This is a genomic window from Salmonella sp. SAL04214 (genome assembly GCF_046550615.1).
Classification (GTDB): domain Bacteria; phylum Pseudomonadota; class Gammaproteobacteria; order Enterobacterales; family Enterobacteriaceae; genus Salmonella; species Salmonella enterica.
Window position 1 is genome coordinate 56,540 of sequence record NZ_JBGDXT010000005.1, and the last position, 55,644, is coordinate 112,183.

A 55,644-nucleotide genomic window follows, 5' to 3' on the forward strand; every position below is an offset into this window, starting at 1 on the left:
GTACCGATAAAAGCGTCATTTTGTTGATGACCATTGGCGAAGACCGGGCGGCAGAGGTGTTTAAGCACCTCTCCACCCGCGAAGTGCAGGCGCTAAGTACAGCGATGGCTAACGTGCGTCAGATCTCCAACAAACAACTGACGGACGTACTATCAGAGTTTGAGCAAGAAGCGGAGCAGTTCGCCGCGCTGAATATTAACGCCAACGAATACCTGCGCTCCGTACTGGTTAAAGCGCTGGGCGAAGAACGCGCCTCCAGCCTGCTGGAAGATATTCTGGAAACGCGCGATACCACCAGCGGTATCGAAACGCTCAACTTTATGGAACCGCAGAGTGCCGCCGACCTGATTCGCGACGAGCACCCGCAGATTATCGCCACCATTCTGGTCCACCTCAAACGCAGTCAGGCCGCCGATATTCTGGCGCTGTTTGACGAGCGTCTGCGTCATGATGTGATGCTGCGTATCGCGACATTTGGCGGCGTACAGCCGGCGGCGCTGGCGGAGTTGACCGAAGTGCTGAATGGCCTGCTCGACGGTCAGAACCTGAAACGCAGCAAAATGGGCGGCGTAAGAACCGCGGCGGAAATTATCAACCTGATGAAAACGCAGCAGGAAGAAGCGGTTATTACCGCTGTGCGCGAATTCGACGGCGAACTGGCGCAGAAAATCATCGACGAGATGTTCCTGTTCGAAAATCTGGTGGATGTGGACGATCGCAGTATCCAGCGTCTGTTGCAGGAAGTGGATTCCGAATCGCTGCTGATCGCTCTGAAAGGCGCCGAACCACCATTACGCGAGAAGTTCCTGCGCAATATGTCCCAGCGCGCCGCCGATATCCTGCGCGACGACCTTGCCAACCGTGGCCCGGTTCGTCTGTCTCAGGTGGAAAACGAGCAGAAAGCGATTCTGCTTATTGTGCGTCGTCTGGCGGAAACCGGCGAAATGGTGATTGGCAGCGGCGAGGATACCTATGTCTAATGAACTGCCGTGGCAAGTCTGGACCCCCGACGATCTCGCCCCGCCGCCGGAGACGTTTGTGCCGGTTGAGGCTGATAACGTGACCTTGACAGACGATACGCCGGAGCCCGAACTCACTGCCGAACAGCAGCTGGAGCAGGAGCTGGCGCAGCTAAAAATACAGGCCCATGAACAAGGTTATAACGCCGGGCTGGCGGAGGGACGGCAAAAAGGACACGCGCAGGGATATCAGGAAGGGTTAGCGCAGGGACTGGAGCAAGGACAAGCCCAGGCGCAGACGCAGCAGGCGCCGATTCATGCCCGTATGCAGCAGTTAGTGAGCGAGTTTCAGAACACGCTTGACGCGCTCGATAGCGTTATCGCCTCACGGCTGATGCAAATGGCCCTGGAGGCTGCGCGTCAGGTCATCGGCCAAACGCCGGCGGTAGACAACTCAGCGCTGATTAAACAGATCCAACAACTGTTGCAGCAAGAGCCGCTCTTTAGCGGCAAGCCGCAGTTGCGCGTGCATCCGGACGACTTACAGCGGGTGGAAGAGATGCTGGGCGCCACGCTCAGTCTTCACGGATGGCGGTTACGCGGCGATCCAACGTTGCATCACGGCGGGTGTAAAGTCTCTGCCGATGAGGGCGATCTGGACGCCAGCGTCGCTACTCGCTGGCAAGAGTTGTGTCGCCTGGCGGCGCCGGGAGTGCTCTGATGACCACGCGTCTGACCCGCTGGCTTACCGCGCTCGACAACTTTGAAGCAAAAATGGCGTTATTGCCGGCGGTGCGTCGTTATGGACGTTTAACTCGCGCCACTGGCCTGGTACTGGAGGCCACCGGTCTCCAGCTTCCGCTGGGCGCCACCTGCATTATTGAGCGCCAGGACGGCCCTGAAACCAAAGAGGTGGAATCGGAAGTCGTCGGTTTTAACGGCCAGCGTCTGTTTTTAATGCCGCTGGAAGAGGTCGAAGGCATTCTGCCCGGTGCCCGCGTTTACGCCCGTAACGGGCATGGCGACGGTCTGCAAAGCGGCAAACAGTTACCGCTCGGCCCGGCCCTGCTTGGTCGGGTGCTGGATGGCGGCGGTAAACCGCTCGACGGACTGCCTGCGCCGGATACGCTGGAAACCGGCGCGTTAATCACGCCGCCGTTTAACCCGCTACAGCGAACGCCAATCGAACATGTGCTGGATACCGGCGTACGCGCTATCAACGCGTTGTTAACCGTAGGGCGCGGTCAGCGTATGGGACTCTTTGCCGGTTCCGGCGTCGGTAAGTCGGTTCTGCTTGGCATGATGGCGCGCTACACGCGGGCGGACGTGATTGTCGTGGGACTTATCGGCGAACGTGGCCGCGAAGTTAAAGATTTTATCGAAAATATTCTCGGCCCCGACGGCCGCGCGCGTTCGGTGGTGATCGCCGCCCCGGCGGATGTTTCGCCACTGCTGCGAATGCAGGGCGCCGCCTATGCCACCCGCATCGCCGAAGACTTTCGCGATCGCGGACAGCATGTGTTGCTGATTATGGATTCGCTGACGCGCTATGCGATGGCACAGCGTGAAATTGCGCTGGCAATCGGCGAACCGCCAGCCACCAAAGGTTATCCGCCCTCGGTGTTCGCAAAGCTGCCGGCGCTGGTCGAACGTGCCGGTAATGGCATCCACGGCGGCGGCTCTATCACCGCGTTTTATACCGTGTTGACCGAGGGGGACGACCAACAAGATCCCATTGCCGACTCGGCACGCGCAATCCTCGACGGGCACATTGTCTTGTCCCGCCGCCTGGCGGAAGCCGGGCACTACCCGGCCATTGATATCGAGGCGTCAATCAGCCGGGCAATGACCGCGCTCATTACCGAGCAGCACTATGCGCGGGTACGACTATTTAAACAGTTGCTTTCCAGTTTCCAGCGTAACCGCGATCTGGTCAGCGTCGGCGCCTATGCCAAAGGCAGCGATCCGATGCTCGATAAAGCCATTACCTTATGGCCGCAACTGGAAGCGTTTTTACAGCAAGGCATTTTTGAACGGGCCGACTGGGAGGACTCTCTTCAGGCGCTCGATTTAATTTTCCCGACGGTGTGATAAAGCAGGAGGGCGACGATCATGGCACAACATGGCGCTCTGGAAACACTCAAAGATCTGGCCGAAAAAGAGGTAGATGATGCGGCGCGTTTACTGGGCGAAATGCGTCGCGGCTGCCAACAGGCGGAAGAACAGCTCAAAATGCTGATCGATTATCAGAATGAGTATCGCAGTAATTTGAACACCGATATGGGCAACGGCATCGCCAGTAATCGCTGGATCAACTATCAGCAGTTTATTCAGACACTGGAAAAGGCGATAGAGCAGCATCGCCTCCAGCTTACGCAGTGGACGCAAAAAGTCGACCTGGCGCTGAAGAGCTGGCGTGAGAAAAAGCAGCGACTTCAGGCCTGGCAAACCTTACAGGACCGACAAACCGCGGCAGCGCTGTTAGCTGAAAACCGCATGGATCAGAAAAAGATGGATGAATTTGCTCAGCGTGCAGCAATGAGGAAACCCGAATGATCACCCTGCCCCAACTGATCACCACCGATACCGACATGACCGCGGGTCTGACGTCAGGAAAAACCACCGGTTCAGCCGAGGACTTTCTGGCGCTCCTGGCGGGCGCGTTAGGCGCAGACGGCGCACAGTGCAAAGACGCCCGCATCACGCTGGCCGATTTACAGGCGGCAGGCGGCAAGTTATCGAAAGAGCTACTGACCCAACATGGCGAGCCGGGCCAGGCGGTGAAGCTTGCCGACCTGCTGGCGCAAAAAGCGAATGCGACGGATGAAACGCTTACCGATCTGACACAAGCGCAGCATCTACTGTCTACGCTAACGCCATCGTTGAAAACCAGCGCTCTGGCCGCATTGAGTAAAACGGCGCAGCATGATGAGAAAACGCCCGCGCTGAGCGATGAGGATCTTGCCAGTCTGAGCGCCTTATTCGCCATGCTGCCCGGACAACCTGTCGCGACGCCTGTCGCCGGAGAGACGCCGGCTGAAAATCACATCGCCTTGCCGTCACTGTTGCGCGGCGACATGCCATCGGCGCCGCAGGAAGAGACACATACGCTCTCTTTTAGCGAGCATGAAAAAGGGAAAACCGAGGCGTCGCTTGCGCGCGCCAGCGACGATCGCGCCACGGGTCCAGCACTGACGCCGCTGGTGGTCGCTGCCGCCGCGACCAGCGCGAAAGTGGAGGTGGATAGCCCGCCCGCGCCAGTAACGCATGGCGCGGCAATGCCAACGCTCAGCAGCGCCACGGCGCAACCGCAACCGCTACCTGTCGCCTCAGCCCCGGTACTCAGCGCGCCGTTAGGCAGCAATGAATGGCAGCAAACGTTCAGTCAGCAGGTCATGTTATTTACGCGTCAGGGACAGCAAAGCGCGCAGCTTCGATTGCATCCGGAAGAGTTAGGTCAGGTGCATATTTCGCTCAAGCTGGATGACAATCAGGCGCAGCTCCAGATGGTATCGCCGCACAGCCATGTCCGCGCCGCGCTGGAAGCCGCCCTGCCCATGTTGCGCACTCAGTTGGCGGAAAGCGGCATTCAGTTGGGACAAAGCAGTATCAGTAGCGAAAGCTTTGCCGGACAGCAGCAGTCTTCATCGCAACAACAGTCTGCCCGCGCCCAACACCCGGACGCGTTTGGCGCTGAAGATGACATAGCGTTAGCGGCGCCGGCCTCGCTTCAGGCCGCCGCGCGCGGCAATGGCGCAGTGGATATCTTCGCCTAACGCCAGAGGTAGCATGATTATCCGCGTCTTTTCCACGCTTTGTCGTGGACAGGACACGGGATAATCAGCCAATAAGCAGTACCGAAACAGGAAGCCCGTATCAGATGACTGACTCCGCGATTAACAAAAAGAGCAAACGCTCGATTTGGATACCTTTGCTGGTGTTGATTACCCTCGCCGCCTGCGCGACCGCCGGTTATAGCTACTGGCGTATGCAGCAGCAACCGACCACGAACGCTAAAGCGGAACCGGCTCCGCCGCCCGCGCCGGTATTTTTTGCGCTGGATACGTTTACCGTCAATTTGGGCGATGCGGATCGCGTGTTGTATATCGGCGTGACCCTGCGTCTGAAAGACGAAGCGACGCGCGCGCGATTAAATGAATATCTGCCGGAAGTGCGCAGCCGTCTGCTGTTGTTGTTTTCCCGTCAGAATGCCGCCGAGCTCTCAACAGAAGCTGGCAAACAAAAACTGATTGCCGCCATTAAAGAGACGCTGGCCGCGCCGCTCGTTGCCGGACAACCAAAACAGGTCGTCACTGACGTGCTTTATACAGCTTTTATTCTGCGGTAACGATATGGGCGATAGTATTCTTTCTCAGGCTGAAATCGATGCGCTGTTGAACGGCGACAGCGACACCAAAGACGAACCCACTCCCGGTATCGCAAGCGATAGCGATATTCGCCCTTACGATCCCAATACCCAGCGTCGCGTCGTGCGTGAACGCTTGCAGGCGCTGGAGATTATTAACGAGCGTTTCGCACGCCAGTTCCGGATGGGATTATTTAACCTGCTGCGCCGCAGCCCGGATATTACCGTGGGCGCCATACGTATTCAGCCGTATCACGAATTTGCGCGTAACCTGCCGGTACCGACCAACCTGAACCTGATCCACCTGAAGCCGCTACGCGGCACCGGGCTGGTGGTGTTCTCGCCGAGTCTGGTGTTTATTGCCGTCGATAACCTGTTCGGCGGCGACGGCCGTTTTCCGACCAAAGTCGAGGGCCGCGAGTTTACCCATACGGAACAGCGTGTCATCAACCGTATGCTGAAACTGGCGCTGGAAGGCTATAGCGACGCATGGAAAGCCATTAATCCGCTGGAAGTGGAGTATGTGCGTTCCGAAATGCAGGTGAAATTTACCAATATCACTACCTCGCCGAACGATATCGTCGTCAATACGCCGTTTCATGTGGAGATCGGCAATCTGACCGGTGAATTTAACATCTGTCTGCCATTTAGCATGATCGAGCCGCTGCGTGAGCTGTTGGTGAATCCGCCGCTGGAAAACTCGCGCCATGAAGATCAGAACTGGCGTGATAACCTGGTACGCCAGGTTCAGCACTCTGAACTGGAGCTGGTGGCCAATTTTGCCGATATTCCGTTACGTCTTTCCCAGATTTTGAAGCTGAAACCCGGCGATGTACTGCCGATTGAAAAACCCGACCGCATTATTGCTCATGTGGACGGCGTTCCGGTACTCACCAGCCAATATGGCACCGTAAACGGACAGTATGCGCTACGCGTAGAACATTTGATCAACCCAATTTTGAATTCGCTGAATGAGGAACAGCCCAAATGAGTGACATGAATAATCCGTCCGATGAGAATACTGGCGCATTGGATGATCTGTGGGCTGACGCGTTAAACGAGCAAAAAGCGACCACCAATAAAAGCGCCGCCGACGCGGTTTTCCAACAGCTTGGCGGCGGCGATGTCAGCGGTGCTATGCAGGATATCGATCTGATTATGGATATCCCGGTCAAACTGACCGTAGAGCTGGGCCGCACGCGAATGACCATTAAAGAACTGTTGCGTCTGACGCAGGGGTCGGTCGTCGCGCTGGACGGGCTGGCGGGCGAGCCGCTGGATATCCTGATTAATGGCTACCTGATTGCCCAGGGTGAAGTGGTCGTCGTGGCGGATAAATACGGCGTACGTATCACCGATATTATTACGCCATCCGAGCGTATGCGTCGTTTGAGTCGTTAATGATGAAGACAGAAGCCACGGTTTCTCAGCCCACCGCGCCAGCCGGATCGCCGCTCATGCAGGTGAGCGGCGCATTAATTGGCATTATTGCGCTCATTCTGGCGGCGGCCTGGGTGATTAAGCGTATGGGATTCGTACCAAAAGGAAATAGCGTCCGGGGACTCAAGGTGTCAGCCAGCGCCTCGCTTGGCCCGCGCGAACGCGTGGTGATTGTCGAGGTCGAAAATGCGCGTCTGGTACTGGGCGTGACCGCCTCGCAGATCAACCTGCTGCACACCCTCCCGCCCGCGGAGAATGACACGGAAGCACCCGTTGCCCCACCGGCGGATTTCCAGAACATGATGAAGAACTTACTCAAGCGTTCCGGGAGATCCTGATGCGCCGTTTGTTATTCCTTTCTCTGGCGGGTCTGTGGCTTTTTAGTCCCGCCGCTGCTGCGCAACTGCCGGGGCTTATCAGCCAACCATTAGCGGGCGGAGGCCAAAGCTGGTCATTATCCGTCCAGACGCTGGTTTTCATCACCTCGCTGACGTTTCTGCCGGCGATTTTACTGATGATGACGAGCTTCACGCGTATCATCATTGTTTTTGGCCTGTTGCGTAACGCGCTGGGCACGCCCTCGGCACCGCCAAACCAGGTGTTACTCGGACTGGCGTTGTTTTTGACCTTTTTTATTATGTCGCCCGTCATTGACAAGATTTACGTGGACGCTTACCAGCCGTTTAGCGAGCAGAAAATTTCTATGCAGGAAGCGCTGGATAAAGGCGCGCAACCGTTACGCGCGTTCATGCTGCGCCAAACCCGCGAAGCCGATCTGGCGCTGTTTGCCCGTCTGGCCAATAGCGGTCCGTTACAGGGACCGGAAGCAGTACCGATGCGTATCCTCCTGCCCGCTTATGTCACCAGCGAATTAAAGACGGCATTTCAGATCGGTTTTACGATTTTCATCCCTTTTTTGATTATCGACCTGGTGATCGCCAGCGTATTGATGGCGTTAGGGATGATGATGGTGCCGCCAGCGACAATCGCCCTACCGTTTAAGCTGATGCTGTTTGTGCTGGTCGATGGTTGGCAATTGCTTGTGGGGTCGCTGGCCCAAAGCTTTTACAGTTAGAGGCGCAAAATGACTCCTGAATCCGTCATGATGATGGGCACCGAGGCGATGAAAGTCGCTCTCGCCCTGGCTGCGCCGCTGTTACTCGTCGCGCTGATTACCGGCCTCATTATCAGCATCTTGCAGGCCGCGACTCAGATTAATGAAATGACGCTGTCGTTTATCCCTAAAATCGTCGCGGTATTCATCGCAATTATCGTTGCCGGCCCGTGGATGCTCAACCTGCTGCTGGATTACGTGCGTACTCTGTTCAGCAATTTACCTTATATCATCGGATAAACAGAACGATGATACAGGTTACAAGCGAGCAATGGCTATACTGGCTGCATCTCTATTTCTGGCCTTTGCTGCGCGTACTGGCGCTGATTTCAACGGCGCCCATTCTCAGCGAGCGCGCTATTCCCAAGCGGGTAAAGCTGGGGTTGGGAATAATGATTACCCTCGTTATCGCGCCGTCGCTACCGGCAAACGATACGCCGCTTTTTTCTATTGCCGCCTTATGGCTGGCGATGCAACAAATTCTGATCGGTATTGCGCTGGGATTTACCATGCAATTCGCCTTTGCGGCGGTGCGTACCGCAGGTGAGTTTATCGGTCTGCAAATGGGGCTTTCCTTTGCCACCTTCGTCGACCCGGGCAGCCACCTGAATATGCCGGTTCTGGCGCGTATTATGGATATGCTCGCCATGCTACTATTTCTCACCTTTAATGGCCATTTATGGCTTATTTCGCTGTTGGTCGATACCTTCCATACTCTGCCCATCGGTAGTAACCCGGTGAACAGTAATGCATTTATGGCGCTCGCCAGGGCCGGTGGGCTCATTTTCTTAAACGGACTGATGCTGGCATTGCCGGTCATTACCCTCCTGCTTACGCTCAACCTGGCGCTGGGGCTATTAAACCGCATGGCGCCGCAGCTCTCGATATTTGTTATCGGTTTCCCGCTTACCCTCACCGTCGGCATTATGCTGATGGCCGCGCTAATGCCATTAATTGCGCCGTTTTGCGAACATTTATTCAGCGAAATTTTCAATTTGCTTGCTGATATTGTTAGCGAGATGCCAATAAATAATAACCCATAATTTTTATCCTGTTTTACTAAGGTTTATCCGAAAATAAATTTTAAAAAACATTCACCAGGATATATCCGCTGCCCCTTATTTGTTTTTACTTCACTCACATAACGCAACATTCACTTTACTTTAAGATGATTCCTGGCAAATTATATGTAACTTTACGGGATAGTAAGTTCGCCTGAAAAACCGCGTAAGCGTTGTCTAAGGTGACTATTCGTGTTCCGTCTGATTATGGTGAGTTATTCAGGTAAGGGGAATTATCGTTACGCATTGAGTGAGGGTATGCCATGTCAACGATTATTATGGATTTATGCAGTTACACCCGGCTAGGGTTAAGCGGGTATCTGGTCAGCAGAGGGGTGAAAAAAAGGGAAATCAACGACATCGAAACCGTTGACGAACTCGCTATCGCTTGTGGCGCGCATCAGCCTTCGGTGGTGTTTATTAATGAGGACTGTTTCATTCATACGCCTTCAGACAGTCAACAAATAAAGCAAATCATTAATCAACATCCTGACACGTTATTTATTGTTTTTATGGCAATTGCTAATGTGCATTTTGATGAATATTTATTAGTAAGAAAAAACTTATTGATTAGCTCGAAATCGATTAAACCTGACTCGCTGGATACCATTCTTGGCGATATTCTGAAAAAAGAGTCGGGTATTTCAGGAACCATAAATTTACCAACATTATCGTTAAGTCGAACTGAATCCAGCATGTTGCGAATGTGGATGGAAGGTCAGGGAACCATTCAGATTTCTGACAGAATGAATATTAAAGCAAAAACAGTATCCTCCCATAAGGGGAATATAAAAAGAAAGATAAAAACGCATAATAAACAAGTGATCTATCACGTAGTGCGGCTGACAGATAACGTCACTAACGGCATTTTTGTTAACATGCGCTGAGACATCCGGACTGGCAATGTACCTCCAGTCCGGCTCAATTAGTCCTGCTCCGCCTTCTCGACAAAAATACCATCCTGGTGACCTGACTCATTGAAGAACCAGATGCCGAGCGGGTAATCCTCCAGCGAAACCAGGTACATTGTGCCTTCACTAAATTCTTCCACTGCCAGTACCACGCCCGGTCGGCGGGGACCGCCGTCCGTTTTAACGGTTACCCGATCATTCACCTTCATCATTTTCCTCCTGTCGCTTTGTGCCAGTGTAGAACAATTTTCTGCGTCTGACAGCGCCTTGCCGGCGTGTTTGCTGGTTTTCTCAACGGTCTATACTTAGGCTGTCAGGAACCCGTGAGGTAGTGAAGATGAAAACGGCAAAAGAGTACAGTGATACGGCCAAGCGCGAAGTGAGCGTCGATGTAGATGCGCTACTGGCGGCCATCAATGAAATCAGCGAAAGCGAGGTTCACCGTAGCCAGGAAGATCCTGAACGGGTGAGCGTAGACGGACGGGAATATCATACATGGCATGAATTAGCTGAAGCATTCGAGCTGGATATTCATGATTTTAGTGTAACAGAAGTAAACCGTTAAAAATGGCCGAAAAAAATCCCGGCCCTACGGGTCGGGATCAAACTTGCTTATGCAAGAAGCACTTGAAAATTCGTTACACCAGGAAATCTGATGTGAGATTTACCTTATCTGCAATTTTTTTGCATGACAAGTAAATATTTTTTACATGAATGATTAAGCACGCTAATAGTTCGGTAGCAAAAGTGTGACAACGCATGTGCTGCCTGGAAGCGACGGGATCGGTTCCAGTTAGCGTTCGACTTCTTTCGGGTGTGCTTTAGGACTTTTCCTGGAAATAAGCCCGCCGTTGCAACGGAAAATGAGGAAAAAATGCTCTCAATCCATGACCCCTTGCTGATTTTTACCGATCTGGACGGCACATTGCTGAACAGCCACACTTTTGAGTGGCAGCCCGCGGCCCCCTGGCTTACTCGCCTGCATGAAAGCGGCGTGCCCGTGATCCTCTGTAGCAGTAAAACCGCGGCTGAAATGCTCCAGCTCCAGACGACGTTAAATCTACAGGGACTGCCGCTGATTGCGGAAAACGGCGCGGTGATCCAACTGGACGTTCATTGGGAAGACCATCCCAACTATCCCCGTCTGATAGCCGGTATTTCTCACAACGAAATCCGCCTCGTCCTGCATAAGTTGCGTGAAAAGGAACAGTTTAAGTTCACCACGTTTGATGACGTTGACGATCAGGTGATAAGCGAATGGACGGGCCTAAACCGGGCACAGTCTGCCCTAACCCGTCTGCATGAAGCGTCGGTGTCGCTGATCTGGCGCGATAGCGATGAACGCATGGCGCAGTTTGTCGCCCGTTTAAATGACCTGGGACTGCAATTTGTCCATGGCGCCCGTTTCTGGCATGTGCTGGACGCCTCCGCCGGTAAAGATCAGGCTGCCAACTGGCTGATAGAAGCATATCGTCGGCAGTGGCGCGCGCGTCCTCTGACGTTGGGACTAGGAGACGGCCCCAATGATGCGCCTTTACTGGATGTGATGGATTATGCGGTTGTCGTCAAAGGGCTAAACCGGGAGGGCGTACATTTGCGTAACGACGATCCTCAGCGCGTCTACCGTAGCCAGAACGAAGGGCCGGATGGCTGGCGCGAAGGAATGGACTATTTCTTTTCCCGCTCCTGAGTCGCGTCGCTGGCGCAAATACGGTTACGTCCGGACTGTTTGGCGTAATAAAGCCGTTTGTCGGCCAGCGACTGCAACTGCTCAAAATCATAGTCGCCGTATTCCTCCGCGCTACTGATCCCCATTGACGCGCTGATACGAAGCGTCGTGCTTTTCGTCACCAGAATCTCTTTGTCATTAATGCGCTGGCGTATGCGTTCGGCAATCTGCAGCGCCTGCGCTTTCGTCGCGCCGGGCAGCACGATACAAAACTCTTCGCCCCCTACCCGTCCGGCGATGTCGTGCGCTCGAATGGTGCTGCCAATGAGCCCAGCGGCATGGGACAACACGCGATCGCCTGCCTGATGACCAAAGCGATCGTTAACGCTTTTAAAATAATCTAAATCCAGCTGTATCACAGAAAATGGCTGGCGGGCTTCCCGGTAACGCTTTGCCAGCCTGGACGCTTTTTCAAACAGCGCGCCACGGTTATATAGCCGGGTCAGCGGATCGTGCCATGCCTGCCATTGCAGCGAATTTTGCAGAACAAACATGTTTTTGACCATATGTCGAATAACGCCCCAGGAGATCAACAGCATCGCCGTAAAAAGCACCCATAACAGCGTCAGCGCGATACTAATACTGCCAAAATTCCCTTGGATGCCTTCACGTAATGTATGCACGCGCAGCAGGACGCCATCAAAATGATCCAGCCGCTCCCAGCTTACATAATGCGTTCCTAAACGCAGCCCGCCCAGGGTATCTTTTTCTATTTCACGCGCCAGTAAGGCGCGCTCACGGTCATTTAACGTATTCGCGGTTTGTTGTTCCGGCGCGGAGTCCGTCAACAAACGGAGATGGTTATCGTATAGCTGATATTCCCCTTCAATATCCTTTTCGGCCGCATCGCGCAGGAACCGCTGTAATGACGCGACGGGAATATCCATTGCCAGTACGCCATACCAGTAATTATCGTGATCCAGCGGTAGACTGGCTGTCACTTTTTTCTGCTCGTCAGCAACATAGGGCTGTGCGGAGGTAAACCACCGCACGCCACGCTGTGGGTTACGCCGTTGGCTTTGCTCGATAAACCAGGGCTGGGTCACGTACTGATAGTAACGGGAGACAATATCGCTACCGTACGCCGTAGGGAGAGTTGAGAGGTAAAACCCTGAGCGAGAAACATACATCGTCTCCAGCGTCAGCATGGCGGATGAGCGCGCCAGACGCGCCAGATACCCTAACTCCAGCGTGGCGGTTAATTCATTTGCCAGGTCACGACTCTCCCGCGAAAGAAGCGTCGTCCGGGCGACAAATTGATCGGAAACGCCATATAACGGCAATGTCCGCCGCTTATCCAACTCCAGTTGCCAGAAATGTCTGACGCGTCGTTGCTCAAACTGCGTCACCGCGCTTTGCAATGCGGAAAAAGCCAGCGGCGCCACCAGCGCTTCATGCATACCGTTGCGTAAAAAGATCAACCTGTCCATGTTGAATTGCAGTTGGCGGTCAAGGACATTCGCGACGCTCCCCAGATGATTGCGCTGACTGGCGACATACGCGTCTTTCAGTATCATCACTTCCCGCCAGGTAAGTAGCGTCGAGAACAGCATCACGATCAGAAAACAGGTGTTGACGACATGACCGGGACCAAAACGCCGCGCCAGCTTTTTAAACCAGCCTTGATTGTCTAACAGTGTTTCGTGCGGCACCCTGGTAACTCCTGGTTATTGATACAACTCCCCCTGATGGCTTACGGTAGCCAGACCTCATCAAGGGATACCACTCAATCCTGGCATAACCAGGTAGCAGCATGTCGCAGCGCGACGACTCTTTTTCTCCACAGCAAAACGCCCGGCATTAACCGGGCGTTTTGTCATCGGGCTTCGTCCCGCACGCGCCTTTCCTTGCCTGGCACGAGCTCATTCTCATGGAATGCCTCGCGCTTTACGCCAAAACCATCATACCAGCGACACTCTACCATTCCGCTGGAATAACCGGTGACGATCATCCGGGGCCCACCCTCTTTCACGGTAACTTCCTCACTGACAGAAAAGACCATACCTGCCTCCTGTATCAGATGAAACGTTTTCACCTTAGACGAGGATGGGCAATTTTGCATAATTCATTGTAGAAAATCAGTGCGAAACACCGCGAATTTTCGCCACACCTTTCACCAGCGCCACCACAATGGCGCCGATAATAAAGCCGAGCACCAGATTCAGCCCCGCAGGGATCGTATGCGCCATGAAAGCCCCCTGCTGCTGCGCAAAATGTTCAATGGCATGGTGTAGCGGCGCAATACCGTGTACGACAATCCCGCCGCCGACCAGAAACATCGCCAGCGTACCGACAATGGATAATGCTTTCATTAACCAGGGCGCGATAATCAGTAATCCTTTACCGACGCCCTGCGCCAGCACGCTACGCTTTTCCGCCAGCCAGTACCCCATATCATCCAGTTTGACAATAATACCCACCAGGCCATACACGCCAATAGTCACAACCAACGCAATCCCCGCCAGTACCAACACCTGATTAAGCAGCGGCGCCTGCGCGACAATCCCCAGGGTAATGGCCACAATTTCAGCGGAAAGAATGAAATCGGTACGGACCGCCCCTTTTACTTTATCTTTTTCAAAGGCCAAAGGATCTTGCGCAGCCAGCGCCTCAAGACGTTTTTGCCGCTCCGCCGGGTCTTCTTTGTGTTTTCGCGCCTCAAAGGTATGCAGGACTTTTTCTACCCCTTCAAAGCAGAGAAACGCGCCGCCTAACATTAATAAAGGCGTGATGGCCCACGGGATAAATGCGCTTATCAGCAGCGCCAACGGCACCAGAATAACCTTGTTGATTAATGATCCTTTCGCCACGCTCCATACCACTGGCAGCTCGCGATTAGCGCGAACGCCGGTCACCTGCTGCGCATTGAGCGACAGGTCGTCCCCCAGTACGCCCGCGGTTTTTTTCGCGGCCAATTTGCCCATTACCGAAATATCGTCCAGCAGCGTGGCGATATCGTCGAGTAATGTCAGTAAGCTACTTCCTGCCAAAATGATTTCCTCGGTCTTTTCTTCTAAGACGTTAAGTATGTAGCAAAACGCGCAATGCCGAAACCGGCAGCGCGGGTCAACGCCTTTTTATTCCAAAAGGACAATTATAATACTCGCCAGCATAATAATTTTGACGTTTACTATATTCACCCTTTTTATTTCACCGTGAGTGATTATGCGTTTCCGGCAGTTATTACCTCTTTTTGGCGCGCTTTTTGCCTTGTACATCATTTGGGGGTCTACCTATTTTGTTATCCGCATAGGCGTTGAAAGCTGGCCGCCGCTGATGATGGCAGGCGTACGTTTTCTCTCGGCGGGGATGTTGCTCATGGCGTTTTTGCTGCTGCGCGGCGAAAAACTTCCGCCGCTGCGCCAGACCATCAACGCCGCGCTGATTGGTCTACTGCTGCTAGCGGTGGGTAACGGTCTGGTGACGGTGGCGGAGCATCAAAACGTGCCATCGGGCATTGCTGCCGTCGTGGTCGCCACTGTCCCGCTATTTACGCTGTGCTTTAGCTACTTTTTTGGTATTAAAACGCGCAAATTAGAATGGGTGGGGATTGCCATTGGACTTGCCGGGATTATTCTGCTGAACAGCGGCGGCAACTTAAGCGGCAATCCGTGGGGCGCGATTTTGATCCTGATAGGTTCGATGAGCTGGGCATTTGGTTCCGTTTACGGCTCGCGCATCGCCCTCCCTGTGGGCATGATGGCGGGCGCGATTGAAATGCTGGCGGCGGGCGTGGTATTGCTTTGCGCGGCGTTTCTTTCCGGCGAAAAGCTCGCCACGCTGCCTGGCTTATCGGGGTTTATGGCCGTCGGCTACCTGGCGTTGTTCGGTTCTATTATCGCCATTAATGCCTATATGTACCTGATTCGCAACGTCAGTCCGGCGCTGGCGACCAGCTACGCCTATGTGAATCCGGTTGTCGCCGTGTTGCTTGGCACCGGCCTGGGTGGCGAGAGGTTATCGCCCGTTGAATGGGCCGCGCTGGGTGTGATTGTGTTTGCCGTAGTGCTGGTGACTCTGGGTAAGTACCTGTTTCCTGTCAAGGCGGTGGTCACGCCGTGTAAAACGGAAGATTCACGCCAGTAGATGAATCCCCTGGGTGTCGATCTGCGCGCTGGCGCCGCCGCCGCAGATCCACTCTTCCAGGCGCTCCGCCAACGCCGCGTCGCTCAATTTCGCTCGTCCGCGCAAGGCGCACTCCCAGACGATCAGCACCCGCCAGCCAAGCGCCTGTAAACGCTGAATATCGCGCTCATCGCGCTCAACGTTCTTACCGATTTTTTCCAGCCAGAAAGCCGTCCGCGTGGCCGGTACTTTGAACAGATAACAGTGGTGATGATGCCAAAAGCAGCCGTGAGTAAAAATCACACAATCATAGTCATTCACCACAAAGTCCGGCTTGCCCGGTAATGTCGCGTCCTGAGTATGAAACGTAATCCCCTGCGCGCTTAGCAGGCCGGCAAGACGTTTTTCAATAGCCGTATCGCGGGTCGCTATCGCGCGCATATTTTTACTGCGCGTGGCTTTATCGTGAACATCCGCCATCTACCGTCTCTCTCTGACGCAGCGTCACCGCCTGGTGAATTTTGGGTTCCAGCAGCTTTGCTACCGCGGCAAATACCGGCACCACCACGGAGTTGCCAAACTGGCGATAGGCCTGCGTATCCGAGACAGGTATCCTGAACTGGTACGTTTGCGGCGCCTCAAATCCCATTAAACGCGCGCACTCTCTCGGCGTGAGTCGGCGGGGACGATGTTGTTGGTTGCCAGCATCGTCGAAATTCACTTCGCCTTTCGCCATATCCCAACCACGATCGATCAGAATTTCGGCGCCATCTTTGTAGTAGCGAGCAGATAACGTGCGCGCCACACTTTCCGGATTGTCAGGATAAACCATGCCATAGCCAAAACCGTTTCCCCGCGCCTGGTGCTTTTTCGCGTAGCGATATAAATATTTCCACAGCACCGGCGTCAGGATATATTTGGCTTCGACGACGGGCTCCAGCAGTTCTGCCAGCGTCGGACGGCGCGGTGGATAACAGCGGGCGATATTGCGTAACGTAAAATCGGTTTTCAGGTTTAAATCGCGACGGAATCCCACCAACACAATACGTTCCCGATGCTGAGGAAGAAAGTGCTGCCCGTCGATAATTTTCGGATCGTCCGAGCCATTGTCAGCGGCATCCGCCACGTCATATCCCAGTTCATCGAGCGTTTGCATAATAATGCGGAAAGTGTTGCCCTGGTCGTGACTTTTAAGGTTTTTCACGTTTTCCAGCACAAACAGCGCGGGGCGGCGAGCGTCGATAATTCTTACGACATCAAAAAATAACGTCCCCTGAGTCTCGCAGGCAAAGCCGTGGGCGCGGCCCAGCGCATTTTTCTTGGAAACGCCCGCCAGAGAAAATGGCTGACAGGGAAAGCCCGCCAGCAGGACATCATGTTGCGGAATATGCTGGCGAATGTGTTCCGCCGCCTCATCATCGCTGACCCCTTCCCGGTGGCTCAACGTGATATCGCGGATATCTTCATTAAAGCGATGTTGCAGCGGATCGCAAAAATAGTTCGCTTTATATGTCCGTACCGCGTGCTTATTCCATTCGCTGGTAAACACGCACTGTCCGCCTATCGCTTCAAATCCGCGGCGAATGCCGCCGATGCCCGCGAAGAGATCGATAAAACGAAAGGCGTAATGTGGATGATGCGCTGGCGGCGTCGGCAACCCTGTTTTAAGACAGGTGAGTTCATTGTCGCTCAAACGATGCCATGCCGCGTTCATCATTACGCGCTTGAAGATGGCCGGGCTCCAGTGCTGTTCGCCCAGGCCGTTAAGGTGCGCCACCAGCGTTTTAACATCGTAGATTTCCAGCAATTGACTCAGCATCGCCTGGATCTCGCTTCCGGCGTCGTCGGCGATGAGGTTCCGGGCGTGTGTTACTGAAATATTTTCCTGCATACATTTAACCGGCCAAAAATAATTGCCGACAGACTAACATAAAATGACGCGGTTTACGTTTCAGCGGCAGGGGTTACTGATGCGTAGCAAACATCTGGATGACCGCATCATCCCGTGTTTCATAGTCGCCTTTCAGCTCAGCGCTCAGTTTCGCCATGTACGACACCAGAAAATCCGCATTACGCTGCGCCAGGTACTTGCCCCGTTCGGTCTGCATCGTCAGCGGCAGTTTCAGCAGCTTGGTTTGAAAATGGTCGAGCGCGAATTGCTTATCGTTAAGAGGCCGTCTGTCGGCAAAGGGATCGTCGGCATCAAACAGCGCGACGCCCAGCGCGCCGGAGACCGCGAAGACCCGCGCCAGACCAATGGCGCCCAACGCCTCCAGCCTGTCTGCATCCTGCACGATTTTTGCCTCTGGCGTGGTAGGCGCAATTTTTGCGCTGAAGCTATGCGCTTCGATAGCATGACAAATGCCCGCCAGTTTTTCTGCCGGAAAGTCAGGAAAATCCCGCAGAAAAATACGCCGGGTTTCTGCCGCCGCCAGAATGGAAGAACGATGCCGCTGCGGATGATTTTTCGCCAGGCTGACGATGTCATGGAAATAACATGCCGATAGCACCACCAGCCAGTCGACAGGAACGTTTTCCCCGAGCGTTTGCGCGGTTGCCCAAACACGACGAAAATGGAAGATGTCATGGGCGGCATCCTGTTCCTGGTGGTGGTGACGTAGCCAGTCTTCAAACTGCGATTGCCAGTATCCTGAGTCCATACGCCCTCTCTTTATAGCAGACCATTTTTATTACATGCCTGAGCACAGGGTTCGCTATCCTGACATATCCGCCACCACTTTACATCCTTGCGTGCTTGCGCGTTTCTGGCTGAGTGTCGGCGGGATACCCCCTGTTTTTGCGAGGCCGGGTATACCAGGCAATACTCCCCAGAATAAGCCAGACGACGCCCAGCGAAAGCGCGTTAAGCCATTTTTCCGTTGCGCTGCCAGGAGTGCTGATTGGGCCGAGAACCGGCTCGGTTTGTATGGCGGACATCAGCCACACGCAACGCGCCATCGCCCAGATGAAGTAGCCGCAAAAGGTATAAAAAACCCATAACGCTAATTTACCGCCCATGCTACGGGTGGCGTTGTCCTCCCTGGTACTCAAACTTTACTCCGCTTTTGTGATGTAAGTCATATGACATTAATTACATTATAATGTGATATTAGTCACATTTCGACCATGGAATACCTTATCCACCTGTTCTGGTTATTCATTCCACATATAGTTTATTCTCAGTTAATGTTGCATCTGGCGCTGAACCTGCTGTTAAATAAGGGAATGGTGATTGAATCGCACTCTGATGCAGAATAACCCATAACCAGAACAACTTATTTTTACGCACCGCGATAGCGTTTTATTTTATTAGCATTAAGTGTCAGAATGATTCGGTTATTAGCCTTTTATCATTTATTTTATCATTACCCACATTACCGGCATTTATGCCGGTTTTTTTTATGCTTTTTCATAATCAAAGCTTCAAATACATATAAAAAACAAATTATATTCACACCAGCAACCATCAAATCAAAACACATAACTCATTGATAAAAAATGATAATTATAGAATATATATTCTTGGTTATTTATATGGCCAGTATTATAAAAAACCAAACGGAAACAAATTGAAATATTTTAAATAGCTTTGTTACATGTTATTTTTTAAATTCCATGAACTTCATAGAATAGTATCAATTTGTAGTTTTGTTGAAGTGGCTACATATTCATATAAATTATTATCATAAGGGAATACATAATGAACAGAAAAGTTCTGGCACTGCTTGTCCCGGCGTTATTAGTGGCAGGCGCAGCAAATGCGGCTGAAGTTTATAATAAAAATGGCAACAAACTCGACCTGTACGGCAAAGTTGATGGTCTGCGTTACTTCTCTGACAATGCAGGCGACGACGGCGACCAGTCCTACGCCCGTATTGGCTTTAAAGGCGAAACGCAGATCAACGATATGCTGACCGGCTATGGTCAGTGGGAATACAACATTAAGGTAAACGCCACCGAAGGAGAAGGTTCAGGTGCAAACTCCTGGACTCGTCTGGGCTTTGCCGGTCTGAAATTCGGCGAGTACGGCTCTTTCGATTATGGCCGTAACTATGGTGTTATCTACGACATTGAAGCCTGGACCGATGCGCTGCCGGAATTCGGCGGTGATACTTATACCCAGACCGATGTCTATATGCTGGGCAGAACCAACGGCGTTGCCACCTACCGTAATACCGACTTCTTCGGTCTGGTGGAAGGCCTGAACTTCGCGTTGCAGTACCAGGGTAATAATGAAAACGGCGGTGCTGGTGAAGGTACAGGTAACGGCGGCAGCCGCAAACTGGCCCGTGAAAACGGCGACGGTTTCGGTATGTCTGCCTCCTATGACTTTGACTTCGGGTTAAGCCTGGGTGCGGCCTACTCTTCCTCTGACCGTACGGACAATCAGGTTGCTCGTGGTTATGGCGACGGCATGAATGAGCGCAACAACTATGCTGGTGGTGAAACTGCCGAAGCCTGGACCGTAGGTGCCAAATATGACGCCTACAATGTTTACCTGGCGGCGATGTACGCTGAAACCCGCAACATGACCTATTATGGCGGCGGTAATGGCGAAGATAATGGCGGTATTGCTAACAAAACCCAGAACTTTGAAGTGGTTGCGCAGTATCAGTTCGATTTCGGTCTGCGTCCGTCCATCGCCTACTTGCAGTCTAAGGGCAAAGATTTAGGCGGTCAGGAAGTCCATCGTGGCAACTGGCGTTACACCAACAAAGATCTGGTTAAATATGTTGACGTCGGTATGACTTACTACTTCAACAAAAATATGTCCACCTACGTTGATTATAAAATCAACCTGCTGGACGAAGATGATGACTTCTACGCAAGCAACGGTATTGCAACCGATGATATCGTAGGTGTTGGTCTGGTCTACCAGTTCTAAGACGCTTTATGTTATTCAAGCCCGTGCTTAGCGCGGGCTTGTTATTATAGGGCAAGAATTAAATAACGGATAACGGCGCAAAGACAGGTGACCTGGCTTCATCGGATAGATGAAGACAACGTCGCTCTTTTCAGGCGCTGTCTGCAAGAGAAATAACACCTTTGGGGAAAGGTAAATGCCACTATAGATGATGGATGTCAGCGTCTATAGATGATAATCATCGGGCATAAAAAAAGCTCCGGTACGGAGCTAATATGAATTATTTTCTAAAATCTGGCGGAACCTGTCCTGAGCGAATGTATAATCCAACATTATCAAAAGTGATCATGGTTGACTTACAAAAAATACATTTCGCGCCAAATGGGTTTTGCTCAGTAACATCGAATGTCGATGTTCTGTATTGTGAACCATGGCAACATGGACACCGGAAGTGAATTTTATTAGTAATATCAGTTGCCTTAAAGCGCCACAACGTTAACCGCTGATGGACCTTTTGGTCCCTGCTCTACTGAAAACTCCACTTCCTGATTTTCATTCAGAGTGCGGAATTCATTACTTTGAATGGCGGAAAAATGCACAAACACATCTTTGCTGCCATCTTTAGGCGTAATGAAACCAAAGCCCTTTTCAGGGTTAAACCATTTTACTAAACCAGTGATTTTCGTCGTCATAATATTGTTACCTTTTGAATGAGCCCTTGGGCAAAATGGCCTGAAGAAAATTATCAGAGAGAAAAAAACCTAAAGGAGATCTCAAGAGGAACAAATGATGAGAAATATTACAATCACTACTTCAGATAAGTTTGTATCAAACCGCACAACCATTAACGCATGGTTAACTGCACATAGCAAGCTTTAGTTTTGTTAAAAAAATATTAATTGTTTTTTAGCATTATCACGCTGATTGTCATACTCTTTTTATCCATGCCCATCGCTACGGCTGAAACCTGGCGTAAATAAGTTACGTCTCACAACGCCTACCTGGCAATAAACGCGCCACATTTTCTGATGTCGTAAACCAGAATACATGCGCCTCATCGTGAGAGGTTCCTGTGATCTTGTGCGACCAAAAGAACGGGGATGATTTGGCAACCATCTCAGGCATTGATCGCACAAGTTACTTAACACGCAGTAGATCAGAGTATCTTGTGGTGTACCGAGGCGAAAGCATTTCTCGCTTCATAGCCCACTGTTGCGACATCCCCTGCCCGGCGAAGTACAGTGTCCCCTTCCCGTCTTTTGCGTTAAGATGGTCCAGTACTTCCATCAGCTTCTCACTACCGGCGCGCGGCGCGTTATCGTCGAAAAGGTTGAGTTGCGCTACGCCCTGACTGAAGAAGTCACCCAGCATCACCCCCGCTTTCTGGTAGCAATGGCCGTCGCGCCAGATTTTATCCAGGCATTTCACAGCCGCATTGATGATGTCGCGTGAATCCTGCGTGGGGGTGAGAAGCGTCACCGCAGCGCTGTTACCGTAGTAGGGCTCGTTCAGGGCAAAGGGGGATGTTTTGACGAATGTTGAGATGAAACGGCAGTACTGGTGCTCACCACGGAGTTTTTCTGCCGCGCGCGCAGCGTAGCTGTAAACAGCCTGGCGCATTTCCTCATAGTTTGTGACCCGCTCGCCGAAAGAGCGGCTACAAACGATTTCCTGCTTTGCCGGCGCAAACTCTTCAAGCTCCAGACATGGCTCTCCGCGAAGCTCTCTCACGGTACGCTCCAGCACGACATTGAAGTGTTTCCTGATGATCCAGGTACTTTGTTCAGAGAGATCGAGAGCAGTCTTGATGCCCAGGGCATTGAGCTTCTTACTGATGCGTCTGCCGACACCCCAGACATCCTCTACGGGTATCAGGGCCAGCAGCCGACGCTGGCGATCGATGTTCGACAGGTCAACCACCCCGCCGGTCTGGCGCTGCCACTTTTTCGCAGCATGGTTAGCCAGCTTGGCAAGGGTTTTCGTCTGGGCAATGCCTACACCGACAGTCAGGTGCGTGCGCTTCAGGACCGTCGCTCTTATCTCGCGCCCGAAATCTGTCAGATCCCGGCAGTTTCGTACTCCCGTCAGATCACAAAAAGCCTCATCAATGCTGTAAATTTCTACCCGCGGCGCCATCTCCTCGAGTGTGGTCATTACCCGGTTCGACATATCAGCGTAAAGCTCGTAATTACTGCTGAAGCAAACAACACCGGATCGCCGGAAGCGTTCTTTCTGTTTGAAGAATGGCTCACCTGGTGCGATACCGAGCTGTTTCGCCTCGGCGCTACACGCGATAACGCAGCCATCATTGTTTGATAACACCACCACCGGTCGGCCACATAAATCAGGACGAAAGACCGTTTCGCAGGAGGCGTAAAAGCTATTAACATCGCAGAGCGCGAACATAATCAACTGACCGCTTTAATGATAAAGGTCACCACCCCGAATATGTCGAGCGTGTCTTCACTGCCGACAGGTATAGGTCGATAGGCGCCGTTCATGGGGATTAGCTGCACTGTCGGGCGCAACTGCAACCGTTTTACGGTGAACTCTCCTTCAATTGCCGCAATTACAATGTCACCGTGGTCAGCGTTCCGTGAGCTATCCACCACCAGCAGGTCGCCGTCGCTGATGCCTGCTTCAATCATTGAATCACCCGTGGCTTTGACAAAATATGTTGAGCTGGGATGAGAAACGAGCAACTCATTAAGATCGATACGCTGCTCAATGTAGTCCGCTGCGGGGCTGGGGAATCCACACGGCACTAAGTAACTGAAAAATGGGAGAGGAATAATTTCGCGCAACTCTGTAGGTCTGAAAAATTCCATAATCCATACCTCGAATACTGTTTTTATATACAGTAGTATTATTTGAACATGCGCGCAAGATACCGGAGTCGCTACGGCTGTTTAAATCTTCGTCGCTTCGTTTGTAAGTTTCTCTCTCAGTTCAAATTATGGGTTTTGTAAATTTTCCGGTTGTATTGTCATGTGCGCATATTTAAGCCAGCCTGGAGGCCAGATTTTCTGTACAGCGTCGACAGTCCCGCAGCGTAAGTTATCGCCACGCGCCAGCGCGTTTCCCTCACAGCAATTAATCTTCTGCCCAGCGCCCATGTCTACAGGGGAACATTTCGGGCAACAGGCCGGGGGCGACGATGACCGAGGACGACGGCGTTAAGTCGCCGCGAGTGACATCACTGTGAATCCCGATGGAGTACAGCGAGCTTCATGAATTTACTAAAAATATAACAGACACAAAAAATAGTTTTATTTTTCATTATGATTAATATCAGTTTGCATATTGGAAATAAGGATAACTGACCAGAACACCATGATAAACACTGACAACAAATTAAAAGCGTAGTTTTTTTGATTTGCGGCAACAAAATTAATAAGAGTCATGGTAGCTAAAAAACTCTTTTTCTTTTCCTGTACAAATAAGATAAAAATCGCTTCATCCACCACCACAAAAATATGTATATATTCTGTTATTACTATTTCGATAACACAATATCAAATTAAATATATCTCTATTAGCTATCCATTAGTGTAATTTTCTTAAACTGAAAATTTATCATTTACAGCCCAAACTCTTACGCATTTTTTCTTTTAATGGCTCGGCTACTTCTGGACGTAATTTTGAGTATAAATTTTGTACATTTTCACAGCCAGCAGGTTGGCCTGATGATAAAGGTTCTATTTTCGTCAGGATATTCCACAAAATATAAATTGCAAATGCGATTAGCATTATACTTAAAAAATAAACACGGATACCCCGAGCATTAAACAACGCAGGGACATTTGATGCCTCTTGTTTAACGGATGGCACATAATTTACGACTGGAGCAGCAACCTCAGGAATAACAAGTTGTTTTCCATACGGAACGAAGTATGCAGAAATATGCTCTGGACTATAATGCTGTTCAACACGTTTCCACTCATCTGACGGAATGAGTAAGAACGATAATGTATCACTAAAAATGCTGTTCTGATATACCCGCAAAGTATATCCATTATTAGCCAATATATGCTCAATGCGCACCAGTTCTGTATCAAAACCATCACTTCCCATTGGGTAGTGATGAAACATATACTGCGCATCAACCAAATTTATCGTTGCTGTTTCAATCTCACTGTCATAATCGAATTTGACCGTGACAGGCTTCTCTTTCTGATTATCTGAAAGTGCCTCAAGCAGGCTAAAAGTTCCCTCTTTCCAGTCAATATTAATTCCGTAGATACTCATAAACAGCGCCTGGTAGTCCTCTAATGCAGACTCAGACAGCCACGGCTCTTTATGTTTCTCCAAAAAAAACTTACGCCTTAAAGAGGCTTGTTCATCATCATTGGCAGCAAAAAAATCAAAAAACTCATCCTGTTCTGGTAATTGCATCGTGGTTCCATCCAGTATTTTATTAATCAAAAATCGATCCCAGCAGCTAATTTCACCTGCTGTCTATGATAGAATAGAATATGTGATCTCAAAGCGTCAAGATGACAAGACCAAACGAGCACGCATCCATTCAACAAATGAATAAACTCTGTTAATACAAATAGTTTTAAAAATGATTTATCTGGACAACTGAAATTATCTTTATACTGATAGCAGTACAGCCATTTCTGTAAGTTTAAATGACAGATAAAAAACACGGACAAATCGTTTTACGTTATTTCCAATATTTTTCAATATCTGCCCTCTGTTTTTTACGTAATCTCTATGTTGTCGCGACGGGAACAATAATAGCGAATTCGCGTATGACGTTTTAGGGGCATTCATAAAAGGGTTTTTTGAAAAACATGAAGGGAGATGAACGGAAAAAGGTTCGTTAAGGCTGGATGCGATCACGTTCGCTTACGGCGAACGTAACCCTTTTTACCTGGCTGCATTTTTCTTCTTCTTTTCGTCCTCAACATGCTTATCAACAGGTGAGTCTTTTAAGCGATTGTTTTGCATGATGTCATCTTCAAGCGATTTTAGATAGCTTGCATCAGTCAGCAAGGCTATTGCCAGCGTTTTCGCATAAAATTGCGCGTGGCTTCGTGTCGTAGGATTTACCGCGTAGGTTCTGGCAAGCTCATGTCCAGGGGAGGCGGTATCACCACTGAAAATCATTTCGCCTCTTTTCCTCCATCCTCCAGCAATCCATTTCCTTTAAGATACCCTTACAAGATCCGTGTGAAGCAACGGCAGTTAAACTGTTTTGTCACCAGAGATGTGAGATGGGCGTTGCAAAAGAGTGTGAGCTTGTGAGCTAAAGAAGATAAAAGTGGATGCCCGACGCGCAGCAAAATGGTAAAAAACAGCATCAGTAGTAAGAAAAATCGAGCGAGTGAAAGAAATTTTAATGCAGGGATTTATGTATGACGAAATCAAAAACGCTTTGTCAGTGATTGATTTTGTTGAATGATTGGCGGAGAGAGGGGGATTTGAACCCCCGGTAGAGTTGCCCCTACTCCGGTTTTCGAGACCGGTCCGTTCAGCCGCTCCGGCATCTCTCCGTATATTGCAATGATGCCAGGTAATTTGGCATTTTAACAGACCCTATTCGGGTAATTTTGTTCAAGTGACGAGTTTACGAGCAAAACGATGATTAAGTGGCCCTGGAAAGCACAAGAAATAACCCAGAACGAAGACTGGCCGTGGGATGATGCGCTAGCTATACCTCTTCTGGTAAACCTCACCGCGCAAGAACAGGCTCGGCTTATTGCGCTAGCCGAACGTTTTTTGCAGCAGAAAAGACTGGTAGCGCTACAGGGATTTGAGCTCGACTCGTTAAAAAGTGCACGTATTGCGTTAATTTTTTGCTTACCGATCCTGGAGCTCGGTATTGAGTGGCTTGATGGTTTTCATGAAGTGCTCATTTATCCCGCGCCCTTTGTGGTAGATGATGAATGGGAAGATGACATAGGTCTGGTGCACAGCCAGCGTGTCGTACAGTCGGGGCAAAGCTGGCAACAAGGGCCCATCATTCTGAACTGGCTGGATATCCAGGACTCGTTCGATGCTTCGGGTTTCAACCTCATTATTCATGAAGTCGCGCACAAACTGGATATGCGTAATGGCGATCGCGCCAGCGGCATCCCTTTCATCCCGTTGCGCGATGTGGCTGGCTGGGAACACGATCTCCACGCGGCAATGAATAATATTCAGGATGAAATCGATCTTGTTGGCGAAAGCGCTGCCAGTATAGATGCCTATGCCGCCACCGACCCTGCAGAATGTTTTGCCGTGTTGTCAGAGTATTTTTTCAGCGCGCCAGAACTGTTTGCTCCACGTTTCCCGGCGCTATGGCAGCGTTTTTGCCAGTTCTATCGCCAGGATCCTTCTCAGCGCTTACGGGTAAGCGCTGACGAAGGCGACTACGGCGAGGAATCCGAACATTAATTCCTCACTTTGTGGGTTAATTAACCAATTGAATTGGCGCGTTAATTTTACTGTTGACACGTTATAGCGGGCCCAGTATTATGCGCCTCGTTGAAACAATTCCTCTGTAGTTCAGTCGGTAGAACGGCGGACTGTTAATCCGTATGTCACTGGTTCGAGTCCAGTCAGAGGAGCCAAATTAAGGAAAGCAGACGTTCACTGACGTCTGCTTTCTGCATTTATATCAATCGATTATCCCTTTCTTCAGGTTCACTCTCGTTCACTGAAAACCACTCGCAGCCATACCCTTTTGCTGGTAAAGCTGGTTCGATTTGCGTTTTACCAGCACGCGGAGGGAACCGTCATGTCACTGACTGATACTAAAGTAAAAAATGCCAGACCAGCGGAAAAGGCCGTCAAGCTCGCTGACGGGTTTGGCCTCTATCGATTCAAAATACTGGCAGTCAGGCTATCGCTTCGATGGCAAACAGAAGGTGTTTTCTATTGGGGTTTACCTTGCTATATCGCTTGCTGATGTCAGACAACGCCGTGACGAGGCCAAAAGGCTGCTGGCTCAGGGGATTGACCCGAACGCAAAAAACAGGCTGATGAAAAAATCCTTCAGGAAAAGCGCGATAAAACCCGCTCGTCCCGTGTCGTCGCCAAAAGCTGATGCGCCATAATTCTGCCTATGATATTGACGGAAATCTTTTCGCCTGCACCAGAAATTTATCTGCCATTTCCGCTACCGGCGTCAGACTGCCTGTATCAACCATTTTCACAAAATATTTCACGTCTAAAGTTCATTCTACTCCCTGCCCTTAATCTCTACGGCGTTATGTCTCAGAATTATTTGCCAAGTGCCTGCCAGTTTTTCACGTTTCATCAGACGCTGGTACATAGCCATTGCGGTAAGGTCACAGCATTTGACTTGTGCAATTACAGACAAAGTTGCGCCATGCCGGGGCAAAGCAGGGATTAGATCAAAACTTCAACGTTTTGTTGTTTTTGTCAGCAAACAAACGCGCAATCTTATTTCCCCCTTTGACAAGCCGATCGCACATCGTTACTATGCGCCCCGTTCACACGATTCCTCTGTAGTTCAGTCGGTAGAACGGCGGACTGTTAATCCGTATGTCACTGGTTCGAGTCCAGTCAGAGGAGCCAAATTTTAGTTTCGGGACATCCTGGCGAGTCCGGAGACGTTTAAAAAACAAGAAGTTATCTTTACCCGGTTGATCTGATAAGGTTTGCCGGTTTTTTTGACATCCATAGTTTTTGGGCTTAATCGGGGCCTCACGGTTCGTTGAGTAAATGGAGCCCCCCTCCCATGGCATTAACCGATACCGCTGGCGGCACGCAGACCGATCCGGGTACAGGAAAACCGTCAGAAAATCCACCCGCCGATCCACCGCCAGATGGTCCCGCTTCTGAAAAACCACACGACCCACCCGCCGATCCCAATAAGCCCACTCCACCGAAAGAAGAAACGCCGCCCGGCGCGCCGGAGAAATACGCGTTCACCGCCCCTGAAGGTCAGGAACTCGATACCAGCGCGCTGGCGCAGTTCGAACCAGTGGCGCGTGAACTGAACCTGACGCAAGAGCAGGCGCAGAAGCTGGTGGACGTCTATCCGAAAGTGCTGGCGGGAGTGCAACAACAGCAAGCGGAGTCATGGCAGAAGCAAACAGAAGACTGGGCTGCGGCAGTTAAAGCCGATAAAGACATTGGCGGTGACAAGCTGGCGTCTAATCTCGGCGCAGCTCAGCGGGCTATCGACACGTTCGGTACCAAAGAACTGAAAGAGTATCTCGATGGTATCTGCGCCAGATCTCTGGTCAATGCTGCACCGTGACGGAAGCGATTCCACCCGGCACCCGTTACCACATCAACGCCTTTTACTTTACGGTCTGCGACCTGCAAAGACGTCCGGCTTTGCTGCCGCGTGACCGTAAAACAACACCAGAGTCTGCGATCTTTCGCGTACTGCACTCGACCAGTGCGTCGCTTTCGTCGCGCAAAGCGACAAAGTGACGCACAACCACTACACCGCGCCATGCCCCTGTTTTCGGGGTTCCGGCGTTCATTCCCGAATCTGACACGCCTTTTTGGGGCCGCTGTCAGCAAGAAAGAAGAGAAAAAGATCGATACCGAGGGGGGGCATGATGCCCCGGAGAATTCCTGCTCACGCAGGCAGCCTGTACCGCGTACAGTCTGAAACTCCCTATACCTCAACAAACTGCCACTCCGGCGTAAAGGTATCGTTCTGGCGCAGCCAAAAAGCATACGCCGGAGACTGTTTGTGTTCTCAAAATCACAGGAGAAGTGTATGGGCAAGTTAGGTGGTGAAATGAAGGCACTGGCAAAGCACTGTGGCGGTAGCCATAAAACGGTGAACGATCGCATTCATATCGTGCAGCGTTTCGATCACCACTTACGGGTTTTGAACGTCCATATCCAGCGGGTTGCGCAGATTAAGGTGCGCTACATTGAAAGCTATATTCATGAAAGGTTGGCGCAGGGGATCGGCAAACGCACGCTGCAAAATGAAATGGCCTCGCTGCGCGCTGTTCTGCAACAGGCCGGGCGTAAACAGGTTGCAGAGCATGAGTGGCTGACTAATAAATCGCTGGGGCTGGCTGGTGCATCGCGCAGCGGGACGCGACAGGCGATCACGCCGGAACATTATCATCATGTGCTGGAGACGGCCCGCATGAAAGATCCGGGACTGGCGGCGGCGCTGGAACTGGCGAGGCTGATGGGCTTACGTTCACAGGAAGCGGTGCAGAGCGTGCAATCGCTGAAAACGTGGAAACAGGCCATTGAACGCAGCGATACGCGCTTAACCGTGGTGTTCGGCACCAAAGGCGGGCGGCCCACGAAACGGTTATTCTGGATACTATAGCTGTCAGAAAAGCGCTGGATAATGCGCTGGCTATTGCAGAAAGCCGTCATGGCCGACTGATCGACAAACCGGATCTGAAAAGCGCGATGGACTACTGGCACAACCAGGCGGCGCGTATTGGTCTGACTGGCGCATATTCTCCGCATTCCCTGCGTTATGCGTGGGCGCAGGATGCCATTAGTCACTATCTGGCGCAGGGGTTCAACAGGAAAGAAGCGCTGGCAATTGTGGCGATGGATCTGGGGCATGGTGATGGACGTGCGCGGTATGTGGCGCAGGTGTATGGGCAAATTTGACAGTTGGCTAAGAGCGAGCAGCGGATGGAGCAGGTTACCACAGTTCACAGTTAGTGAAAGACTGGGCGGAGGTGGTAAATATCAGGCTGCATTACCTTCCCCCTTACAGTCCAAACCTGAATCCGATAGAACGAATGTGGAAATTAATGAACGAACATGCCCGGAATAATCGCTACTTCAGCAGTACGCGAGAGTTCAGGGACGCAATATCTGTCTTTTTTAACCAGACGCTGCCGGATATAGCGGACTCACTGACATCCCGAATTAAAGATCACTTTCAGGTGCTCACTCCCGCATCTTGAGGTTTATTGGGTATATAATCGTTAATAATCATCAGCGCGTTATTATCAAATTAAAAACAACGCGCTCATAATACTTAAATTATTCTTACTGGTAACTGAAGCAAACTCTCTCCTGCCAGAATATGCTCCTCGCATCCTTTACATTAACTCTTTGTTTCTATAGCATGAAATAAGTTTCAGGGAGTTATTATTCATACAAGGAGAACATCTTGAAGAAAATATTCATAACAATTATAGTTTCATTATATTGCGCGAATATATGTGCAAAACAATCCCCCAGTACAGAATCCAAACCCGTTAATTTCATCGCCCAAATTGAAAATATCGATTTTAATAAAACCGCCATTAGCAGTGACCTGAAACTTTTACTCGCCGACCGTTATTATTTTAAAGATAAAACACCCTGTAATACTAATACCCTTTCTGCGCGCGCAGAATCAATGGGACTGACGACAGAAGAATATATTAATAAAATACGCAGTTTAAGACCGGCTATTCTCGATGACCGTTATTTTTACCTGACGGTCGATCAGTGCGATGCTGGCGGCACGCCCATGCTGACTGGAATCGAGCTATGTACCGAAGCGCTGTGCGGTGCCGAATACATGAAAAGATCGTCTGACTTGTGGCTGGATGATGAACTGCAACCGACGGTTAAACGTCAGGCAACAACAGTAGTCCATATGCCCCTCCCCTATGACAAAGAGAAAAAATTATGGAAAGTCACCGGCTGGTATCTGGAATCCTCAGAAGAAACAGGGGAGGCGATGCAGAGTAAACAGATAGCCTTTGAAGGCTATACCAACGAAGAAAACTTCGCTAACCGACAACGTGTTTCTGTATTTAAATCTTTCTATGAAAGCGGCAATCTCAAAAGTATTTATCATTATAATGCGCAAAATAAGCGTGACGGAAAAGCTGAAACTTACTTTGATGAAAAAGACAAAATAGCGGAAACGCTGACGTTTAAAGATGGTCAACCCGAAGGGGAATACATCGTATACCATGAAAACGGAGCCGTTGAAAGTAAACGTTACTTTGCCCAAGGTAAAATTAAAGATGGCGAATGCCCACATTTTTATGATAACGGCGTTTTAAAACAAAAACACAGCTATTTAAATCAGAAACTGGAAGGCCCGGCATTTGAATATTTCCCTGATGGGAAAATAAAGGGGAAATATTCATACAGTAAAGGCACCATTGTCGGCACCAGTACGGAATATTATTCTACCGGTAAAATTCGTGGTGTTTACCACAGAAATAACCAAGGTGAAAACGACGGAACGTTCGAACAATACAGTGAAGAGAGCAAACTCCTTTCTAAAGCGACCTATAAAAATGGCAAACAGCTTTCTGCTCAGAGCTGGTATGGAAATGGGCATCCCAAAGAAGAATCCTCTTTTGATAGTGAAGGCCGTAAACATGGTGCGGTCAAAGAATGGTTCAGCAACGGAAAGCCTGCCTCATCCAAAATGTATAAACATGATGTGTTAGACGGGGATTCCGAAAAGTGGTACGAAAATGGTCACCGCGAATCAGTCTATCCCTATAAAAACGGTATGCTAAATGGGGACGCTAAGCACTGGAATGAACAGGGCAAACTCACCTATACCACCGAATATAAAGACGATAAAAAGCAGGGAGCCGATCGCCGCTGGAGCGAACGTACCGGCAAACTTGTTGAAGAGGTTATGTTTGCTAATGATGAAAGAAACGGCCTGAAAAGAGAGTTTAACGATCGTACGGGTAAGGTCTTAAGTGCGCTGCCCTATGTCGATGGCGACAAGGAAGGTACAGAAGAAGCCTATGATGAAGACGGCCTAAAATACATCCGTTGTTACCACAACGATGAAGAGCTTTCAGAGCTATATGCGCCGACTGACGTCACCAATAAGGCAAAGCAGGGTGACAGCACTGCGCAATATCATTTAGGTAAGTATGAGTTTGAATGCACAAACTACGATGCGGCGATGAAATGGTTAACTCAGTCCGCAGAGCAAAATCATCCCGGCGCGCTTCTCTTTTTGGCCTATGCGTACAACGACGGTGATGGCGTAACGCAAGACAGCAAAAAATATCTCTCCTATTTATTCAAAGCGGCAGAGCTTGGCGAAAGTGATGCGCAGTTAGAAGTGGGATATTTAAATCTTATCGGCGAAGGAATGCCGAAAAACCTGCCGGAAGCCTATAAGTGGATTAAAAAATCCGCTGACCAGGGAAATGCTCAGGCGCACTATAACCTTGGACTCATGTACAGGAATGGTGATGGCGTTGAGAAAGACCTCAACAAAGCCAAACTTCATCTTACAGCGGCGGTAAAAGGCGGCGTCAAACCTGCACTGGCAGCCTTAAAGGAATTAACGCCTCAAACTAAGTAAATATGACTTTGCTGTAAAGAGGCTATTCAAACGGAACTGAAAGGATACACGTTGCTATGAAATTTAAATTCGCCACATTACTCACAGCCGCCACGGTTTTTTACTCTTATCAGAGCGTTGCACAAAGTCAGCAATCGCCTGATGTCTGGTCAGTTGTCGAACAGAAACTGCAAAATGCCGTCCCTTTAAATGAAAACACCACTTTTAAATCGCAGGCAGCCTGGTTTGAATTACACAGGGAACTGTTTATGTACGGCCCGATGAGCCGTGCGGATGCATTACTGAAAAAGCTGGACACACAGTCGAATGATGCGAAGTTTTCGCTAAACCATGAGGCCTCGTGGATCGCTGAAAATAATAGCCCGGATGCCGCGATGGTTTTTCTGTCCAAAATTGGTCTCGATAAACCGTCGAGCATTACCGCCTACGAGAGCTACGTTGATGGCTGGGTTAATCGCAAACAGCCTGAAAAAGCCTTAGCCCTTCTTAGCAAAAATGCCGACGCGAGGAATTTTTATTTAGCCACGGTTTTAGAATCCTGGCACTCAGAGCCTGATAAAACCGCCGCTATTTATAATGAAAATTACGCTGATAAAATTGTTGTTCCTTATACTCAGCTAAAAATGCTGCTTATTATTGCGAAGCAGTACCACGCCAAGGGCGACACCGCAAAGGCGTTGGTTTACGCAGATAGCGCGCTGAAAATGTTTGATACGGCTATTGCTCAACAACCGAGTGCTGAAGCCTACCGTTATCAGGAGTATCTCGACCTGATGGAGATCTATTACGCCACGGGTAATAAAGAGAAGGCGATGGCGTTGTCTGCGAGATTGCGCAAAGCAACCGGCAATAAAGGAAGCTATTTCCAGTATTCATTACCGGGATTGCTCTCTTTTTATAAGAAAAACGAGCTGACACAGAATTATCAGGAGACGCTTTCAACCTATGTGACGCAGGTCGATAAAATATTCAATTTTGCCCCTTCGCCGCGCATTGAAATGGAGCTGATTGATTTATTAAGCAAGCTTGGTGATGTTGCGCTGATGAATAAGCGTATCGATTTGCTGATGAGCGCGCCGGAATATACCTGCTACGACGACAGGTATTGCTACGAGTACAAAATCAAAGCGCTGAAGAATCTCTTTCAGCATAAGCAGAATGCTGTGGCGGAAAAGCATATCGCAACCCTCTCCGCCGAGGCGCAAACCCTGACGTTCGCCGAATGGGAAGATGCAACAAATGAAATGGGTGAAGTACTCAAAGAAATTGGTCATCCTGAGGCAGCGCAAAAATTAGCCGTCAGCGCCGAGGCGATTTACCTCAGCCAGGCAAAAGCCTGGCCTGATGAAGATATGTCGCGTTCCTTTCAAAGACTTGCGGAGCTTTACGGCTATGGCAACGACACGGTGAATGCCAAACGGGTGTTACACCAGCACGTTCCCTCTCTCGAAGAGGAGGCGATGATCGACCACTACATGAATGCAAAACAGTGGAGTCAGGCAAGGGAATTGATGATTAACGCAGATAGGGTCGATAATAAAAATCTGATGCTGTTACGCCAGATTTGTGCTGAAAACACGCCCGAGTGTCAGGAACATATTACCTTTACGCTGAAAAAATTAACCACGCAGGCGTCGATTACCCGCCAGGACGACACCGGTAATCAGCAGCTTTATCAGATTGGGAATATTTTTCACAGATTGGGTATCATACCGGGAGCGGAGCAGCAGGCGCTGATTCAGGCGTTGTATAACAAGGCCGCAGAGATTAAAAAAGCCACGCCTTAATCGATTTACCCGCCCGGCCACCTTTCTCACATGCGGGAAGGCGGCGGGCGGGAAAAATCAATCGCGGAAGTTTTTGAACTGGAACGGGTGGCCCAGATTGCCGCCGCGCACCAGCGCCATCGCTGCCTGCAGATCGTCGCGGGATTTACCGGTCACACGCACTAACGTAAATTCGAATCCAAACCCACAGAGATTACCGCAAGATATTAATGTTGACCCAACACCGCCTGCCGGAAGACCCGCGCTGGAACGCTCTGCACGAGGAGTTCAGCTTTGACGACGACGACAACCTGCCGGGCATGAACATGCCGCCCGAAGGTGGCGAGCATCAGGCGAAAGTCAAAGGCGACCGCCTGCTGCTACAGGGCAGACCACCACTATGAGTACGACGAGTTCGGCAATCCCATCGCTGACCGCTGGGGCAAGGCGCAGTGCCGGGAGCACCGATTTGAATGGAACGGCGAGCACCGGCTGGTGCGCTTTACCGACGTGCGCCACTATGATGATGAAGTCTTTCCGCGCCACTCGTGGCGCTATGAGTTCGATAATGACGTGACCACCCTATATCCCTGTCCAACGCGAAAATCCTCAGTATCAAGCCTTCTGACACTCCTTTAAGCTGACCGCTTCTCACGGTCGGTATCTGCTTGTTAATCCGGGCTTGTGGGTCAGGCGCTCAAGGAGCGTGAAGTGCGACGCAATGTTTTCGCCTTCCGGCGCGTTTCCTGGCGTAGACGCGATTATCGGCGGCAGGTATCCGGCGATGGTGATGAAACTCGCGGCACAATAAGGCCTTAGAGGGATGCAAAATCGCCTCCCGCTAAGGCTTCATTCGGCCACTTTTCATATCACATAAATACGCCTCTTCCACTCCTGTCCAACAGCAGGCGACAGCTCATTTCGTTAGCGAAACGGTGGCTCATTAAACGTGCGTAATTTACGTGAGTGCAAACGATCACCTTCTGCGCGTAGTAAATCAATAGCACGAATACCAATTTGCAAATGTTCTGAAATAGCCCCCTCATAAAACCGGTTTGCCTGCCCGGGCAGTTTAATTTCACCGTGTAAAGGTTTGTCAGAAACACAAAGCAGCGTGCCGTAAGGCACGCGGAAGCGATAGCCCTGGGCTGCAATCGTCGCGCTCTCCATATCAATCGCGACCGCGCGGCTAAGGTTGAATCGCAGCGCCGATGCGGAATAACGAAGCTCCCAGTTACGATCATCCGTGGTGACGACCGTTCCCGTGCGCAGTCGCTGTTTCACCTCTTCACCGGGCATTCCGCTAACCGCTTTGGTAGCGTCGTACAGCGCACGCTGTACTTCCGCAATGCTTGGAATAGGAATATCAGGCGGCAGAACGGCATCCAGCACATGATCATCGCGTAAGTAGGCATGGGCCAGCACATAATCGCCAATCGCCTGACTTTCTCGTAACCCTCCACAGTGCCCAATCATAAGCCAGACGTCAGGCCGCAACACGGCCAAATGGTCGCAAATCGTTTTAGCATTTGAAGGGCCGACACCGATATTTACCAGCGTAATCCCCTGCCCATCTGCCGTTACCAGGTGCCAGGCGGGCATCTGATGCTTCTTCCAGGCCAGATCGGAAATAGCCTCTTCCGGCGCTTCCGTTTCTGCCGTGATCCAAATTCCGCCAGCACAGGAAAGCGCGACATAGGGACTGTCAGGATCAAGAATTTGGCTGCATCCCCAGCGCACAAACTCATCGACATAGCGGGTGTAGTTGGTAAACAAAACGAAGGGCTGAAAATGTTCAACCGGCGTACCGGTATAGTGCCGTAACCGGGCCAACGAGAAGTCAACACGACGCGCGTCGAAGTGCGATAACGGATAGAATTCGCCGGGGTGGAACAGACCGTCTGCTGTCTCATCGCCAATCTGCGCCAGTTCTGTGGTAGGAAAATGGCGCGTTAGCCCAGCGCTCATAGAACGATCCAGCGTCAGAGCCGAGCCATCGATCACGTAAGGATACGGGATCTCATGGTGCGAGGCCTCCACCGCAATATGCGCGCCATAATCATGGTAAACGAGGTTAAGCTGTTCCAGAAGATAAGCGCGAAATAGCGCAGGCCGCGTAACGGTAGTGGTATAACAGCCAGGATGAGTAAAGCGTCCAAAAGCGCGTGTTTTAGGCGGGTTCGGTGTCGCGCCATCCCAGCTTACAGACAGCGAAGGATAAACAAACAGTCCGTTAAGCCTGGCGTGGGGATCGGGCAGCGTACCGTTATCAACATAGTCAGCGATGGCTTCACGGAGCGCGTTAACCGACTGCTCGTACAGCTCCTCCAGGCGATCCAGCGCCTGCTCGGGCGTCAGGTTTGTGCCTTTATTTTCCATATTATTCTCCTTAGCGTTCACAGGTGAGGCACGTCATTCGATAGTATGACAGCAAAGGAGGAAACTAAAGGGGTTAGCGTAAGGGTGGCGGCAGTAAACATGAACCCTTTAAAAAGAAAAGAGAACTATCTTAGCGCCACCATCATCGCGCAAAAAGAAGGGTACTGGTACAGCCATTTGTTAAGTTCATTACAATTAGTCATATAACCATTTCCCGGCTTTTGCTGACTCGATCAGCATGCTGATAGTGAAATCTGGGACGGGTACAGGCTCCGTTTTCTTGAACGGATGCCATGAAAAAGGGTGATTAGGAAAATAGGTTTCTATTCTGAAGTTACCTCGCTCGACATTGAGTTTCTCGAAGAATTTATTCATGAGATCTTCGGCTTCAAGTTCATCAATGCTCAGATCAGTATCAAGGTCAATCTCTGGTGTTAATTCCACTTGCTTAATGTTGAAAAGATATGTGCCAGCATAAGGCCGTACAAGCTCGTAAACTTGCTGTTCAATATTGTCTACCATAACTTATCATTGCCCCGAGCAATGGTATTGTAGTCGCGTATAGTGCGATATGTTATTTGTGACACATCTGCGGCAAGGATAATTTCCCCGATCAAAGGAATGGAACGTCCAACAAACGGCGCAATGTTACGAACCATAACACGTCTGGCTGTCCATGGGGTGTAACCGCCTAACCATGTCGGAAGGGATATTCCAAAGGGAAATTTTGACTTTTTAAACACTGCACGTGCAGTCCTGGACGCGTATGATGTGCCTTTAGTCGCTCCAGCGGGTTTCGCCCTTGTCCAGAGATTATTACGACCTGATAGCAGAGCAACAACGGCCCCGAAATCTGCAACACCAATCCCAAACTGGCTTGCGGTATTCTCACAAAAAATCATAAACAGAAGTTCGGCAGCAGTCAGATTGGATTTTCCTGCATAGAAGTATGTTCCATTTAGTTCTTCTACTGTATCCATTAGAAACTCTATAGTTGCTATTTTGGTTTACTTATTGTACAGCCTTGTTTCGAATGAAAGAAATCAATCTTTTGGGAAAGAACGGATCAAGATCACGGGAAATATCTGAAATCAGATGAAAGAGACGGTCGCGATTCCCACCAGGGGCATCACCTCGCAAGCTTGTGTGATCGCTCCGTTTGAACCGAACACATCTATATGTCAGCATACTGATACGGGCTTGATCTTGCGGATAGCGGTATCGGTTAATGCCATACGTGGGGGCTCCATTTTTCCAACGAACCGTGAAGCCTCCGATTAAGCCCCCAAAAACCATGGATGTCAAAAAACCCGGTAAACCTTCTCAGGTCAACCGGGTCAAGATAATGTCTTGTTTTCTAAACGTCTCCGGACTCGCTGGGATGTCCCGAAACTAAAATCTGGCTCCTCTGACTGGACTCGAACCAGTGACATACGGATTAACAGTCCGCCGTTCTACCGACTGAACTACAGAGGAATCGTGTGAACGGGGCGAATATTAACGAGGTGCCCCTGGCTTGTCAAAGCCTGTTTTCACAAAAAAAGTTCGTTTGCTGCTTTATTCCACACTTCGGTTAAAATTCACCGTTTCCTGATGATTTTCACAGCAAAAAGCGCTTACTCCCTCTTTACGCGCGGGTACCTCCACAGCCAGCGCCCGCTTACCAGACGCCAGTAAAACAGTGCGCCGCGCACGGCCCAGTCAAGAAACATCCCCAGCCAAACCCCTACAACCCCCATACCCAGCACAATACCAAGCGTATACCCTGCCACAACGCGACAGCCCCACATCCCCAGCATCGATACCCACATCGCAAATCGCACATCGCGCGCGCCTTTAAAACCCGACGGCAGCACCCACGCGGCCGCCCAAATTGGCATAAAGGCAGCATTAAGCCAGAGCAGAACTTTCACTACCTCTTTTACGTCCTGCTCCTGGGTATAAAATGAGGCAAACAGACCCGCGAACGGCGCTGTCCCCCAGGCGATTGCCGTAAGTACGATAGTCGACATCCAGAATACATGGCGCAGTTGACGCTCTGCCTGACCAATTTGTCCGGTACCAAGACGCTTACCGGTGATAATAGTCGACGCCGAACCAAGGGCGTTACCCGGCAGGTTGATAAGCGCCGCCACGGAAAAGGCAATAAAGTTACCCGCAATAACGTTAGTGCCCATTCCGGCGACAAACATTTGCGTCAGTAGCTTGCCACCGTTGAACAGCACTGACTCAATGCTCGCCGGAATACCGATACCCATCACTTCCCAGATAATGCCGAAATTCAGCGGCTTCAGATAGCTTTTCAGCGGAATGCGCAGCGCCGGATTAAAACCAATCATCAGCACCCAAATAATCGCTACCGCGCCGATGTAGCGCGAAATGGTTAATCCCAGCCCCGCGCCGGCAAAACCCAGCCCTTGCCAGGAGAAAGCCCCGTAAATCAGGATACTGCTGATGATAATATTGAGAATGTTCATCCCGCCGTTAATCATCAACGGGATTTTCGTATTCCCTGCCCCACGCAGCGCGCCGCTACCGATTAGCGCAATTGCCGCAGCCGGATAACTCAGCACCGTCAGTTCAAGGTACGTTAACGCCAGCCCCTTTACTTCTGGCGTCGCCTCGCCTGCGACAATATTAATAATTTCACTGCCGAAATAATGAATGACCACTGCCAGCACAACGGCAAATAGCGTCATAATCACCAGCGACTGGCGCGCCGCCGCCCTTGCGCGTCGCCTGTCGCGCTTGCCGAGGCTAAAGGCGACCACCACCGTAGTACCAAGATCGATAGCCGCAAAAAAAGCCATAATTACCATATTAAAACTGTCGGCAAGCCCCACGCCCGCCATTGCTTCCTTGCCCAGCCAACTGACGAGAAAAGTACTGAGCACGCCCATTAGCAAAACACAGGTATTTTCCAGAAAAATAGGGATAGCAAGTGGGGTGATTTCACGCCAGAACAACACTTTGTAGCTCTTGCGTTTGGCATACCAGGGCGTACGGACGACAGCCTGGCGTAAGGCAGTGGAGACGTTCAAAATGGACCTTAAAGAAGAGAGTTGAAACCACATTTCAATAATGAGCGAGAAATCGTAAGGCTGCAAAGCTTTTTGCAGAAAAAATGTCTGCAAATGCAACAAAGTGATGAGATAACCCGCAATCGAATCTGTAAGAGGTTAAATGGGGTTTGACAAAAATTTTTCCGCCGCTAATATACGACCCCACACGATTCCTCTGTAGTTCAGTCGGTAGAACGGCGGACTGTTAATCCGTATGTCACTGGTTCGAGTCCAGTCAGAGGAGCCAGATTTTAGTTTCGGGACATCCTGGTGAGTCCGGAGACATTTAAAAAACAAGAAGTTATCTTTACCCGGTTGACCTGATAAGGTTTGCCGGGTTTTTTGACACCCATAGTTTTTGGGGACTTAATCGGGGGCCTCACGGTTCTTTGAGAAAATGAAGCCCCCGCCGATGCCATTAACCGATACCGCTATCCGCAAGATCAAACCCACCGAGAAATCTTTCAAAATTACCGATAGTTCAGGACTCTACCTGCTGATCAAACCCAACGGCTCGAAACTCTGGTACATGAAGTACCGCATTGACGAGAAAGAGAAGAAGCTGGCTTTTGGCCCCTATGCGGTGAAAAAACAGTTAATCAGGTCGAACCCTGCGCGAAATCTGGATGGTGAGTTCACGCCGCCTGAAACACAGCATTACCCGGCCCTGCCCCTTGAGAAACTGCCTGAATGTTTGCCGCGAACGGATAATTAGAGAGGGATAATATCTCCGCTAAGCTCTCTCATACCACCCTTTCGAACGATTCACCACTCGCACAACCAGCAGCATCACCGGCACCTCAATGAGCACCCCAACCACGGTCGCCAGCGCCGCACCGGAATGAAAACCAAACAGGCTGATTGCCGCTGCGACAGCCAGTTCAAAGAAGTTCGATGCGCCGATCAGGCTGGATGGACAGGCAATATTGTGCTTTTCGCCCACCAGTCGATTCAACCCATAGGCCAGTGCCGAGTTAAACAGCACCTGAATCAGAATCGGCACCGCCAGCAGGGCAATGACCAGCGGCTGTTGCAGAATGGCTTCGCCCTGAAACGCAAACAGTAACACCAGCGTTGCCAGTAATGCCGCCATTGACCACGGGCCGATTTTCGTCAGCGCATTATCGAATGCCGCTTGCCCCTTGCGTAGCAGAGCCTTACACCAGAGCTGGGCCAGAATAACCGGCACAACGATGTACAGTACCACGGAGGTTAACAGGGTGGCCCACGGCACGATGATTGAGGACAAGCCGAGCAGCAGCCCAACAATCGGCGCAAAGGCGAAAATCATGATGGCATCGTTCAGCGCCACCTGCGACAGCGTGAAATAAGGGTCGCCGTTGGTGAGTCGGCTCCAGACAAACACCATTGCCGTACAGGGCGCGGCAGCCAGCAGAATAAGCCCGGCAATGTAGCTGTCAAGCTGATCGGCTGGCAGCCACGGCGCAAATAAATAACGGATAAACAGCCAGCCGAGCAGCGCCATTGAGAATGGTTTAACCAGCCAGTTGATAAACAACGTTACGCCGATCCCGCGCCAGTGCGCTTTGACCTGCCCCAAAGCCCCGAAATCAATGCGCAGCAGCATCGGAATAATCATTATCCAGATAAGCAGACCGACCGGCAAATTGACGCGGGCGATCTCCAGACCGCCGATAACGCGAAAGACGCCCGGCATTACCTGCCCGAGCAAAATGCCGATGGCGATGCAGAGCGCAACCCAGACGCTCAGGTAACGTTCAAACAGGTTCATGGCCGGAGCGGCCTGGGTTTGTGCGGACATAGCAGACTCCTTTGGGTTTATTTTCCCGTTGTGCTCAGTTGTAGTAAACGCTCAACGCCGACAGGCTCTTCCGCCTGTAGCGGCACCAGCGCACAGCGTCGGGCATGGTGGGTACAGACGGCATCAATCTGCGACCGTTCACGTTCAGCACGCTGGCGCAGCAGCGGCGATGTAGTCGGCGTATTGATCAGGCTGTTATTAATGACCCAGCCCCACGGTTCAATCCCCGCGCGACGCAGGTCGTCCTGCAAATGAGCGGCTTCCAGCACCGGCGTGGTTTCCGCCAGCGTGGCGATGAGAACTTTCGTCTGCTCGCTGTCCTGCAGGCGCATCATGGGTGTCAGTACGGGCTGACCGTGTTCCCCGGCCAGTCGGGCAATCTCACGGTGGTAAGCGCCGGTGGCGTCAAGCAGTAGCAATGTATGGCCGGTTGGCGCTGTATCCATAACGACAAACTGCTTACCCGCTTCCTGAATGATGCGTGAAAAAGCCTGAAACACGGCAATTTCTTCCGTACAGGGAGAACGCAGATCTTCTTCAAGAACGGCACGCCCCTGTTCGTCGAGGTTTTTACCCTGCTCAGCCATCACCTGCTGCCGGTAACGCTCGGTTTCAGCCTGCGGGTCGATACGGCTGACGCTCAGACCGTCGAATGAGCCGTCCAGCGTGTCAGTCAGGTGCGCCGCCGGATCGGATGTGGACAGGTGAACAGGATAGCCGCGACGAGCCAGTTCAACGGCAATCGCCGCTGCCAGCGTAGTTTTCCCCACGCCGCCTTTGCCCATCAGCATGATCAGGCCATGTCCCTGCGACGCGAATCCGTCGATCAGTGATGACAATGAAGGAAGATCTACGGGGGAGATATGTCCGACTTCCGCCGGGGAGCCAGTTGAACTGTCGTCCAACAGACCCCGTAATGCCGCCAGCCCTACCATATTGAACGGTTTTAACGGCAGGCGATCGCAGGGCAATGCGCGCAGGTTATCAGGTAAATGTTGCAGCGCCTGTTGTTCACGCTGATACAGTGCCTGCGCCAGCTTATCGCGTGCGGTTTCCTGCTCAGGCAACAGGCCGTTAATGACCAGATACTGCTGCGTCAGACCGATGGCGGCCAGTTCGTCATAGGTACGCGATACTTCTTTCAGCGTTGCGGTTTGTGCTCTGGCGACCAGCACCATCCGCGTCAGTTCCGCATTCGCCAGTGCGTCTACAGCGGCGCGATACTGGCTGCGCTGTTTTTCCAGCCCGGCCAACGGTCCGAGACAGGACGCACCGTGCTGGCTGTTGTCGAGATAACCGCTCCACGCGCCGGGCAGTTGCAGCATTCGTAGCGTATGCCCGGTTGGCGCGGTGTCGAACACAATATGATCGTACTCATCGCGCAGTTGCTGATTAGTCAGCAGCGCGGTGAATTCGTCAAAGGCGGCAATCTCGGTGGTACAGGCACCGGAGAGCTGTTCCTCAATACCCGCCACGATATCGTCTGGCAGGATCCCCCGTACCGGCCCGACAATGCGTTCACGGTATACCGCTGCGGCAGCAGATGGATCGACTTCCAGCGCAGCCAGTCCGTTGACCGCTGCAATCGAGGTTATCTGATGACCGATAGTCTGTTCAAATACCTGCGCCACATTGGAAGCCGGATCGGTGCTGACCAACAGTACACGTTTGCCAGAGGCGGTCAGATGAATCGCGGTAGCGCAGGCCAGCGATGTTTTACCCACACCGCCTTTACCGGTAAAAAACAAAAAGGGGGGCACCTGCCGAAGCATCAGCATAAAAAAGACTCCTTTAAATTAAATAAAGCGGGAAATCAGTCCATCAGCAGCACTTATCGCCACCGCAACAGGAGGAAGTCGCTGGCGTAAAACTCGAATAGACGGTAAGCCCCATCCAGCGCGCCAGTTCCTCTCTGCGAGGGTAACGACCAGCCAGTGCGACTTCACCATCCACCAGAATCAGCGGTAGCGCCTCTTTGCCGGAACGGGCCAGAAAGCCTTTAACGATTTCGTTCTGTGCGAAGAGCAATGGTTGCTGTGCCAGATTGAAACGCTCAATATTGACGCCCTGCGTTCTGGCCCACTCAAAATCAGCGGCAAACGCGACCAGCGCCGGATCGGTTTCCGGGCCACAGACGCCGGAAGAACAGCATAAAGCGGGATCGAAAATCTGAATCGTCTTCATTTGACTCTCCATCAATTATTGAAATACAGGTCGTTAAAAAATTTCGCCAATACGATCCAATTCGACTTTCAGACGAGCGCGATCGTGCAGCAATTCATTCAGCGGCAACGCCAGAAAAGCTTCAATACGCGCACGTAATGTCTGGTAAGCAGTGACAAAAGCCGCATCGATTTCGGCATCGCTACCGGTAGCATGAGCCGGATCGTCAACGCCCCAATGGGTACGCATCACGTTACCGAGCCAGGCCGGACAGGTTTCTCCGGCAGCGTTTGAACAGACTGTCACGACAATATCCGGCGTCTGCGGCAGATCGTTCCACGATTTGCTGAAATAGCCTTCTGTTGAAATGCCTTCCCGCGCCAACAACGCCAGTGCTCGGGGATGTACGTAACCCGCCGGGTGACTGCCTGCGCTCATGGCGCGCCATCCGGCAAGAGCCAGATGGTTAAACGTGGCTTCGGCCAGCACGGAACGGCAGGAGTTGCCGGTACAGAGAAAAAGTACGCTCATGATTTACTCTTTTTCGTGGTGTTGAGTGGTGGTAAAACGGCTTCTGAGCAGGAAGAAGCCGAACGAAAACCTGCGCATTGTTCCGGGTGGCCTGAACAACACTCCTCGGTCAGCCAGCCGATTAAATCCAGCATCAGTGGGATGTTGGCACGATAACGCTGGTAACGACCTTCCTGTTCTACCGTCAGCATCCCGGCCTGCGTCAACGCCTTTAAATGAAACGATAAGTTAGTCGGCGGGATATCCAGCGTTGAAGCGATCTCCCCGGCAACCATGCCCTCGGTACCCATATTGATCAGTAGGCGATATACATCCAGACGCACGCCGGAGGAGAGGGATTCAAAGATGGTTGTGGCAGTTTGTTTGTTCATAATGTGGGGCGGCCCTCTATGATTCAATACTTCAATCATTATTGAATAATCGAATTAATTCAAGTATCCGTTAATAATATCTAGTGGAAATGGCAAGATGGGGGGAAATAATCCCACTTTTAAAATGTGATAAAAATCACATTCTTAGTGCATCATTACGATCGGGGCTTTTATAAGGGCCTTATTTTGAATTTAGAAAATAAATATTTTATTATTCAATGAGATAAAAAACGCACCCAGTCAGAGGAGCCAAATTCCTGTTTTCAGGCATCTCAGCATGTCTCAATAGTATTTTGATTCAGAGAGTTAGAGTAGAAAACTGTCTCAGTGCATATTGATTTATCTCTCCGCATCGGGACAAATTGGTGGTCTGATTTGGGGTCATTTCAGTTAGATAAAGGAGTGACCACCACATGCCCCTTACTGACAGTAAAATCCGCGCTACTAAACCTTCACCAACTCCCTTTAAACTGACCGCTTCTCACGGTCTGTATCTGCTTGTCAGTCCGGGCGGTTCATGCCTCTGGTATCTCAAATATCATTTCGACCGAAAAGAATACTCGGCGCGGTGGATAAGAGAGCCTTGCAGACGCATATGAAAAACCTCCGGCGATGCCGGAGAAAAGATTTATGACTTTGAGCTTAATCGGAGGGCTCGCGGTTCGCTGAGAAATGGAGCCCCTGCCATGACACTCACTACTAATACAGATGCTCCAGCCCATGAAAACCAGCAATATGGCAGGATATTTAAAGGCCAGACCTGCCTGCGCTAATGTTGACCGGCATTCCGGAACGGCGCTCCAGCACCTCATTAACCCGCGAAGTATCAACGCCATCCCCTTTGATAAACGTGCGCAGCACTGGCGTAACGGGCAATGGAACTTTTTTGTCTGACTCAAATTCAGCACGGTTGCGAGAAAGCGGTTCGTGTACCTCCAGCCAACGACTGCCATCCGGCTCTACCGAAAATTTAACGGGCCTGTCGATAATCTGAACGCGGGTTCCTACAGGAACATGGTCGAATAAATATTTAATATCGTCATTGCGTAAACGGATACAGCCCTGACTGACGCGAAGGCCAATGCCAAAGTTAGCGTTAGTGCCATGGATGGCATATAACCTGCCGATATATATTGCGTATAGCCCCATAGGGTTATCCGGCCCCGCAGGCACCATCGCGGGCAGCGTTTTTCCCTCTTTAGCATATTCCCGACGCGTATTAGCCGTTGGCACCCAAACTGGGCCATCTTGTTTGCGTTCAACCGCAGTTACCCAGTTGCGCGGCGTTTCACGGCCAGCCTGACCAATACCAATGGGAAGCACCTCAACCGTATTCGTGCCTGCGGGATAATAATAAAGGCGCATCTCGGCGACGTTTACCACAATACCTTCACGAACGGTGTCAGGCAGAATCAACTGCTGCGGCACTACCAGTGTGGAACCAGACTGAGGTAAAAACACATCCACGCCGGGATTCGCTTCAAGCATATTACTCAGCCCCTGACCATAGCGGGCGGCAAATGACTCTAAGGGCTGAGTATTGTTCTGCGGTACGGCGATTGTGACAGGCTGTCCTACCAGACGACTGCCTTCGGGCGGCAACGGATAGCTTATAGCCAGCGAGAAATGGCTTACCAACAAGACGAAAAACGGAAAAAAAGGTGTGATACGACGCATTATATCCCTTCCTTTGTCGCGGCAGGTGTGCGTTAAGTATAGCTTTTTTCTCACATGGCTGGTGTTGTGCGCCCGGGTTATGTTGCGCTTGCGTTCCCCTCCGGCAGGACAATATTACTGGCCGCTAACTCCCCCATATTGTGGAACATGGCGCACGCGGCTTCCACGATCGGCATAGCCAGCGCCGCGCCGCTTCCTTCACCTAACCGCATCGCCATATGCAAATAGGGTTCCATAGACAAATGCGCGAGCGCGATGCGGGCACCCTTTTCCGCCGAAAAGTGCGACGGGATCAGATAAGGTCTCACCGCAGGCGCAATCTGACAGGCCGCCAGCGCTGCCGAGTAGGAAAGAAAGCCATCCAGCAATACGGGTAAGCCACACCTTGCCGCACCAAGCATCACGCCGGTCATCCCGACCAGATCGAAACCACCCACCTTCGACAACACATCAATGCCATCGCGCGGATTGGGCTGATTAATCGCAATCGCCCGCCGCACGACGTCCACTTTATTATCGATGCGGGAAGGCGGAAGATTCGCGCCAATCCCCACCACCTCTTTTGCATCACTTCCTGTAAAAACGCTGACCATCGCGGCGGCTGGCGTGGTGTTCGCCATTCCCAGCTCCCCTACGCCAAATAAGGTCACGCCGCGTTGCGCCAGGTCGCAGGTGTAGCGGGAAACCTCCAACAAAAGCGCTTCAGCCTGCGAGCGACTCATCGCCGGGCCAACGGCAATATTTCCGCAGCCGCGCGCGACGCGCATATCAACTACGCCAGGAATAGGTTCGGCATCAATACCGACATCAATGACATGCACCTTCGCACCAGCCTGAGCGGCAAGCACGCATACGCCGGTTGTTCCCCGCGTCATATTCGCCGCCTGAATCGCCGTCACGATTTTGGGCGAAACCGCTACGCCTTCATCCCAGACGCCATGGTCGGCGCACATCACCAGCATCGCCTTTTCACCTACCTGCGGCGTACCGTTAAGCCCCGGCATTCCCGCGAGCTGAACGGCTAAGGCCTCCAGTCTGCCCAGGCTGCCCGGCGGTTTGAGCAGGCCGTCAATATGTTGCTGCGCACGCGCCATCGCCTCGGCGTCCGGCGCAGGAATGTCACGGAGTAAAGCGTGTAGTGTCTGCATAAGATGTCTCGTCCGTAATAATCGGCTCATAACAGAGCCAGCAGAAAGATCAGTTCGCCAAGTTCGATCGCCGCGCCCAGCGTATCGCCGGTTTGACCGCCAAGCGTACGTTTAAGCAACTGGCCAAGGATGAAAATCGCCGCGCATGTGACCACCATTGCGGCCAACCCTTGCATACCAGGCAGTAATACCGTGGCGACGATTACCGCCAATCCCAGAGTAATGCAGGTTTGCCGTCCGCTGACTTTACCGATAAATACATTGCCAAGCCCCTCTTCACGGGCGTAGCGATGACGGTACATCAATAAAACGGCGCTGCCGCGCCCAGCCGCACAGGCCGCCGCCAACGCCGCCAACATTGGCGTTCCACGTAACGCCAGTTCGCTGACCACCAGAATTTTTGCCAGTAGCACAAAAATAAGCGCCAGCCCGCCATGGGTTCCCAGACGACTATCGCGCATAATCTCCAGCATTCGCTCACGGCGGCGCGCGGAAAAAATGCCATCGCAGGTATCGGCCAGCCCATCCAGGTGAAAACCACCGGTCAGCAGCGCCAGCGCCAGAATACAGAACAACGCCGCTAGCGGAATACCGCACCAGGGTTGCAGGAGGATGAAAATCAGGCCGCTTACCCCTCCCAGAATCAACCCGATAAAGGGAAACATCACGATCCCACGCGAATACTGCTCGAAATCCAGTCCCTGCGACCAGCGTGACGGCACGGGCAAGCGGCTAATAAAAGCGAGCATGGCCCAAAACAGCTTACTCATTTAATTTTGACTCCAATACCTGAGACCACCAGCCAGACCTCATCCGCCGCTGCCGCCAGTCGTTGGTTGACCCGACCGGCAATATCACGAAAATGGCGCGCCAGACGGTTTTCCGGGACGATCCCCATTCCCACCTCATTTGTCACCAGTACCACTTTCGCCGGGCAGCGCTGGCAGGCTGCAATTAAAATCTGAATTTCATCGTCAATGGCGCGCTCCATCGCCGCATAATCCCATTGTTCGGGATCGTTTTCGCCTCCCAGCGCAAACAGCAGATTCGTCACCATGGTGGTAATACATTCCAGCAAAATCGCGTCGTCAGGGGCAAGATCCGCGGTAATCAACGTATCAAGATGCCGCCAGCATTCTGCGGTCCGCCAGTGTGCCGGCCTGCCATCTTTATGATGCTGAATTCTCGCCGCCATCTCGTCATCAAGAATCTGCGAGGTGGCGATATACAGTACCTGCGGCGCATCGCCAATTAAGGCTTCAGCATGACGGCTTTTACCACTACGCGCCCCGCCCGTCACCAGAATCATCATACCGGCTCCTGATGTTGTTGCATGATGGTATAAATTTTATCAATATCAATATGTTGCCGCATCGCTTCCGCCAGCAGATCAAATTGCCGCGCTTTATGCTCCGCATAACAAAAAGTCGTTTCCCACGGCGCAAGCCCTTTTCGCACCCGTAACCCATTGACCACCGCACGGGTAAACGCATCGCTGTCAAACAGGCCGTGAAGGTAAGTGCCAAACGCCAGTCCGTCGGCGGTGACCGCGCCATCCGCCACAGAGCATCCATTTTTCTGTAACGTCATGGCCGTACAGCATCCTTCCTGTAGCACCGTTTCCCCCATGTGAATTTCATAACCGCGTACCGGTAGCCCCGCCGCGGCAGCCAGCCAGCCGGGCAGCTCGCCTGACATTGTCGCGTTAACCTGCGTCGTGGTTTTATCCTGTGCAAAGCGAGTGATTGTATTAAGCAGCCCCAGGCCCGGCTGCGTACCCAGCCCCGACTCCACCTCATCCACAATGGTGTCGCCCAGCATCTGGTAGCCGCCGCAAATCCCCATCACCGGCACGCCCTGCCGATGTGTCTGCAATACCGCATCCGCCATCCCGCTTTCGCGCAGCCAGGCGAGGTCGCTCAGCGTATTCTTACTGCCCGGCAGGATCACCAGATCAGCGTCAGTCAACGCTTCCGGGCGGCGAATATAGCGTATGCGCACATCCGGCTGCGCCGCCAGAGCGTTAAAATCCGTAAAGTTAGAAATATGTGGCAGTTGCACAATGGCAATAGTGATATCACGGGGGGCGTTACCGCGATATTTATCGTTTTGCAGCGCGACGCCATCTTCATCTTCCAGATCCACATCCAGCCATGGCATCACTCCCAGGACCGGGACGCCGGTAAGCGATTCGATTTGTTCGATACCGGAATAGAGTAGCGCCACGTCGCCGCGGAATTTGTTGATAATGACGCCCTTTACTCTGTCACGCTCCTGTTTATGCAGCAGCGCCAGCGTGCCATAAATGGCGGCGAATACGCCGCCCCGGTCGATATCCGCCACCAGAATAACCGGACACTGGGCCATTTCCGCCATTCCCATATTGACGATATCGCGATCGCGCAGATTGATTTCCGCCGGGCTTCCGGCGCCTTCCAGCACAATAACGTCATATTCCTGCGCCAGGCTGTTATAGACCGCAAGGATTTGCTCACGCAAACGCGGTTTATAGTCATGGTAACTCACCGCATCCATATTGGTCGCCACTTTCCCCATCAGCACGACCTGCGCCTGGCGATCGCTGGTCGGTTTGAGCAGCACCGGGTTCATACGCACATCTGGCGTGATCCCCGCGGCTTCCGCCTGAAAAATCTGCGCCCGCCCCATCTCTTTACCATCCGGCGTAATACCAGAATTAAGCGCCATATTCTGCGATTTAAACGGCGCGGTACGCAGACCATCCTGATAAAAAATGCGGCATAAACCCGCCGCCAGCACACTTTTGCCGACGTCGGATGCCGTCCCCTGCAACATAACTGCCTGCGTCATGACACCTCCCTGAATGCGTACTTTTGCATTCGATGAAAAAACTCCGTTTCTGTTTTACACAGCGGCAGTCCCAGTTGAGTATGAAGTTTGACCAGCCAGGGCTGGGTTAGCCCCGCTTGTTCCATCGCTTCCGTACACGCGAAAACCTCGCCAGGCGCGCCATGCGTCAGGATCTGGCCCTGGCGTAACACGTATACGGCATCGCTAATTTCATAAATAAGATCGATATCATGGCTGGAGATAATGACATGATTTCCCTGCGCCACAATCCGCCTGATGATAGCAAGCATCTGAGTGCGCCCAGCGGGATCGAGACCAGCAGTGGGTTCATCCAGCAATAGATAGCGCGCCTGTAGCACCAGCGCTCCGGCGATAGCCACACGCTTTTTTTGCCCATGACTCAAACACTGAATGGGCTGATGGCGAAAATGTTGGGCGTCAACCAGCGTTAGCGCCTCGTCGACGCGGCGCGTGATTTCCGCTTCCGGCACCCCCAAATTACGTAAACTAAACGCAATATCGCTATCGATATCAGTATAAAAAATCTGCTGTTCAGGGTCCTGAAAAACCGTCGCAACTTGCTGGCGCAGCGCCAGTAGTCCGCGCTTGCTGTAATCCAGCGGTTTTCCCTGCCACAACACGGCTCCTTTTTGCGGACGCAACAGGCCGCTCAGGTTCATAAAAAGCGTAGACTTCCCACAGCCGTTCGCGCCCACCAAACCGGTAACAGGCGAGAGCGAAAAATCCAGATTTAACCCTTTAAGTACCGGCTCATCCTGATATCGGAACCACAGGTCTGAAGTGGCAAGCATAATAGTCCTTACAGGTGAAAATCACCCTGATACAGTTTGATATCCAGCGTGGTGGTCATTTGCTGATAACGCATTAACACCCGCGTAAACAGGAGTCCAGTCAGCATTGCCAGAGATCGATAGCCGTTCGGCAGGCTGCAATAACCAAAACGCAGCGTTTGCGCGCGACGAATTGCCACCGCCTCATCCAGAAGAATAAAGAGAAAGCGCCACGTTAACAGGATTTGCTCGGTAAGCAGGCGTGGAATATGCGCGCGCTTAAGCAAGCTAATTAACTGCGGAAACGGTAGGTTCATCACCAGCCACAACGTCGCGGACAGCGCCGTCAGGCTACGCCAGAACGTGTCATTCGCCGTGACCACGCCCGCACGGGTAATCCCGATCCAGTACGGCCCGACAGATATGCCAGCCAGCAGCATTTGCGGCTCGCGGCTGATGCTGAAGATAATCGTTATCACGCCGACCAACAAAAATCCAAAAGGTATCGCCATCCATCGACACCAGCGCCAGAGGGATATGCGCAATAGCCAACAGCTCAATCCGGCAATGATCAGCAGCTCAATGCCCTGCCCTACAGGCGGCAGAACAAACGCCAGTATCATCATCGCCAGCCACAGCAAAAACTTGCGCTGCGGCGCAACGTGTGCCCAGCGGCTTTGATAGCTGAGTCGATCAAGCCCGGTCATCACGGCGTTGTTTACCTTTGCAATACCCCAGGATATAAAAAATCACCGCCGCGCCAAGAGAGCCCTGAAGGGTAAACAGCAGGCTTTCAATTTCACCGCTGGCAGGTTCATATAACGGCTGAAACCAGGGTTTATACTGCGGCGCAATAGCCTGAATCTGGCTTTCCGCTTCGCCGTCTGAACCGCCATATTCACCGCCATGGTTAATAAAAAACGGCAGAATCACCAGCGCCACCACCATCGCTAACAACATCAACGTTTTTTTCATTTTAATGTCCTTGTACGGTAATCACTTGCCGTTTGGTTAACTGGTCATAAATCATGACGGTTAATAAACCTTCGGCAATGGCGACAGGAATCTGTGTGAGGCAGAAAATCCCCATAAACTTCACAACAGACCCTGTCGCTCCGGCATGGGGATCGGGAAACGCAACGCCAAGCTGGACTGAAGTCACAAAATAGGTCGCCAAATCCGCCAGCATCGCGCACAGAAAAACGGCGACATCACGGCGCAGTCCGGCACGGCAGGCCATTTTCCACACCAGATAACCGACAACCGGGCCAATCACCGCCATCGACATTCCATTTGCGCCAAGCGTCGTCAGGCCACCGTGCGCCAGCAATAGCGCCTGAAACAACAGCACAACCGCGCCGAGAATCGCCACCACCCCGGGCCCGAACAAGATAACCGCCAGACCAACGCCGGTCGGATGTGAACAACTCCCCGTTACCGACGGAATTTTGAGCGCGGACAGGACAAAAATAAACGCGCCGCACAGCGCCAGCAGTACCTTCTGATGATTATCCTCCTGCACAATACGCCGTAAGCGCACCAGTCCATACCACAAGCAGGGTAAAAACAGTAACCACCAGGCCAGCGCCCACACTGGCGGTAAAAAGCCCTCCATGATATGCATCGCAAACGCCTGTTGCGGGACAACCATCAGCAATAGCGCTGCAGCCAGTCCACTGAAAGACAACTGTCGAAGCTGCTGTTCAAGTTTCATTCTGCATACTCCCACTGTTTATTGACCAGAATGGTCGAAAAATAGGGCAACGGTCGATCATCGTTGACCTCGTGGAGATGGCGCCAGCACTGCTCGCCGGGCAGTGTGGCCTCGGACATCATTAAGGCGCATTCCAGCAGGCCAGCCTGCGCCAGCAAAGCTTTAATACGGGCGAACCGGCCATACACTTTCATCAACACCAGGCTATCATGCTGTTGTAGCGCCTGGGCTATTTCCGCTTCCGGCGCGGTACAAGAAATAACCGCCAGCGATTGCCGTTCTATGGCGAGCGGCATTTTCGCGCGGGCGGCTATCGCGGCGAAGGACGTGACGCCGGGGACAATCTCCAGCCACTCCGGGCAGCCGATTCGCTGGAGTAAAAAAATCCAGGTACTGAATAGCATCGCATCGCCCAGGGTAATAAAACCGACCTGTTTACCTGCTTCCACCTCTGCGGTAAGCGCGGCGGCAACCTCGTTCCAGACCGCTTCTTTCTCGGCGCCGTCAGCGCTCATAGGGAAATGGCAACAACGTACTTCCGTCTGCTCGCCGAGATAGTCGCGCACAATCGACAGCGCCAGACTATCGCCCCCCTTACGACCGGCGGGCGCATACAGAATGTCCAGCGAGCCAAGAATCCGCGCTGCGCGGACGGTTATCAGGTCGGGCGCGCCTGGCCCGGTGCTTAATGCGTATAATTTACCGTTCATGCCGCCTCCTCTACCGCCATGTTCAGCGCCTGGTGCAAATGCGCGACAAACATCGCCCGGATAGCCGGGTTTTCTCCCAGCCCGCTCAGCCACGGCGTCGCCGGAATGCCCGCCGCGTTAAAGCGCATTTTCCATGAGTCGCCGTCGTCTGAAGCCATATCATTAATGGCGTGATCGCCCGCCACCAGCATTAATGGCATCAAATGTACGCCGGTGACGCCTTCGTCACGCAGGCTGTCGATCAGAATGTCGACCTCCGGGTAGCTTTCTACGGCGCCGACGCGCGCCGGGAAGCGCTGCGCGGTCATCATATGATCGAGACAGGCATAAGCTGCGAATGCGTGATGGCTGGCGCCGTGGCCCATAAAAACGACTTTCTCCGTTTGTCTGAGCGATGGCATCTGTTGTCGCAACGCCTGCATTAGCTGCACATAATCGTTATGGCTGCTCAGCAGCGGCACGCCCAGCGTCAGGCGAGTGAATAACGGACGCAAGAGTTGTACTTCACGGACAATTTTTTCATATTCGTCGCCGTTAATAATGTGCAACGACTGAATCGCCACGTCCTGATATCCCTGTGCGGCAAGCTTTTGCAAAGCCTGTAATGGCGTATCGATGTCGATACCGTCACGCTGGCGAAGCTTGCGAATGATCATTCCGGAAGTGAAGGCGCGAAACAGGTCGCGATCGGGACAGGACGCCGCCAGATCACGTTCGCACGCCACAATGTTTTTTTCACAGGTGTCGTGATAGCTGGTGCCAAAACTGACCACCAGAAGCGCTTTTTTCATTTTTACTCCTTAGCTGCGGCCAGCCAGCGCGATAAACGCTGCGCAAAGGCGGCCTGGCTTTCCAGTAACTCATCACCCGTCACGAGCGGCGTCGGGCGCGCAATAACGATGCAGGGAATGCCCGCATCCAGACAGGGCTGAACTTTTTCCTGATATCCCCCCTCCGCGCCGGACGCTTTGGTAATGACCACGTCAGCCCGGCACTGGCGGTAAAACGCGGCGTTAAAATCAGCGCTGAACGGCCCACACAGAGCGAAAATTTCTCCAACGCCGAACCCCAGTTCGCTGCAGCGTTGAATCACCTCCGCCACGGGCAGTACGCGCGCCAGCAACGTTTTTTCCGCCAGCCCGGCACGCCAGACGGCCAGATCTTTACTGCCGGTCGTCAGTAACACGCGCGGACCAAAACGCCTCGCTATCTCGCAGGCATCGGCAATACTGCGCGCCGTATAGAGAAGCGGATGCGTCAGATTGCTAAGCTGCTCCGGACGCTGATAACGACTTAACAACACGCCTGCCGTTTCACAGGCGCGAAGGAGGTTATGGCTGACCATTTCTGCATAAGGATGCGATGCATCTATTACCCAGCGAGTACGGTTTTCTTTTAGCCAGGCGACCATCTGCCCGTACTCCAGACGACCACAGCGCACCTGTCCTTTAATGTCGCCCGCCAGCGCTTTTCCGGCTGGCGTCGCCACGGATAAGGTGTACGCGACGTTCGCCGCATCCAGTTGTCGGCATAACGCGCGCGCATCGCTGGTGCCGCCCACCACCAGCACCTCCCCCTCATTCACAACGTGTAACCTCGCGGCGTTATCATCAGCCCATCCTGAACATAGGTCGTTTTATTACCAACGATGACCAGACTGGTCATATCTACCGGTTCAAAATCCATATCGCCGAGCGTAGTCAGCCATTTTTCCTCTTTCTTACGTCCGGCGGATTTCACCACGCCAACCGGCGTTTGCGCGCTTTTACTGGCGGCAAGCAGGTCAAACGCGCGCGCCAGATGCCCTTCGCGCCCGCGGCTGCGCGGGTTGTAAAAACAGATAACGAAGTCGGCTTCGCCTGCGGCAACAATGCGTTTTTCAATCACCGGCCACGGCGTCAGCAGGTCGCTGAGGCTGATATGACAGAAGTCGTGCATCAGCGGCGCACCCAGCAGCGAGGCGG

General features: G+C 51.8%; 60 protein-coding genes, 5 tRNA genes and 5 pseudogenes (2 of these 70 only partly in view). 31 read left to right on the forward strand and 39 right to left on the reverse strand.

The genetic code is table 11. From position 1 onward, the window contains the following. The 13 genes from fliG to rcsA form a co-directional block, all read left to right on the forward strand. A protein-coding gene (fliG, locus tag ACLJQD_RS10375; RefSeq protein ID WP_000067735.1) for a flagellar motor switch protein FliG crosses the window boundary here: on the forward strand, window positions 1-980 show its 3' portion. 16 nt of this gene lie to the left of the window's left edge; the window shows 980 of its 996 coding nt (coding positions 17-996); its start codon lies beyond the left edge, outside the window; the stop codon is at window positions 978-980. Continuing rightward, window positions 973-1,680 carry a flagellar assembly protein FliH gene (gene fliH / locus ACLJQD_RS10380; protein WP_000064158.1) on the forward strand — a complete coding sequence of 236 codons (708 nt, stop codon included), beginning with the start codon at window positions 973-975 and terminating at the stop codon, window positions 1,678-1,680. Before fliG ends, fliH begins: the two co-directional genes overlap by 8 nt. Further along, a complete protein-coding gene (gene fliI, locus ACLJQD_RS10385; protein WP_000213257.1) occupies window positions 1,680-3,050 on the forward strand; it encodes a flagellar protein export ATPase FliI in 1,371 nt (456 codons plus the stop codon). Before fliH ends, fliI begins: the two co-directional genes overlap by 1 nt. Window positions 3,051-3,071: 21 nt before the next feature. Then, window positions 3,072-3,515: a flagellar export protein FliJ gene (gene fliJ / locus ACLJQD_RS10390; RefSeq protein WP_000046981.1), complete on the forward strand. Its 444-nt coding sequence runs from the start codon at window positions 3,072-3,074 to the stop codon at window positions 3,513-3,515. Further along, window positions 3,512-4,735, forward strand: coding sequence for a flagellar hook length control protein FliK (gene fliK, locus ACLJQD_RS10395; RefSeq protein WP_017441841.1), 1,224 nt, complete (start codon window positions 3,512-3,514; stop codon window positions 4,733-4,735). The genes fliJ and fliK overlap by 4 nt, the downstream gene beginning before the upstream one ends. Before the next feature lie 104 nt (window positions 4,736-4,839). Then, entirely contained in the window at window positions 4,840-5,307 is a 468-nt protein-coding gene (fliL, locus tag ACLJQD_RS10400) for a flagellar basal body-associated protein FliL (RefSeq protein WP_000132169.1), read from the forward strand. 4 nt (window positions 5,308-5,311) lie between these two features. Then, entirely contained in the window at window positions 5,312-6,316 is a 1,005-nt protein-coding gene (fliM, locus tag ACLJQD_RS10405; protein WP_000502811.1) for a flagellar motor switch protein FliM, read from the forward strand. Further along, on the forward strand, window positions 6,313-6,726 hold the full coding sequence (fliN, locus tag ACLJQD_RS10410) for a flagellar motor switch protein FliN (RefSeq protein WP_001282111.1): 414 nt from the start codon (window positions 6,313-6,315) through the stop codon (window positions 6,724-6,726). Before fliM ends, fliN begins: the two co-directional genes overlap by 4 nt. Next, the gene (gene fliO / locus ACLJQD_RS10415) at window positions 6,726-7,103 is read left to right on the forward strand and encodes a flagellar biosynthetic protein FliO (protein ID WP_000978280.1); all 378 of its coding nucleotides are present in this window, start codon (window positions 6,726-6,728) and stop codon (window positions 7,101-7,103) included. Before fliN ends, fliO begins: the two co-directional genes overlap by 1 nt. After that, window positions 7,103-7,840 carry a flagellar type III secretion system pore protein FliP gene (fliP, locus tag ACLJQD_RS10420; protein ID WP_001253411.1) on the forward strand — a complete coding sequence of 246 codons (738 nt, stop codon included), beginning with the start codon at window positions 7,103-7,105 and terminating at the stop codon, window positions 7,838-7,840. Before fliO ends, fliP begins: the two co-directional genes overlap by 1 nt. A 9-nt stretch (window positions 7,841-7,849) precedes the next feature. Further along, window positions 7,850-8,119, forward strand: coding sequence for a flagellar biosynthesis protein FliQ (gene fliQ, locus ACLJQD_RS10425; protein WP_000187355.1), 270 nt, complete (start codon window positions 7,850-7,852; stop codon window positions 8,117-8,119). 8 nt (window positions 8,120-8,127) lie between these two features. After that, window positions 8,128-8,922 (forward strand): flagellar biosynthetic protein FliR, encoded by a 795-nt coding sequence (gene fliR, locus ACLJQD_RS10430; RefSeq protein ID WP_000616953.1) that lies wholly within the window; start codon window positions 8,128-8,130, stop codon window positions 8,920-8,922. Between the two features lie 281 nt (window positions 8,923-9,203). Then, entirely contained in the window at window positions 9,204-9,827 is a 624-nt protein-coding gene (rcsA, locus tag ACLJQD_RS10435) for a transcriptional regulator RcsA (RefSeq protein ID WP_000103971.1), read from the forward strand. A 38-nt stretch (window positions 9,828-9,865) separates the two neighbouring features. On the opposite strand, the gene dsrB is transcribed toward rcsA, so the two are convergent. Then, on the reverse strand, window positions 9,866-10,060 hold the full coding sequence (gene dsrB, locus ACLJQD_RS10440) for a protein DsrB (RefSeq protein WP_000867218.1): 195 nt from the start codon (window positions 10,058-10,060) through the stop codon (window positions 9,866-9,868). A gap of 128 nt (window positions 10,061-10,188) precedes the next feature. Here dsrB and yodD point away from each other — a divergent pair, with 128 nt between their 5' ends. Then, window positions 10,189-10,416, forward strand: a complete 228-nt coding sequence (yodD, locus tag ACLJQD_RS10445) for a YodD family peroxide/acid resistance protein (protein WP_000844798.1) — start codon at window positions 10,189-10,191, stop codon at window positions 10,414-10,416. Window positions 10,417-10,725: 309 nt separating this feature from the next. Continuing rightward, window positions 10,726-11,541 (forward strand): mannosyl-3-phosphoglycerate phosphatase-related protein, encoded by an 816-nt coding sequence (locus tag ACLJQD_RS10450; RefSeq protein WP_000948794.1) that lies wholly within the window; start codon window positions 10,726-10,728, stop codon window positions 11,539-11,541. Here ACLJQD_RS10450 and dgcQ read toward each other — a convergent pair. The 3 genes from dgcQ to ACLJQD_RS10465 form a co-directional block, all read right to left on the reverse strand. After that, entirely contained in the window at window positions 11,520-13,232 is a 1,713-nt protein-coding gene (gene dgcQ / locus ACLJQD_RS10455; RefSeq protein ID WP_001119828.1) for a cellulose biosynthesis regulator diguanylate cyclase DgcQ, read from the reverse strand. The genes ACLJQD_RS10450 and dgcQ overlap by 22 nt on opposite strands. Before the next feature lie 164 nt (window positions 13,233-13,396). Continuing rightward, the gene (locus tag ACLJQD_RS10460; RefSeq protein WP_000232161.1) at window positions 13,397-13,582 is read right to left on the reverse strand and encodes a YodC family protein; all 186 of its coding nucleotides are present in this window, start codon (window positions 13,580-13,582) and stop codon (window positions 13,397-13,399) included. A 76-nt stretch (window positions 13,583-13,658) separates the two neighbouring features. Continuing rightward, window positions 13,659-14,576: a DUF808 domain-containing protein gene (locus ACLJQD_RS10465; protein ID WP_085920526.1), complete on the reverse strand. Its 918-nt coding sequence runs from the start codon at window positions 14,574-14,576 to the stop codon at window positions 13,659-13,661. A 169-nt stretch (window positions 14,577-14,745) separates the two neighbouring features. Here ACLJQD_RS10465 and yedA point away from each other — a divergent pair, with 169 nt between their 5' ends. After that, window positions 14,746-15,666: a drug/metabolite exporter YedA gene (gene yedA / locus ACLJQD_RS10470; protein ID WP_001212264.1), complete on the forward strand. Its 921-nt coding sequence runs from the start codon at window positions 14,746-14,748 to the stop codon at window positions 15,664-15,666. Here the strand turns inward: yedA and ACLJQD_RS10475 are convergent. The 4 genes from ACLJQD_RS10475 to drpB form a co-directional block, all read right to left on the reverse strand. Then, a complete protein-coding gene (locus tag ACLJQD_RS10475; protein WP_000785978.1) occupies window positions 15,655-16,125 on the reverse strand; it encodes a very short patch repair endonuclease in 471 nt (156 codons plus the stop codon). The two genes, yedA and ACLJQD_RS10475, sit on opposite strands and share 12 nt — an antisense overlap. Next, window positions 16,106-17,536, reverse strand: coding sequence for a DNA cytosine methyltransferase (locus ACLJQD_RS10480; RefSeq protein WP_017441840.1), 1,431 nt, complete (start codon window positions 17,534-17,536; stop codon window positions 16,106-16,108). The genes ACLJQD_RS10475 and ACLJQD_RS10480 overlap by 20 nt, the downstream gene beginning before the upstream one ends. Window positions 17,537-17,609: 73 nt before the next feature. Continuing rightward, window positions 17,610-18,305 (reverse strand): phosphohydrolase, encoded by a 696-nt coding sequence (locus ACLJQD_RS10485; RefSeq protein ID WP_017441839.1) that lies wholly within the window; start codon window positions 18,303-18,305, stop codon window positions 17,610-17,612. 79 nt (window positions 18,306-18,384) lie between these two features. Continuing rightward, window positions 18,385-18,696, reverse strand: a complete 312-nt coding sequence (gene drpB, locus ACLJQD_RS10490) for a cell division protein DrpB (protein ID WP_000107435.1) — start codon at window positions 18,694-18,696, stop codon at window positions 18,385-18,387. Window positions 18,697-19,345: 649 nt separating this feature from the next. On the opposite strand from drpB, the gene ompS1 reads away from it, so the two are divergent. Further along, window positions 19,346-20,530, forward strand: coding sequence for a porin OmpS1 (ompS1, locus tag ACLJQD_RS10495; protein WP_017441838.1), 1,185 nt, complete (start codon window positions 19,346-19,348; stop codon window positions 20,528-20,530). A gap of 259 nt (window positions 20,531-20,789) precedes the next feature. Here the strand turns inward: ompS1 and ACLJQD_RS10500 are convergent, their stop codons facing one another. From ACLJQD_RS10500 to ACLJQD_RS10530, 7 genes and pseudogenes are all read right to left on the reverse strand, one after another. Further along, window positions 20,790-20,978 (reverse strand): hypothetical protein, encoded by a 189-nt coding sequence (locus ACLJQD_RS10500; RefSeq protein ID WP_024131109.1) that lies wholly within the window; start codon window positions 20,976-20,978, stop codon window positions 20,790-20,792. 10 nt (window positions 20,979-20,988) lie between these two features. Further along, window positions 20,989-21,201 carry a cold shock domain-containing protein gene (locus tag ACLJQD_RS10505; protein ID WP_000208509.1) on the reverse strand — a complete coding sequence of 71 codons (213 nt, stop codon included), beginning with the start codon at window positions 21,199-21,201 and terminating at the stop codon, window positions 20,989-20,991. Window positions 21,202-21,646: 445 nt separating this feature from the next. Beyond that, window positions 21,647-22,915: a Y-family DNA polymerase gene (locus tag ACLJQD_RS10510; RefSeq protein WP_017441837.1), complete on the reverse strand. Its 1,269-nt coding sequence runs from the start codon at window positions 22,913-22,915 to the stop codon at window positions 21,647-21,649. Window positions 22,916-22,917: 2 nt separating this feature from the next. Beyond that, window positions 22,918-23,337, reverse strand: a complete 420-nt coding sequence (locus ACLJQD_RS10515) for a translesion error-prone DNA polymerase V autoproteolytic subunit (protein ID WP_000394197.1) — start codon at window positions 23,335-23,337, stop codon at window positions 22,918-22,920. Between the two features lie 748 nt (window positions 23,338-24,085). Continuing rightward, the gene (locus ACLJQD_RS10520) at window positions 24,086-24,904 is read right to left on the reverse strand and encodes a hypothetical protein (RefSeq protein ID WP_017441836.1); all 819 of its coding nucleotides are present in this window, start codon (window positions 24,902-24,904) and stop codon (window positions 24,086-24,088) included. Window positions 24,905-25,384: 480 nt separating this feature from the next. Beyond that, window positions 25,385-25,630 (reverse strand): annotated as a pseudogene (locus ACLJQD_RS10525) (hypothetical protein); the annotation flags it as partial. A gap of 290 nt (window positions 25,631-25,920) precedes the next feature. Then, window positions 25,921-26,010 (reverse strand) — tRNA-Ser (locus tag ACLJQD_RS10530). Window positions 26,011-26,098: 88 nt separating this feature from the next. On the opposite strand from ACLJQD_RS10530, the gene mtfA reads away from it, so the two are divergent. The 9 genes and pseudogenes from mtfA to ACLJQD_RS10575 all read left to right on the forward strand — a co-directional run bounded on the left by mtfA (window position 26,099) and on the right by ACLJQD_RS10575 (window position 34,543). Continuing rightward, the gene (mtfA, locus tag ACLJQD_RS10535) at window positions 26,099-26,896 is read left to right on the forward strand and encodes a DgsA anti-repressor MtfA (RefSeq protein WP_000598921.1); all 798 of its coding nucleotides are present in this window, start codon (window positions 26,099-26,101) and stop codon (window positions 26,894-26,896) included. 100 nt (window positions 26,897-26,996) lie between these two features. Then, window positions 26,997-27,072, forward strand: a tRNA-Asn gene (locus tag ACLJQD_RS10540). Window positions 27,073-27,239: 167 nt separating this feature from the next. Further along, window positions 27,240-27,545: pseudogene (locus ACLJQD_RS10545) on the forward strand (Arm DNA-binding domain-containing protein); the annotation flags it as partial. 421 nt (window positions 27,546-27,966) lie between these two features. Further along, window positions 27,967-28,042 (forward strand) — tRNA-Asn (locus tag ACLJQD_RS10550). A 163-nt stretch (window positions 28,043-28,205) separates the two neighbouring features. Further along, window positions 28,206-28,730 carry a peptidase gene (locus tag ACLJQD_RS10555; RefSeq protein ID WP_410967614.1) on the forward strand — a complete coding sequence of 175 codons (525 nt, stop codon included), beginning with the start codon at window positions 28,206-28,208 and terminating at the stop codon, window positions 28,728-28,730. A gap of 474 nt (window positions 28,731-29,204) precedes the next feature. Beyond that, window positions 29,205-30,076 (forward strand): annotated as a pseudogene (locus tag ACLJQD_RS10560) (integrase domain-containing protein). A 23-nt stretch (window positions 30,077-30,099) separates the two neighbouring features. After that, a pseudogene (locus ACLJQD_RS10565) lies at window positions 30,100-30,378 on the forward strand (transposase); the annotation flags it as partial. A gap of 683 nt (window positions 30,379-31,061) precedes the next feature. Further along, entirely contained in the window at window positions 31,062-32,756 is a 1,695-nt protein-coding gene (locus ACLJQD_RS10570) for an SEL1-like repeat protein (RefSeq protein WP_077907246.1), read from the forward strand. A gap of 56 nt (window positions 32,757-32,812) precedes the next feature. Next, the gene (locus ACLJQD_RS10575; RefSeq protein WP_017441832.1) at window positions 32,813-34,543 is read left to right on the forward strand and encodes a hypothetical protein; all 1,731 of its coding nucleotides are present in this window, start codon (window positions 32,813-32,815) and stop codon (window positions 34,541-34,543) included. Between the two features lie 57 nt (window positions 34,544-34,600). On the opposite strand, the pseudogene ACLJQD_RS10580 reads toward ACLJQD_RS10575, so the two are convergent. After that, window positions 34,601-34,705 (reverse strand): annotated as a pseudogene (locus ACLJQD_RS10580) (DUF520 family protein); the annotation flags it as partial. A 47-nt stretch (window positions 34,706-34,752) separates the two neighbouring features. Here ACLJQD_RS10580 and ACLJQD_RS10585 point away from each other — a divergent pair. Continuing rightward, on the forward strand, window positions 34,753-34,926 hold the full coding sequence (locus ACLJQD_RS10585; RefSeq protein ID WP_017441830.1) for a hypothetical protein: 174 nt from the start codon (window positions 34,753-34,755) through the stop codon (window positions 34,924-34,926). A gap of 520 nt (window positions 34,927-35,446) precedes the next feature. On the opposite strand, the gene ACLJQD_RS10590 is transcribed toward ACLJQD_RS10585, so the two are convergent. Further along, window positions 35,447-36,901, reverse strand: a complete 1,455-nt coding sequence (locus ACLJQD_RS10590; RefSeq protein ID WP_017441829.1) for an AMP nucleosidase — start codon at window positions 36,899-36,901, stop codon at window positions 35,447-35,449. A gap of 45 nt (window positions 36,902-36,946) precedes the next feature. On the opposite strand from ACLJQD_RS10590, the gene ACLJQD_RS10595 reads away from it, so the two are divergent. Beyond that, window positions 36,947-37,108 carry a hypothetical protein gene (locus ACLJQD_RS10595; protein WP_023888257.1) on the forward strand — a complete coding sequence of 54 codons (162 nt, stop codon included), beginning with the start codon at window positions 36,947-36,949 and terminating at the stop codon, window positions 37,106-37,108. Here ACLJQD_RS10595 and ACLJQD_RS10600 read toward each other — a convergent pair. From ACLJQD_RS10600 to ACLJQD_RS10615, 4 genes are all read right to left on the reverse strand, one after another. Next, the gene (locus ACLJQD_RS10600) at window positions 37,097-37,423 is read right to left on the reverse strand and encodes a DUF1493 family protein (protein WP_000228159.1); all 327 of its coding nucleotides are present in this window, start codon (window positions 37,421-37,423) and stop codon (window positions 37,097-37,099) included. The genes ACLJQD_RS10595 and ACLJQD_RS10600 overlap by 12 nt on opposite strands. Next, the gene (locus ACLJQD_RS10605; RefSeq protein ID WP_000381834.1) at window positions 37,417-37,881 is read right to left on the reverse strand and encodes an STM2901 family protein; all 465 of its coding nucleotides are present in this window, start codon (window positions 37,879-37,881) and stop codon (window positions 37,417-37,419) included. The genes ACLJQD_RS10600 and ACLJQD_RS10605 overlap by 7 nt, the downstream gene beginning before the upstream one ends. Window positions 37,882-38,301: 420 nt before the next feature. Then, window positions 38,302-38,377: transfer RNA gene (locus ACLJQD_RS10610), tRNA-Asn, on the reverse strand. 140 nt (window positions 38,378-38,517) lie between these two features. Then, on the reverse strand, window positions 38,518-39,975 hold the full coding sequence (locus ACLJQD_RS10615; RefSeq protein ID WP_001538409.1) for an EmmdR/YeeO family multidrug/toxin efflux MATE transporter: 1,458 nt from the start codon (window positions 39,973-39,975) through the stop codon (window positions 38,518-38,520). A gap of 159 nt (window positions 39,976-40,134) precedes the next feature. Between ACLJQD_RS10615 and ACLJQD_RS10620 the strand changes: the two genes are divergently transcribed. Both ACLJQD_RS10620 and ACLJQD_RS10625 read left to right on the forward strand, forming a co-directional pair. Further along, window positions 40,135-40,210, forward strand: a tRNA-Asn gene (locus tag ACLJQD_RS10620). Between the two features lie 165 nt (window positions 40,211-40,375). After that, the gene (locus tag ACLJQD_RS10625; protein WP_001131485.1) at window positions 40,376-40,678 is read left to right on the forward strand and encodes an Arm DNA-binding domain-containing protein; all 303 of its coding nucleotides are present in this window, start codon (window positions 40,376-40,378) and stop codon (window positions 40,676-40,678) included. A gap of 18 nt (window positions 40,679-40,696) precedes the next feature. Here ACLJQD_RS10625 and arsB read toward each other — a convergent pair whose 3' ends face one another. From arsB to ACLJQD_RS10650, 5 genes are read right to left on the reverse strand one after another with little or no spacing between them, the layout of a single operon-like run. After that, window positions 40,697-41,746, reverse strand: coding sequence for an ACR3 family arsenite efflux transporter (gene arsB, locus ACLJQD_RS10630; protein WP_017441828.1), 1,050 nt, complete (start codon window positions 41,744-41,746; stop codon window positions 40,697-40,699). Window positions 41,747-41,763: 17 nt separating this feature from the next. Continuing rightward, window positions 41,764-43,524, reverse strand: coding sequence for an arsenical pump-driving ATPase (arsA, locus tag ACLJQD_RS10635; RefSeq protein ID WP_017441827.1), 1,761 nt, complete (start codon window positions 43,522-43,524; stop codon window positions 41,764-41,766). A 43-nt stretch (window positions 43,525-43,567) separates the two neighbouring features. Then, window positions 43,568-43,930 (reverse strand): arsenite efflux transporter metallochaperone ArsD, encoded by a 363-nt coding sequence (gene arsD / locus ACLJQD_RS10640; protein ID WP_000849418.1) that lies wholly within the window; start codon window positions 43,928-43,930, stop codon window positions 43,568-43,570. Between the two features lie 33 nt (window positions 43,931-43,963). After that, window positions 43,964-44,440, reverse strand: a complete 477-nt coding sequence (locus ACLJQD_RS10645; protein ID WP_017441826.1) for an arsenate reductase ArsC — start codon at window positions 44,438-44,440, stop codon at window positions 43,964-43,966. Beyond that, entirely contained in the window at window positions 44,437-44,811 is a 375-nt protein-coding gene (locus ACLJQD_RS10650) for an ArsR/SmtB family transcription factor (RefSeq protein WP_017441825.1), read from the reverse strand. The genes ACLJQD_RS10645 and ACLJQD_RS10650 overlap by 4 nt, the downstream gene beginning before the upstream one ends. Before the next feature lie 413 nt (window positions 44,812-45,224). On the opposite strand from ACLJQD_RS10650, the gene ACLJQD_RS10655 reads away from it, so the two are divergent. Then, window positions 45,225-45,410: an Arm DNA-binding domain-containing protein gene (locus tag ACLJQD_RS10655; protein ID WP_001624696.1), complete on the forward strand. Its 186-nt coding sequence runs from the start codon at window positions 45,225-45,227 to the stop codon at window positions 45,408-45,410. A 148-nt stretch (window positions 45,411-45,558) separates the two neighbouring features. On the opposite strand, the gene ldtA is transcribed toward ACLJQD_RS10655, so the two are convergent. The 13 genes from ldtA to ACLJQD_RS10720 form a co-directional block, all read right to left on the reverse strand. Beyond that, entirely contained in the window at window positions 45,559-46,488 is a 930-nt protein-coding gene (gene ldtA, locus ACLJQD_RS10660; RefSeq protein ID WP_017441824.1) for a L,D-transpeptidase, read from the reverse strand. Between the two features lie 77 nt (window positions 46,489-46,565). Further along, window positions 46,566-47,636, reverse strand: a complete 1,071-nt coding sequence (gene cobT / locus ACLJQD_RS10665) for a nicotinate-nucleotide--dimethylbenzimidazole phosphoribosyltransferase (protein ID WP_017441823.1) — start codon at window positions 47,634-47,636, stop codon at window positions 46,566-46,568. Between the two features lie 26 nt (window positions 47,637-47,662). After that, window positions 47,663-48,406, reverse strand: a complete 744-nt coding sequence (cobS, locus tag ACLJQD_RS10670; protein ID WP_000039997.1) for an adenosylcobinamide-GDP ribazoletransferase — start codon at window positions 48,404-48,406, stop codon at window positions 47,663-47,665. Continuing rightward, entirely contained in the window at window positions 48,403-48,948 is a 546-nt protein-coding gene (gene cobU, locus ACLJQD_RS10675) for a bifunctional adenosylcobinamide kinase/adenosylcobinamide-phosphate guanylyltransferase (protein ID WP_000973145.1), read from the reverse strand. The genes cobS and cobU overlap by 4 nt, the downstream gene beginning before the upstream one ends. Next, entirely contained in the window at window positions 48,945-50,465 is a 1,521-nt protein-coding gene (locus tag ACLJQD_RS10680) for a cobyric acid synthase (RefSeq protein ID WP_017441822.1), read from the reverse strand. The genes cobU and ACLJQD_RS10680 overlap by 4 nt, the downstream gene beginning before the upstream one ends. After that, a complete protein-coding gene (locus ACLJQD_RS10685; RefSeq protein WP_017441821.1) occupies window positions 50,462-51,277 on the reverse strand; it encodes an energy-coupling factor ABC transporter ATP-binding protein in 816 nt (271 codons plus the stop codon). The genes ACLJQD_RS10680 and ACLJQD_RS10685 overlap by 4 nt, the downstream gene beginning before the upstream one ends. Window positions 51,278-51,285: 8 nt before the next feature. Continuing rightward, the gene (locus tag ACLJQD_RS10690; protein WP_017441820.1) at window positions 51,286-51,963 is read right to left on the reverse strand and encodes an energy-coupling factor ABC transporter transmembrane protein; all 678 of its coding nucleotides are present in this window, start codon (window positions 51,961-51,963) and stop codon (window positions 51,286-51,288) included. After that, complete coding sequence (locus tag ACLJQD_RS10695; RefSeq protein WP_000753212.1) at window positions 51,950-52,231, reverse strand: energy-coupling factor ABC transporter substrate-binding protein; 282 nt, start codon at window positions 52,229-52,231, stop codon at window positions 51,950-51,952. The genes ACLJQD_RS10690 and ACLJQD_RS10695 overlap by 14 nt, the downstream gene beginning before the upstream one ends. Before the next feature lies 1 nt (window position 52,232). Further along, complete coding sequence (gene cbiM / locus ACLJQD_RS10700; protein ID WP_000764336.1) at window positions 52,233-52,970, reverse strand: cobalt ECF transporter S component CbiM; 738 nt, start codon at window positions 52,968-52,970, stop codon at window positions 52,233-52,235. Then, window positions 52,967-53,680, reverse strand: coding sequence for a cobalt-factor II C(20)-methyltransferase (locus ACLJQD_RS10705; RefSeq protein WP_001013552.1), 714 nt, complete (start codon window positions 53,678-53,680; stop codon window positions 52,967-52,969). Before ACLJQD_RS10705 ends, cbiM begins: the two co-directional genes overlap by 4 nt. Then, complete coding sequence (gene cbiK, locus ACLJQD_RS10710) at window positions 53,677-54,471, reverse strand: sirohydrochlorin cobaltochelatase (protein WP_000709784.1); 795 nt, start codon at window positions 54,469-54,471, stop codon at window positions 53,677-53,679. The genes ACLJQD_RS10705 and cbiK overlap by 4 nt, the downstream gene beginning before the upstream one ends. A gap of 2 nt (window positions 54,472-54,473) precedes the next feature. Further along, window positions 54,474-55,265 (reverse strand): cobalt-precorrin-6A reductase, encoded by a 792-nt coding sequence (locus tag ACLJQD_RS10715; RefSeq protein WP_001001985.1) that lies wholly within the window; start codon window positions 55,263-55,265, stop codon window positions 54,474-54,476. Beyond that, window positions 55,262-55,644 carry the 3' portion of a precorrin-3B C(17)-methyltransferase gene (locus ACLJQD_RS10720; RefSeq protein WP_017441819.1) on the reverse strand. 343 nt of this gene lie beyond the right edge of the window, so only the last 383 of its 726 coding nucleotides appear in the window; its start codon lies off the right edge, out of view — the gene reads right to left on this strand; the stop codon is at window positions 55,262-55,264. The genes ACLJQD_RS10715 and ACLJQD_RS10720 overlap by 4 nt, the downstream gene beginning before the upstream one ends.

Coding starts and splice junctions, on each gene's coding strand:
- ACLJQD_RS10520 (WP_017441836.1), bottom strand. CDS start 24,904: ATGCAATTACCAGAACAGGATGAGTTTTTTGATTTTTTTGCTGCCAAT.
- ACLJQD_RS10510 (WP_017441837.1), bottom strand. CDS start 22,915: ATGTTCGCGCTCTGCGATGTTAATAGCTTTTACGCCTCCTGCGAAACG.
- ACLJQD_RS10595 (WP_023888257.1), top strand. CDS start 36,947: ATGACAGCAAAGGAGGAAACTAAAGGGGTTAGCGTAAGGGTGGCGGCA.
- ldtA (WP_017441824.1), bottom strand. CDS start 46,488: ATGCGTCGTATCACACCTTTTTTTCCGTTTTTCGTCTTGTTGGTAAGC.
- ACLJQD_RS10690 (WP_017441820.1), bottom strand. CDS start 51,963: ATGACCGGGCTTGATCGACTCAGCTATCAAAGCCGCTGGGCACACGTT.
- ACLJQD_RS10450 (WP_000948794.1), top strand. CDS start 10,726: ATGCTCTCAATCCATGACCCCTTGCTGATTTTTACCGATCTGGACGGC.
- fliP (WP_001253411.1), top strand. CDS start 7,103: ATGCGCCGTTTGTTATTCCTTTCTCTGGCGGGTCTGTGGCTTTTTAGT.
- ACLJQD_RS10625 (WP_001131485.1), top strand. CDS start 40,376: ATGCCATTAACCGATACCGCTATCCGCAAGATCAAACCCACCGAGAAA.
- ACLJQD_RS10605 (WP_000381834.1), bottom strand. CDS start 37,881: ATGGATACAGTAGAAGAACTAAATGGAACATACTTCTATGCAGGAAAA.
- yodD (WP_000844798.1), top strand. CDS start 10,189: ATGAAAACGGCAAAAGAGTACAGTGATACGGCCAAGCGCGAAGTGAGC.
- cobT (WP_017441823.1), bottom strand. CDS start 47,636: ATGCAGACACTACACGCTTTACTCCGTGACATTCCTGCGCCGGACGCC.
- fliN (WP_001282111.1), top strand. CDS start 6,313: ATGAGTGACATGAATAATCCGTCCGATGAGAATACTGGCGCATTGGAT.
- ACLJQD_RS10680 (WP_017441822.1), bottom strand. CDS start 50,465: ATGACGCAGGCAGTTATGTTGCAGGGGACGGCATCCGACGTCGGCAAA.
- ACLJQD_RS10645 (WP_017441826.1), bottom strand. CDS start 44,440: ATGAGCGTACTTTTTCTCTGTACCGGCAACTCCTGCCGTTCCGTGCTG.
- yedA (WP_001212264.1), top strand. CDS start 14,746: ATGCGTTTCCGGCAGTTATTACCTCTTTTTGGCGCGCTTTTTGCCTTG.
- fliI (WP_000213257.1), top strand. CDS start 1,680: ATGACCACGCGTCTGACCCGCTGGCTTACCGCGCTCGACAACTTTGAA.
- ACLJQD_RS10685 (WP_017441821.1), bottom strand. CDS start 51,277: ATGCTTGCCACTTCAGACCTGTGGTTCCGATATCAGGATGAGCCGGTA.
- rcsA (WP_000103971.1), top strand. CDS start 9,204: ATGTCAACGATTATTATGGATTTATGCAGTTACACCCGGCTAGGGTTA.
- arsA (WP_017441827.1), bottom strand. CDS start 43,524: ATGCTGATGCTTCGGCAGGTGCCCCCCTTTTTGTTTTTTACCGGTAAA.
- mtfA (WP_000598921.1), top strand. CDS start 26,099: ATGATTAAGTGGCCCTGGAAAGCACAAGAAATAACCCAGAACGAAGAC.
- cobS (WP_000039997.1), bottom strand. CDS start 48,406: ATGAGTAAGCTGTTTTGGGCCATGCTCGCTTTTATTAGCCGCTTGCCC.
- ACLJQD_RS10705 (WP_001013552.1), bottom strand. CDS start 53,680: ATGAACGGTAAATTATACGCATTAAGCACCGGGCCAGGCGCGCCCGAC.
- ACLJQD_RS10505 (WP_000208509.1), bottom strand. CDS start 21,201: ATGACGACGAAAATCACTGGTTTAGTAAAATGGTTTAACCCTGAAAAG.
- fliM (WP_000502811.1), top strand. CDS start 5,312: ATGGGCGATAGTATTCTTTCTCAGGCTGAAATCGATGCGCTGTTGAAC.
- ACLJQD_RS10475 (WP_000785978.1), bottom strand. CDS start 16,125: ATGGCGGATGTTCACGATAAAGCCACGCGCAGTAAAAATATGCGCGCG.
- ACLJQD_RS10480 (WP_017441840.1), bottom strand. CDS start 17,536: ATGCAGGAAAATATTTCAGTAACACACGCCCGGAACCTCATCGCCGAC.
- ACLJQD_RS10695 (WP_000753212.1), bottom strand. CDS start 52,231: ATGAAAAAAACGTTGATGTTGTTAGCGATGGTGGTGGCGCTGGTGATT.
- fliQ (WP_000187355.1), top strand. CDS start 7,850: ATGACTCCTGAATCCGTCATGATGATGGGCACCGAGGCGATGAAAGTC.
- ACLJQD_RS10585 (WP_017441830.1), top strand. CDS start 34,753: ATGTTGACCCAACACCGCCTGCCGGAAGACCCGCGCTGGAACGCTCTG.
- ACLJQD_RS10570 (WP_077907246.1), top strand. CDS start 31,062: ATGCCCCTCCCCTATGACAAAGAGAAAAAATTATGGAAAGTCACCGGC.
- cobU (WP_000973145.1), bottom strand. CDS start 48,948: ATGATGATTCTGGTGACGGGCGGGGCGCGTAGTGGTAAAAGCCGTCAT.
- fliH (WP_000064158.1), top strand. CDS start 973: ATGTCTAATGAACTGCCGTGGCAAGTCTGGACCCCCGACGATCTCGCC.
- fliJ (WP_000046981.1), top strand. CDS start 3,072: ATGGCACAACATGGCGCTCTGGAAACACTCAAAGATCTGGCCGAAAAA.
- dsrB (WP_000867218.1), bottom strand. CDS start 10,060: ATGAAGGTGAATGATCGGGTAACCGTTAAAACGGACGGCGGTCCCCGC.
- cbiK (WP_000709784.1), bottom strand. CDS start 54,471: ATGAAAAAAGCGCTTCTGGTGGTCAGTTTTGGCACCAGCTATCACGAC.
- ACLJQD_RS10460 (WP_000232161.1), bottom strand. CDS start 13,582: ATGGTCTTTTCTGTCAGTGAGGAAGTTACCGTGAAAGAGGGTGGGCCC.
- ompS1 (WP_017441838.1), top strand. CDS start 19,346: ATGAACAGAAAAGTTCTGGCACTGCTTGTCCCGGCGTTATTAGTGGCA.
- ACLJQD_RS10485 (WP_017441839.1), bottom strand. CDS start 18,305: ATGGACTCAGGATACTGGCAATCGCAGTTTGAAGACTGGCTACGTCAC.
- ACLJQD_RS10650 (WP_017441825.1), bottom strand. CDS start 44,811: ATGAACAAACAAACTGCCACAACCATCTTTGAATCCCTCTCCTCCGGC.
- ACLJQD_RS10590 (WP_017441829.1), bottom strand. CDS start 36,901: ATGGAAAATAAAGGCACAAACCTGACGCCCGAGCAGGCGCTGGATCGC.
- arsB (WP_017441828.1), bottom strand. CDS start 41,746: ATGTCCGCACAAACCCAGGCCGCTCCGGCCATGAACCTGTTTGAACGT.
- fliR (WP_000616953.1), top strand. CDS start 8,128: ATGATACAGGTTACAAGCGAGCAATGGCTATACTGGCTGCATCTCTAT.
- ACLJQD_RS10615 (WP_001538409.1), bottom strand. CDS start 39,975: ATGTGGTTTCAACTCTCTTCTTTAAGGTCCATTTTGAACGTCTCCACT.
- ACLJQD_RS10575 (WP_017441832.1), top strand. CDS start 32,813: ATGAAATTTAAATTCGCCACATTACTCACAGCCGCCACGGTTTTTTAC.
- ACLJQD_RS10515 (WP_000394197.1), bottom strand. CDS start 23,337: ATGGAATTTTTCAGACCTACAGAGTTGCGCGAAATTATTCCTCTCCCA.
- fliO (WP_000978280.1), top strand. CDS start 6,726: ATGATGAAGACAGAAGCCACGGTTTCTCAGCCCACCGCGCCAGCCGGA.
- ACLJQD_RS10600 (WP_000228159.1), bottom strand. CDS start 37,423: ATGGTAGACAATATTGAACAGCAAGTTTACGAGCTTGTACGGCCTTAT.
- arsD (WP_000849418.1), bottom strand. CDS start 43,930: ATGAAGACGATTCAGATTTTCGATCCCGCTTTATGCTGTTCTTCCGGC.
- cbiM (WP_000764336.1), bottom strand. CDS start 52,970: ATGAAACTTGAACAGCAGCTTCGACAGTTGTCTTTCAGTGGACTGGCT.
- fliK (WP_017441841.1), top strand. CDS start 3,512: ATGATCACCCTGCCCCAACTGATCACCACCGATACCGACATGACCGCG.
- fliL (WP_000132169.1), top strand. CDS start 4,840: ATGACTGACTCCGCGATTAACAAAAAGAGCAAACGCTCGATTTGGATA.
- ACLJQD_RS10555 (WP_410967614.1), top strand. CDS start 28,206: ATGGCATTAACCGATACCGCTGGCGGCACGCAGACCGATCCGGGTACA.
- ACLJQD_RS10655 (WP_001624696.1), top strand. CDS start 45,225: ATGCCCCTTACTGACAGTAAAATCCGCGCTACTAAACCTTCACCAACT.